The sequence below is a fragment of the Luteimonas sp. TWI596 genome (assembly GCF_039674105.1).
Taxonomy (GTDB): Bacteria; Pseudomonadota; Gammaproteobacteria; order Xanthomonadales; family Xanthomonadaceae; genus Luteimonas.
Genome location: NZ_JBDJMU010000011.1, coordinates 56,729 through 112,257, shown reverse-complemented (window position 1 = coordinate 112,257; position 55,529 = coordinate 56,729). Strand labels below are relative to the sequence as shown.

Below are 55,529 nucleotides of genomic sequence, written 5' to 3'. Positions count from 1 at the left end.
GCCCCGAAGTTTCTGCTGACTCAGGACGAAGAAGGGCGTTGGTATCCCGATGCAGCGCTGCCCGATGCGCGGGCACGTGAGCACTGGATCATCAAGCTGCCGCGAGGCCGGGACCCGAGCGATCAGCGGATTCTTCGCCACGAATCCATCTATCTGCAGGCCGTTGGCGCCTGTGGCCTGCGTACGATCGACACGCCCGTCTTCAAGGACGGCATGCTGTTCCTTCGCCGGTTCGACCGACAGGTCGGCCCCGATGGTGTCGTCCATCGTCTCCATCAGGAGACGCTGTCGGCACTGGCCGGGTTACCGGGCTTCGGCCGCAACGCATCGCTCTTTGCGCTCACCGAACGATTGGCGGACATGGCGTCGAATCCGGCCCAGGCCGTCGCGGAATTCCTGTGCCGGGACGTCCTCAACCGGGCGCTGCGCAACCCGGACAACCACGTGCGCAACACCTCCGTGCAGCAATGTCCGGACGGGACCGTGCAACTGACCCCGCTGTACGACATCGGCCCGATGTATCTCGATCGCGAGCTGATCACCCGCACCTGCGACTGGCGTCTGCCCGAGGGCAGGATCACCGACGATTGGAACGTGATCCTGGAGCGATTGGCGCTGCACGACGACGTCAAAGTGAAAGTCGCCATCGCGCTCAAGACCTTCGGCGAGGAACACCTGCCGAAACTCGCCCAGGAACTGCGCATGCGAGATGCCGATGCGGATATCGTCGAGGCGTGCGAGACCGCGATCGGATTTCAGATCACCAAGCTTCAGGCCATTGCCCATGCAACGCCGACGCCCTGACAGCCAGACGGTCCGCCTGCTCAGAGACGCGCTGGCGGTCGACATTGCCTACGGTCGTCTCGACCTTGCGCAAGCCGTCAAGCGCATGCGCAAGATCAGCGGATTGACCCAGGTGCAGTTCGCCAAACATCGCGGCATGAGTCTACTGACGCTCAAGCGTATCGAGAGCGGTAAAGGAAACCCGACGGTCGAGACGCTCGAAAGCATCGGACATCTCTTCGGGCTTCGCGTCGCCTTCGTGCATGCGGATCCCAAAACGACCGCCCATTGGCTCGAACACGAAGACGCGCGCGACAACGATCGTTGAGCGCTGGCAGAACGGGGCGCGCCTAACGCGACGCGGGCGGCGTGTCGTCGTCAAGGTCGCGCGCCCGGGGGCGCGCCGGGAACGGCAGCACGACGCCGCGCGTGTCATCGGCCGGCGGGCGCTGCCACAGCACCGGCACATCGTGCGGGGCTGGCGGCTCCAGCGTTTCGGCCTGCAGGCGCGCAGCGCGTTCGGCCTCCGCCTCCTCGATCTCCCAGCTGTAGCGGCGGCGCGGCGGCTGCGGGTCGGCACGGCGGAACCAGAACGCCGCCAGCACGCCGCCCAGTGCGCCGCCCAGGTGCGACTGCCACGACACGCCCGGCTCCTGCGGCAGGATCGTCAGCAACATGCCGCCGTAGAACAGGAAGGCGATCATGCCCGCGGCGACCGACGGCCGGTCGCGGCGCAGCAGGCCGAGCACGAAGATCAGGAACATCAGGCCGTGGGTCACGCCACTGGCGCCCAGGTGGTGCGACCCCGGATCGCCGAGCAACCAGGCGCCCAGCCCCGAGCCCAGCCACATCAGCGGCAATCCACGCAGCGTCGCCTTGGGATACACCGCGAGCGCCAGCGTGCCGAGCACCAGCAGCGCGCTGGCGTTGGCGATCAGGTGCCCCGGCGAGCCGTGCAGCAGCGGCGCACCGAGCAGGCCCATGAGGCCCGCCCAGTCGCCGGGACGCACCGCCAGCGCACGCCAGTCGACCATCGCCTGGATGCCGAAGGCGATGACCAGCAGCAGCACGAAGCCGATGCTGGCCTGCAGCGCGCGCGACAGCCGCTGCCTGTCGCGCGCGCGCTGGGCGGGCGAATCCTCGGGCGCTTCGGGCATGTCCAGATGCATCGGTCCAAGGTGGCGACAGATCGCGAGAACGCAAGCGACGGAAGCGATCGCGACAGAGGCCGCGTCCGACGAGCGCGCGGCAGCGGAGCGGAGACGACGCCGCGAGCGCGCTGGATGCTTGCTCGCGCCAGGCCCGTGCCCCCTCCCGACGCCTGCGGCGTCGACCTCCCCCGCGCTGCGGAGGAAGTGGCCCCGTCTGCGCTGCGAAGGAAGTGGCGCGTCCGCGCTACGCGCGCGAATCGCGCGGCTTATCTCCCTCCCCCGCATTGCGGGGGAGGGCTGGGGTGGGGGCGCTGTTCGCGGCAAGCCCAGCCCCCACCCGACGCCTGCGGCGTCGACCTCCCCGCGCTGCAGAGGAAGTGGCCCCGTCTGCGCTGCGAAGGAAGTGGCGCGTCCGCGCTACGCGCGCGAATCGCGCGGCTTATCTCCCTCCCTCGCATCGCGGGGGAGGGCTGGGGTGGGGGCGCTGTTCACGGCAAGCCCAACCCCACCCAACGCCTGCGGCGTCGACCTCCCCCGCGCTGCGGAGGAGGTGGCCCCGTCTGCGCTGCGAAGGAAGTGGCGCGTCCGCGCTACGCGCGCGAGTCGCGCGGCTTATCTCCCTCCCCCGCATCGCGGGGGAGGGCTGGGGTGGGGGCGCTGTTCGCGGCAAGCCCAGCCTCACCCGATGCCTGCGGCGTCGACCTCCCCCCAGGTGACGCGCGCGCGCCGTTACGCTGCGCCGGCCACGCGCCCGCGCCGCGCGCGTTCGAGGTGCACCAGCAGCAGCGAGATCGCCGCTGGGGTCATGCCCGGGATGCGCTGGGCCTGACCGACAGTCAACGGCCGCACCTGGCCGAGCTTCTGCACGATCTCCGCCGACAGCCCACGCACACCCGCATAGTCGAAGCCGTCCGGGATCGCCGTGCCTTCCTGACGCTGTTGACGTTCGATCTCCACGCGCTGGCGCTCCAGATAGCCGGAGTACGTCGCCTCGATCTCCACCTGCTCGGCGATCTGCGCATCCATCACGCCGGGCCCGATGCCCGCCACGCGCATCAGCGTCGGGTAATCGAGCCCGGGGCGGCGCAGCAGGTCGATCGCGTTGCTCTCCCGGCGCAGCTCGATGCCCAACGTCTCGACGGCGGCCCGGCCCAACGCGTTGTGCGGCGATGCCCACAGCCCGCGCAGGCGCGCGGTCTCGCGCTCGAGCCCCTCGCGCCGGGCGTCGAAGCGTCGCATGCGCGCATCGTCCACCACGCCCAGCTCGCGGCCGATGCCGGTCAGGCGCAGGTCGGCATTGTCCTCGCGCAGCTGCAGCCGGTACTCGGCGCGGCTGGTGAACATGCGGTACGGCTCCTTCGTGCCGTGGGTGATCAGGTCGTCGATCAGCACGCCGATGTAGGCCTGGTCGCGGCGCGGGGTCCAGGCATCGAGGCCCCGCACGTGGCGCGCGGCGTTGAGGCCGGCGATCAGGCCCTGCGCGGCGGCTTCTTCATAGCCGGTGGTGCCGTTGATCTGCCCGGCGAAGAACAGCCCCGCCACCGCGCGCGTCTCCAGCGACGCCCGCAGCCCGCGCGGGTCGAAGAAGTCGTACTCGATCGCGTAGCCGGCGCGGGTGATGTGCGCCTGCTCGAAGCCGACGATGCTGCGCACCAGCGCCAACTGCACGTCGAACGGCAAGGACGTCGAAATGCCGTTGGGATAGATCTCGGCGACGTCCAGGCCCTCGGGCTCGACGAAGATCTGGTGGCTGTCCTTGTCGGCGAAGCGCACCACCTTGTCCTCGATCGACGGGCAGTAGCGCGGCCCGATGCCTTCGATCTGGCCCGAGAACATCGGCGAGCGATGCAGCGCGCCGCGGATGATCTGGTGAGTGCGCTCGGTGGTGCGGGTGATCCAGCACGGCACCTGGCGCGGGTGGTCGGCCTGCGAGCCGAGGAAGGAGAACACCGGGCGCGGATCGTCGCCGGGCTGGATCGCCATCGCGTCGTAGTCGAGCGTGCGGCCGTCGATGCGCGGCGGGGTGCCGGTCTTGAGCCGATCGACGACGAACGGGCGCTCGCGCAGGCGCTGGGCGAGCGTGGTCGCCGGCGGATCGCCCGCACGCCCGCCCGCCGACTGGGCTTCGCCGACATGGATGCGACCGCCAAGAAACGTGCCGGCCGTCAGCACCACGGCCGGCGCGTCGAAGCGCAGGCCGGTCTGGGTGATGGCACCGCGGACCGCGTCGCCCTCGATGACGAGGTCGTCGACGGCCGACTGGAAGATCGTCAGGTTCGGCTGCGCCTCGACGGCCCGACGCACGAACGCACGGTAGAGATTGCGGTCGGCCTGGCAGCGGGTGGCGCGCACCGCCGGACCCTTGGAGGCGTTGAGCCGCCGCCACTGGATGCCGGCAGCGTCGGCGGCGCGGGCCATGACCCCGCCCAGGGCGTCGATCTCGCGCACCAGGTGGCCCTTGCCGATGCCGCCGATCGCCGGGTTGCAGCTCATCACGCCGATGGTCTCGACGTTGTGGGTCAGCAGCAGGGTGCGGGCGCCGGCACGCGCGGACGCGAGCGCCGCTTCGGTGCCGGCGTGGCCGCCGCCGACGACGATGACGTCGTAGCTATGGAAGTCGTTGGGCATCGACGGATTATCCGGCAGGTCGGCCGCCGCCGGCGAGCCGGTGCTTGGCACGATTTCTGCGTACGTTAGAACTGCACCCGGGACGGCGAGCGTCTGAAAGGGGGGCGCGGCTGGAGATTGGAACAGGGCCGGCCATGTACGTCCCGGGGAAGCGCGGGGCCGGATGTCGGGGGACATCCGGCCCCTTTTTCATTGGCTCGTCGCGCTACACACGCATCGTGCGCGGCAGAGCGAAGAGCCGACGCCCGGCGGAGGGCGGAACAGGGGGGATCCGAGAGTCCCCCGCCGGGCATCGACAGTCGTATGACCTTTTCGTCGCAAACCGACGCAATCGGTCAGGCGGGGCCAAGCTTCGCCCGGGAATGCCAAAGGCGCAAGCCCCAATGCAGGCCGACTTCCCGGAATGGGCCGGAGTTCACGAAAGCCGCCAAGCGCAGCAAAACCGGGAGGACCGGGAAAACCGGGGTCAGAGGCGCTTTTCGCCTAGACATCGCGCCATGTCGTCAGCAACGCATGCGCGAAAAGCGACTCTGACCCCGGTTTTTGGGCCGATCAGGGGATGCGCTGGTCGGGGCGGCGGTAGCCGGCGCGCTCGCGTGGGGCCGGGCGCGGGGTGTCGCTGCTCGGCGGACGGCTCGGGGGACGCTGCTCCGGCGGGCGCGCCTGCGGCGGCGGGCGATAGCCCGGACGCGGGCCGCTGTGGCCGGGACGGCCGTCGCCGCCGCCGGGGCGGCCGCCCCAGTGCCCACCCGGGCGACCCGGGCGATCGGTGTCGGGGCGTCCGGGCCGATCCGGGCGGCCGACACCGGGTCGGCCATCGCCCCAGCCCGGGCGGCCAGGCCCGTGGCCGTGCGGCGGCCGGTATCCGGGTCGTCCGTGTCCGTACCCAGGGCGACCGGGCACGACCGGGCGCACGATCACCGGCGGCGGTCGGTAGTAACCGCCGCCGTAGCCATACCCGTAGGGCCGGGTGCCGTAGTACGGCGCGCCGTACCCCGCACCGCCGTACCAGCCCGAATAGCGGCCATAGCCGACGCTGCCATAGGGCGCGCCATAGCTGCGATACACCGTGCCGGGCGCGCCGTAGTAGTAGTCGCCGCTGCCGCCGCGGTAGCCATAACTGGCGCAACCGGCGAGGGTGAGACAGGCGACGAGGATCAATCCCTTGCGGATCATGGCGGTCCCCCGGTCGATAAGGGGTCCAGCTTCGGCCGCGCCCATTGAATCGGCCCTTAAGGGCGCCGGTCCGCCACGCGACACGGTCAGGTTGGATCGTGAATCCGCAAGGCCGCTCGGCTACGCTGTCGCGATGCATGCCGCCCTGCCCTTGCCCGACGCCAACGCCCTGCTCGCCGCAGCTGCCCGGCTCGCGCCGGTCGCCCATCTCACACCGGTGCTGCGCAGCCGGGTGATCGACGCAGCCGCCGGTTGCGCGCTGCATTTCAAGGCCGAACATCTGCAGCGCGCAGGCGCGTTCAAGTTCCGCGGCGCCTGCAATGCGGTGCTGGCGCTGGACCCTTCGATCGCGGTGCGCGGGGTGGTCACCCATTCGTCCGGCAATCACGGCGCAGCACTCGCCCTGGCCGCGCATCTGCGCGGCATCGCCTGCCATGTCGTGGTGCCCGAGGGTGCGGTGGCGACCAAGCTGGCGGCGATCGCCAGCTACGGCGCGGTGTTGCACCACTGCGCGCCGACGCTGGCCGACCGCGAGCGCACCTGCGAACAGGTCCGCGCACAGACCGGCGCCACACTCGTGCATCCGTATGCCGATACGCAGGTGATCGCGGGCCAGGGCACGGCCGCACTCGAACTGCTGCATGCGGCCGGGCCACTCGACGATCTGGTGGTGCCGGTCGGCGGCGGCGGGCTGGCGGCCGGTACCGCGTTGGCGATCGCGCACGCCGCGCCGCAGACCCGGCTGGTGCTGGCCGAGCCGCGCGGCGCCGACGACACCCTGCGCTCGCTGCAGCAGGGCACGCGTGTGCACGACCTGGTGCCCGATACGGTCTGTGACGGCCTGCGCGGGCTGCTGGGCGCGCCGAACTTCGAGATCCTCTCGCGCCACGGTATCGAGCGCGGCCAGCCGGTCGAGGTGCTGGCGGTCGACGATGCCGACACCGTGGCTGCCGCACGGCGGATCGCCGTGCACACCAAGCAACTGGTCGAGCCGTCGTCGGCCATCGCGCTGGCCGCGGTGCTGGGCGCGCCGGCGCGCTTCGCCGGCCGTCGCGTCGGCATCGTGCTCAGCGGCGGCAACGTCGATCCGGACCGGCTGCCGTGGCGGCCATGAGCCAGCGGCGTCGACGTCGCCCGCTGCTGCGCCTGTGCGTCTGGATCGCGCTGCTGCTGGTCGCCTGGCTGGCCGGCGTCGCGGGCTGGATCGTGCATGTGGGCAGCCGCGACGAGGCCGGGCCGGCGGACGCGATCGTGGTGCTGGGCGCGGCCGCCTATGACGCGGTGCCCTCGCCGGTGTTCGAGGCGCGCATCGACCATGGCCTGGATCTCTACCGCGCCGGCCATGCGCCGGTGCTGATCTTCACCGGCGGCTACGGCGGCGCCAAGGCACGGTTCTCCGAGGCGCAGGTCGCACGCCGCTATGCGTTGCGCCGCGATATCCCGGCCTCGGCGATCCTGACCGAGTCGCGCTCGCGCACCACGGTCGAGAACCTGGTCGAAGCGCAGCGGCTGATGCGCGAGCACGACCTGCATCGGGTCATCGTGGTGAGCGACCCGCTGCACATGGCGCGCGCCCTGCGCGCCAGCCGCCGACTCGGCATCGACGCGCTCGGTTCGCCGACCCCGTCGACGCGTTTTCGCACCTTCCGCACCCAACGCGAGTTCCTGCTGCGCGAGGTGTACTTCTTCCACCGCGATCTCTACGAGTCGATCGTTCGCAAGCTAGCTGCATGACCGAAACCCATTCGGCCGCGGTACTCGCGCTGGTTGAAGGCAGCGACAACTTGAGCACCGGCGCGCAGATCGTCTGAGGCGCGACGCACAGGCGCGCTCCACGCACCGGGCGTTGTGGGTCAATCGCCGGCTTCGCTGTGGCCCGCAGATGCGTGTCGATCGACCGCGCCGCCGCTGAACGTCACGCGCGAGGATCGGCGCCGCCCCTTTGACATACGCAACGTATGTGAAAGATGATCCGCATCCCAATCCCACAGACCCGTCGCGATGCCGCGCCAGACCCGCCAGGCCATGATGGCGCAGACCCGTGCACTGCTGATTGCCAGCGCGCGTCAGGCGTTCGCACAGGTCGGCTATGCGCAGACCTCAATGGATGCGTTCACCGCCAAGGCAGGCCTGACGCGGGGCGCGCTCTATCACCACTTCGGCAGCAAGGAAGGGTTGCTGCGCGCGGTGGTCGAGCAAATCGAGGGCGAGGTCGCGCTGCGCCTGGAGGCCATCGGTGCAGCCGCCGGCACGCCCCTGGAGGGGTTCCGGCGCCGGTGCTGCGCTTACCTGGAATTCGCACTCGAACCGGAGATCCGACGAATCGTGCTGCAGGACACCCGCGCAGTCTTTGGCGATGTCCCGGCGGCCGCGCAATCGGCGGCCATCCTCACGCTCGAAACGGCGCTGCAGACGCTGGTGGACGCGGGCACCGTGGCGCCCGTGGCGGCCCCCGCCGCGGCGCGAATGATCTACGGCGCGGTCACTGAAGCTGCGTTCTGGATCGCCGAGTCCGACGACGCCCAGGCAGACCGCCTGGCGGAGGCGCTGCGAACACTCCATCGCGTGCTCGACGCGATCCTTCTCCCACCGCCCCAAGGGCCGATTCGATGATGCAATGGTCGAACACCGCGACGCGCTTCGGCGCGATCGCCAAGCTGTTCCACTGGACCACCGCGGCCGCGTTCATCGGCGCCTACCTTGTGGTGTACGTCGTGATCTGGTGCATGGACGACACCTCGCCGGCCTCGTTGCCCGTCCTCAACATCCACTGGGCGCTCGGCTTGCTCGTCGGCTTCCTGGTCCTCCCTCGCTTGCTGTGGCGGGCGTGCAATGTCACGCCCGCCCCACCGGCGGCCTCGCGGGCCGAGCACTGGCTTGCCGAAACCGCGCACTGGCTGCTCTACGCCTGCATGATCGTCATGCCGCTCACCGGTTATCTCGGCACCGGGGCGCCGACCGACTTCGGCCTGTTCGTGGTGCCTGGCTTCAACGAGACCGCCGCTTTCCAGTGGCTGTCATCGACATGGCAGCTGTCGTGGGAGGCCTTCGAGGCGCCGATCGACGTGATCCACCACGCGCTGGGCAAGTGGGTGGTCTGGGTGATCGTGCTCGGCCATGTCGCAGCCGCCCTGCATCACCACTGGATCCGCCGCGACGACGTGCTGTTGCGCATGTGGCCCGGTGCTCGTAGCGGACGCGCGACGCGCCGCTGACCCGTCCCGCGTCGGCGCACCGTCGATGGCGAAGCAGGCCGCCGCTGCGGGCGTCAGCGTGCAGGCTGGCCGTCGGCCACCAGGGTCAGGCCCTCGGCCAGCAGCCAGCGGGTCGCGAGCACGCGCTGGGGCTGCGGCTGGTCCTTGAGCACGTCGACCATCTGCCGGAATGCGCGGCAGCGCCCTGCCCGGCTGGCCTCGTCGGTCCCGGTCGAAGTGAGCCCGAGCATGAAGCCGTCGTGCAGCAGCGTCGCGGTCACCGCCGCGGCGCGCAGCACCTGTTGCGCGGCGGCCGGATCGAAGGCCTGCGGCTGACCTTGCAGGCCGGTCAGCGCGACGTTGGTGAAGGCATTGGCGAAGCGATTGCGGCTGGCCGGTCCGAGCCGGTCGACGGTGCGCTGGAACGCGGCCAGGTCGCGCGCAGCGTCGGGCTCGAACAGATCGCACAACGCCCGCGCTTCGCCGGGTTCGCGCGAGGCGTGCAGGACCGCCTGGAACAGCCCGTCGATGGCCTCGGGCGCGGCGCGCCGCAGGACATCGCTGCCCGTCGACAGCACCGCGGCAGCATCGATCTGCGACAGGTCGATCTCGTACTGCTGCGCGGACGCCGGCAGCCACAACGCGGTCAACAGCAGCACAGCGGTCGGGCGCCAGCGCATCAAGGCATCCACGTAGCGGGAAGGAGGCGCCGAGTCTAGGCGGTGGCGCGCGGCGGCGGATGAACGCCGCGCTCAGGCGCCCATGTAGCGCCCGGGCCGATGGTTGAACAGCAGCACCAAGTTGAGCACCAGCACGCCGAGCGCCGAGTACAGCACTTTGGAGGGCGGCAGTACGGTCAGCGAGACCAGCATCAGCACCGCGTCGAAGCCCAGCTGCAGCTTGCCCGCACTCCAGCCGCGGCTGCGCTGCAGCCAGACCACCACGATGCCCACGCCGCCCAGGCTGGCGCGGTGGCGGATGAACGACAGGATCCCCATGCCGACCAGCGCACCGCCAAACACCGCCGAGAACAGCGGCGTCATCGAGTCGAACGGTGCCATGCGCGGGATCAGGTCGGCGACGACGCCGGTCACGCCGACCGCGAGGAAGGTCTTGAGGGTGAACTCCCAGCCCATGCGCCGCACCGCGATCCAATAGAACGGCAGGTTGAGCAGCACGAACAACAGGCCGAAATGCGCGCCGGTCGCGTAGTGCGCCAACAACGCCATGCCGGCCACGCCCCCGACCATCAGGCCGCCGGTGGCCAGGATCGACATCCCCAGCGCACTGACCAGGCTGGCCAGGATCAGGCCCTGCACATCTTCGGCGACGGTATGGCGCTGCGGCAGCGGCGCCGGGGCGGCCACGGCCACGGCCGCGGCCACCTCGGCAGCGTCGGGCACGGGGTCGAACGCGCCAGGGCGGGAATTGGCGGACACAGAAGGGAGATCCGGATATTGTTGCAGCGCAGCATAACGCCTGCGGGCCATCGCCGTCATTGCGCGCGGCACCCCGCCCGCGTCGTGGTCAACGTCAGTGACGCTGCGGCCGCTGCCGCTGTTGGGCGTCTATCGCGCCAGCAAGGCAGCGGTCGAGGCGATGACCGAATCGCTGGCCGTCGAGGTCGAACCACTGGGCATCCGCGTGCGGCTGGTCCTGCCCGGCCGGGCACCGGAGACGCGCTTCGGCGAGAACGCACGCGCGCACCTGCGCGGCGTCGACCATCCCGCATACGGGCCGCTGGTCGAACGCGTGCTCACCGGCTTCCGCGAGACCGACGGCCCGGTCACCCAGGCCTTGGACGTGGCCGAGGCGATCTGGCGGGCGACGACCGAGCCCGGGACACCGATGCGGATCGCGGCCGGCGCCGACGCCGAGGCCTGGATGGCCGAGGCCGGTTGAGCCTGCGCCGGCGGCGCGGCGTCAGTCGCGTCGCCGGCGGACCGGGATCGCGCTGGCCGGGAATCGCGCGAGTTCCTCGCCGCCGTCGCGGATCGGCGCCCCCGGCTGCGGCGCCCAGGCCATCGCGGTGATCCATTCCCAACTCGCCGGCAGGCCGTCGGCCTCGCGGAACTGTTCGTAGTGCGCCGCGGCCGCGGCGAAGCGCGCGCGTCCGGTCAACGCACGACGACGACCGGCCAGCGCGTTGGTCGCACCGACCGCGCGCAGCTCGCGCATCAGCGCGGCCATGTCGGGGTGATGGTGGACGGCGACCTCGCGGTCGAGCACCGGATTGCGGAAGCCGGCCTGCATCAGCGCGTCGCCAAACTCGGCGATCGACGCGAACGGGCTGACGTGCGGCACCTCGTCGGCATGGCCGAAGGCCTCGCGCAGTTCGATCAGCGTCTGCGGGCCGAAGGTCGAACACAGCAGCAGGCCGTCGGGGCGCAGCACCCGACGAAAGCCGGCAAACGCGGCCGCCAGGTCCTCGACCCATTGCAGCGACAGGTTGCAGAACAGCACGTCGACGCTGTCCTCGGCGATCGGCAGTGCGCGCAGATCGGCGCAGACCCGGTCGACGGGGCGCTGCAGGCCGAGGCGGTCGCGCCAGCCGGCGCGCACCGGCGCCTGCTGCAGCATCGGCAAGGCCAGGTCCACCGCCACGATGCGCGCCTTGGGCCAGCGCGCGCGCATCGCCAGCGCGGCATGCGCCGGGCCGCTGCCGACATCGAGCACGCAGCCGGGCACGCGGTCGTCGAGATAGTCCAGCGACTCGAGCAGATGCGCCTCGACCTGCCGTTGCAGAGCGGCGGCGCCGGCGTAGCTCGACGAGGCGCGCGAAAACGCCCGGCGGACGTGGGTGCGATCGAAGATGGCGGTCATGGGGTCGGCGATTCGGGGCGGGGAAACGGCGCGCGCTAGGCCGCGACCGTGGACAGGAACGCGAGCAGATGCTCGGCCACGGCATCGGCGTGGGTCAAAAACGGCGCGTGGCCGGCGTGCGCGATCGTGTGCGCCTGCGCGCCGGGGGCCTGCGCAGCGGCCGCGTGCATCGCCTGCGGGTCCACCAGCCGGTCGCGCCGACCGGCCAGCCACAGGCTCGGCACGGTGAGCCCGGGCAGTGCCGCACGCAGGTCGACGCTGCGCAGCAGCTGCAGCCCGTCGACGAGCGCATGCGCGGCCGGCTCGCCGCGGGCGAAGACTTCAGCGCGCAGCGCGCGCACCTCGCCGCGCGCATCGTCCGAGCCGAAGGCTTCCAGCGCGATGAAGCGGTCGAGCGTGCCGCGGTAGTCCTCGCGCAGGCCGCGCGCGAAGTCGCGGAAGACCTCCGGCGCCATGCCGTGGGTCCAGTCTTCGCCGCGCACGAAGCGCGGACTGGCGCACAGCATGGCCAGTGCGGTCACCGTGTCCGGGCGGCTCGCCGCAGCCTGCAGCGCGAACAATCCACCGAGCGACCAGCCCAGCCACGGCGCTGGCGGCAACCGCGACGCAAGCGCATCGACCACCAGGGCGAGCGCCAGCGGCACGGTGGCCTCGCGGCTGCGTCCATGACCCGGCAGGTCCACGCAGTAAACGGTGCGGTGAGCGCGCAGGCGCGCGACCAGCGGCGCGAACACGCCGCCATGCATCGCCCAGCCGTGCAGCAGCACCAGCGGCGGCCCGTCGCCGCCGACCTCGATGTGCAGGCCACTGCCGTCGTCGGGCAGCGTGGCCGCGGGGGACATGTCGTGCATCGTCGGTGTGCCTTCGTGGGTCATGCGCCCTTGTCCCCGCGCAGCGCGCGTGTGCGGCGCGGGCTGCTGGCCGCCGGGCGTGCGACCAGCAGCGCGAACGCGACGATGCCGCCGGTCACCACCAGCGCGCCGATCAGCGCCCGGCCCTGCGGCCAGGCTTCGTGCAGGAACAGCGCGCCCAGCAGCGCGGCGAACAGCAGTTCGGCCGCCTGCATCGCTTCGGCCGCGCCGAGCGCGACCGGGTTGTGCCGGACCATGCCGGTGGCCTGGAAGAACAGGATTGTCGCGATCACGCCGGCGCTCAGCGCCACGCCCGCCGCCAGCCAGACCTGCGACAGCGCGGGCGGGCCGGCCTGGTGCCAGGCGAAGGCCGCCACCACCAGCCACAACGGCTGGCTGGCCAGCGTCAGGCCGAACACGCGCTGGGTCGCGCTGAGGTCCTCGCCGGTGCGCTCCAGGTGCAGCAACAACAGGCGGTTGCCCAGTGGATAGGCGATCGCCGCGGTCAGCACGCAGGCCAGCGCGATCCAGCCCGCCGCATCCAGGCCCGCGCCGCCGTGGCCGAACTGCATCAGCAGCACGCCGACCAGGATCGCCGCCGCCACCGCCAGCGCGGCCGGCGGCACGCGGCGACGGGCGTCGCGATAGAGCAGCGGCGCGCACAACATGCCGGCGATCACGGTGAACTGGAAACTGCCGGCGACCAGCCACGCCGGGCCGCTGGACGCGGCGAACGACAGCATGCAGTAGAACAGCAGGAAGCCGATCGCGCTGCAGCGCAGCCACGCCCAGGGATGTGCGGCGATCGCACGCAGGACCGGCGCGGCACCGCCCTGCCAGGGCATCAGCGGCAACAGCAGCGGCAGGGTGATGAAGTAACGCAGGCAGGCGGTCCAGGCCCAGTGGCCGCCGCCGCTGGCGCTGGCGCGGTTGAGCACATAGGTCAGCGTGAAGAACAGCGCCGAAGCGAGTGCGATCGCCACCGCCAGCAATGCGCGGCGGGTGTCTTGGGGCTGCGTGCTCATGCCGGGATCGCAGACGCTGTCGGTGCCAGCGCATCGCGCGCGGCGGCGAGCGCATCGACCAGCGCGTCGATCTGGGCGTCCTCGTGGGTCGCGGCGAGCGTGATGCGCAGTCGTGCCTGGCCCTCGGGCACGGTCGGCGGGCGGATCGCCGCGACCCAGAAGCCGGCGGCATCGAGTGCCTGCGACAGCGCGAGCGCGGTCGCGTTGTCGCCGCAGCGCAGTGGCTGGATCGGTGTGTCGGACGGCATCAGGTCCAGGCCCGCGCGCGCGGCGCGTTCGCGCAAGCGCTGCACCAGCGCGCCCAGCCGCTCGCGGCGCCAGTGCTCGTGGCGCGCCAGCCGCACCGCGGCCAGCGTCGCGGCGGCCTGCGCCGGCGGCAGTGCGGTGGTGTAGACGTAGGGCCGCGCGGTTTCGGCCAGGTGCGCGACGAGGTCGGTATCGCCGGCCACCACCGCGCCGTAGCCGCCGAGCGCCTTGCCCAGCGTCAGCAACTGCAGCGGCACCGCGTCGACACCGAGGCCGGCCTGGGCGACGCTGCCGCGGCCATCGGGCCCGCACACGCCGATGCCGTGCGCGTCGTCGACGTACAGCAGCGCCTGCTGCGCCTGCGCGACCGCGGCCAATGCGCGCAATGGCGCGATGTCGCCGTCCATGCTGAAAACGCCGTCAGTGGCCACCAGCGCCGCGCCGCCCGGCAGGCCCTGCAACTGGCGCAGCGCGCCTTGCGCGTCGCCGTGCGGGTAGCGGCGCAGCCGGCAACCGGCCAGCCGCGCAGCGTCGATCAGGCTGGCGTGGTTGAGCCGGTCCTGCACGCAGGCATCGTCCTCGCCCAGCAGCGCCTGCAGCACCGCGAGGTTGGCCGCAAAGCCGCTGCCCAGCAGCAACGCCGCCGGCACCTGCAGCCAGTCGGCGACCTCGCGCTCGAGCGCGACATGGCGGGCGTGATGACCGCAGACCAGGTGCGAGCCGCCACTGCCGACGCCGTCCTCAGTCGCCGCATCGCGCAGCGCCGCCACCACCCCCGGATGCTGGGCCAAGCCGAGGTAGTCGTTGCCGCAGAAGTTCAGCAGCCAGCGGCCATCGACCTCGCAGCGCATGCCGTCGCGGCGCGCGACCGTGCGCCGCCGTCGGCGGGCGTGGCGGGCCTCGCGCGCCAGCCGCGCCGCGCGCGCGCGTTCGCGCAGGTCGGGCCGCTCAGGCGACATCGCCGCCCGCGTCCGCGCGTGCCGGCGTCATGCCGCGCAGCTCGCCGGGTGCTGCGGCAGTTCGATGATGTCGGCGTGCACGGTGCCCGGGTGGTCGTGATCGGCGGCATCGACCATCACCTGCATCGGCCGCAGGCCCAGGCGCGCGAACAGCGCCAGGTCGCGCTCGGTGTCGGGGTTGCCGGTGGTCAGAAGCTGCTCGCCGTAGAAGATCGAGTTCGCGCCGGCCAAAAAGCACATCGCCTGCAGCTCGTCGCTCATGTCCTGGCGCCCGGCCGACAGCCGCACCATCGAGCGCGGCATCAGGATCCGCGCGACCGCGATCGTGCGCACGAAGTCGAATGGGTCGATCTGCTCGGTGCCATGCAGCGGGGTGCCTTCGACCTGCACCAGCCGGTTGATCGGCACCGAGTCGGGATGCGCCGGCAGGTTGGCCAGCGTGCGCAGCAGACCGGCGCGCTGGCGGCCGCTCTCGCCCATGCCGACAATGCCGCCGCAGCAGGTCTTCAGGCCCGCCTCGCGCACGTGCTCGAGGGTGTCGAAGCGGTCCTGCAACTCGCGCGTGCGGATGATCGCGTCGTAGTACTCGGGGTCGGTGTCGATGTTGTGGTTGTAGTAGTCCAGGCCCGCGTCCTTGAGCGCGCGCGCCTGCTCGCCGCTGAGCATGCCCAGCGTGGCGCAGGTCTCCAGGCCCAGCGCTTTGACCTCGCGGATCATCGCCGCGACCTTCGGGATGTCGCGGTCCTTGGGCGAGCGCCACGCCGCGCCCATGCAGAAGCGGGTCGCGCCGGCGGCCTTGGCCTGGCGCGCCTTCTCCAGCACCGCCTCGGTGGCCATCAGCTTGGTCGCATCGACGCCGGTGTGGTAACGCTGGGCCTGCGGGCAGTAGGCGCAGTCCTCCGGGCAGCCGCCGGTCTTGACCGACAGCAGCGTGCTGACCTGGACCTCGGCCGGATCGAAGTGCTCACGATGCACCTGCGCGGCGCGGAACAGCAGCTCGGTCAGCGGCAGCGCGAACAGCGCCTCGACCTCCGAACGGCTCCAGTCGTGACGCAGGATGGGCTGGCCGGCGGTATCGCGGGCGTGGCTGACAACGGACATGGCGGTTTTCCGACGGTCGCGGCGGGATAGGGCCGGCAGTCTGGAAAGCATGACGCAGGCTGTCAACCAGATGCCGGCCTCGCCGGTTGACGAGCGCCGTGCCCATCGCTGGCTGCGGCGGCTGTTCGCGGCGCGCTGCCTGGTATGCGAGGCACGCGGCGACGACGGCCGCGCGCTGTGCGCGGCCTGCGCGGCGGCGCTGCCGTGGACCGGGCCGGCCTGCGCGCGCTGCGCCGTCCCGCTGGCGGCCGGCGACACGCTATGCGGCGGGTGCCTGCGTCGCCCGCCGCCGCTTGATGCGACCTACGCGGCCTTCGTCTACGGCTTCCCGGTCGACCGCCTGCTGCCGCGGCTGAAGTTCCACCGCGACCTCGCCGCCGGCGCCCTGCTGTCGGCGTCGATGGCGCGGGCGCTGGCGTCGCGGCCCCGGCCCGACGCGCTGGTGCCGGTGCCGCTGCATCCGGCGCGGCTGCGCGGGCGCGGCTACGACCAGGCGCTCGAACTGGCGCGTCCGCTGGCCCGTGCGTTGGCGCTGCCGCTGCGCACCGACCTGTTGCGCCGGTCCCGGGCGACCGCGCCGCAGTCCCGCCTCGATGCGCCGGGCCGGCGCCGCAATGTCCGGGGCGCATTCGTGGCCACGGCCCGTGGCCCGCTGCCCGCGCACATCGCGCTGGTCGACGACGTCATGACCACCGGCGCGACCCTGCGCGCGGCCGCGTTGGCGCTGCGTCGCCTGGGCATCGCACGCGTCGATGCCTGGGTCTGCGCGCGGGTGCCGTGAGCGCGGCAGGTAGGATGGGCCGACGTCCCCACACGGTCCTGCCCATGTCGAGAGCACGCCTGCTGCCCCTCCTGCTTGCCCTGTCCGCGCTCGGCGCGCTGTCCGGTTGCGTCGAGCGACCCGCCGAGTCCGCGGTTTCCGAGCGCTATGTCGACATTGAATTGCACCTGGAGCCCGCGCGCGATGCGCCGCCGGGCAGCGAGACGACCCGCGCCTGGACCACCGACGACGGCCGGACACTTCACCTGCGCCACGTCGATACGATCCCCGGCGCCGATGTCCGCTCGGTCCGCGCCGAGGTTCTCGGCGATCGTCCCGCGATCGTGGTCGAACTCACCCCGCCAGGCGCCGCCCGACTCAAAGCACTGACCACCAACCATATCGCCCGGCAGTTGGGCCTGGTCGCCAACGACAGACTGCTGATCACCGCACGCATCGCCGGCCCGTTCTCTGACGGCTTCCAGGTGTCGACCGACACGCTCGAGGACGCCGAACGCCTGCGTCGCTCGTTGGTGGTCGGCGACGACCGGTAGCTGCCCCCACCCCAGCCCTCCCCCGCAGGCGGGGGAGGGAGCGAAGCGCGCGCACTTTGGGAGAGCGCTCGATTGGGCGAGGAGGACTGGATGGCGTGCGCAATGCGCGCGCATTGCTCCCTCCCCCGCCTGCAGGGGAGGGCTGGGGTGGGGGCGACCGCACGGCCCCGCCGCCAACGCCCGGCCGTCAACCGCGCAGCGCGCGGGCGTGGTGGGCGATGTGGTCGCCGATGAAGCTGGCGATGAAGTAGTAGCTGTGGTCGTAGCCGGGTTGCATACGCAGCTCCAGCGGATGGCCGGCGGCGGCGCAGGCGGCCTGCAGCAGCTGCGGACGCAGTTGGCTGTCGAGGAACTCGTCGGCCTCGCCCTGGTCGATCAGCAACGGCAGCCGCTCGCTGGCCGTGGCCACCAGCGCGGTCGCATCCCAGGCCTGCCAGGCGGCGCGGTCGTCGCCCAGATACGCCGAGAACGCCTTCTCGCCCCACGGCACCTGGCTGGGCGCGACGATCGGTGAGAACGCGGACACGCTGCGGTAGCGCCCGGGGTGCTTGAGCGCGATCACCAACGCGCCGTGGCCGCCCATCGAATGGCCGCTGATCGCGCGTGCGTCGGTGGTCGGAAAGTGCGCCTCGATCAACGCAGGCAGTTCGCGCGCGATGTAGTCGTGCATGCGGTAGTGCGCTGCCCACGGCGCCTGCGTGGCATCGACGTAGAAGCCGGCGCCCTGACCGAGGTCGTAGCCCTCGGCGTCGGCCACGCCCTCGCCGCGCGGGCTGGTGTCAGGCGCAACGACGATCACGCCATGCTCGGCGGCATAGCGCTGCGCACCGGCCTTGGTGATGAAGTTCTGCTCGTTACAGGTCAGGCCGCTGAGCCAGTACAGCACCGGCAGCGGGCCGCGCTCGGCCTGCGGCGGCAGATACACTGCGAACCGCATCGTGCAGCCGAGTGTGTCGGAGGCGTGTTCGTAGACGTCCTGCCAGCCGCCGAAGCTGGCGCGATGTTCGTTGCGTTGCATGAGGCGCTCCTGCATGCCGGCCTTTAGCCGACCCGTGTATTGATCAGTGCATCGAGCTGCGAGAGAAGGCGCAGCAGCGGTTGGGTATCGGGCTGCCCGTCGAGATTGCGATGGGCGGCCACTACCACGTCACTGCGCGGTGGCCATTGGCCACCGGCGCGTGCCTCGTGCAGGCTTGGCAGGAACACCTGCGCCAACCAATGCTCAAACGGCATCTCGTCGAGGCCGAACGGTGAATCCACTGCGCGCGGCGCGCCCACCTCGCCTTCGACCCAGCCCAGCGCGCGCAGCGCCTGCTCGATCGGCTCGACCAGGGCCGCGCGCGGATCGACCTCACGCGGTCTACGCCGGGCGTCGAACCAGCCCACGGCCGCGACTCAGTAATGGACCACTGAGCGGATCGACTTGCCTTCATGCATCAGGTCGAAGGCGTCGTTGATCGCGTCCAGATCCATGGTGTGGGTCACGAACGGCGCGAGTTCGATCTCGCCCTTCATCGCGTCCTCGACCATGCCCGGCAGCTGCGAGCGGCCCTTGACCCCACCGAACGCGGTGCCGAGCCACTTGCGCCCGGTGACCAGCTGGAACGGCCGCGTGCTGATCTCCTGGCCCGCGCCGGCGACGCCGATGATCACGCTCTGGCCCCAGCCACGGTGCGCGCATTCGAGCGCGGCGCGCATCACGTTGACGTTGCCGATGCACTCGAACGAATGGTCCACACCCCAGCCGGTCATTTCGACGATCACCTGCTGGATCGGCTGCTCGAAGTCCTTCGGGTTGACGCAGTCGGTGGCACCGAACTCGCGCGCCAGTTCGAACTTCGACGGATTGGTGTCGACGGCGATGATGCGCCCGGCCTTGGCCTGGCGCGCGCCCTGGATCACCGCCAGGCCGATGCCGCCCAGGCCGAACACGGCCACACTGTCGCCTTCCTGCACCTTGGCGGTGTTGTGCACCGCGCCGATGCCGGTGGTCACACCGCAGCCGAGCAGGCAGACATGTTCGGGGTTGGCGTCGGGATTGATCTTCGCCAGCGAGACCTCGGCGACGACGGTGTACTCACTGAACGTCGAACAGCCCATGTAGTGGTAGATCGGCTCGCCGTTGTACGAGAAGCGCGTGGTGCCGTCGGGCATCACGCCCTTGCCCTGCGTGGCGCGCACGGCGACACACAGGTTGGTCTTGCCCGACTTGCAGAACAAGCACTCGCCGCACTCTGCGGTGTAGAGCGGAATCACGTGATCGCCCGGCTTGACCGAGGTCACGCCCTCGCCCACTTCGACGACGATGCCCGCGCCCTCATGGCCGAGCACCGCGGGGAACAGCCCTTCCGGATCGTCGCCCGACAGCGTGAACGCGTCGGTGTGGCAGACACCGGTGTGGGTGATCTTCACCAGCACCTCGCCGGCCTTGGGCGGCGCGACGTCGATCTCGACGATCTTCAGCGGTTGCCCGGGGGCGAAGGCGACAGCAGCACGGGATTTCATGGCGATGACTCCAGGGAACGTCAGGACAGGAACACGCAGGCGATGGGCCGCTCAGCGCAGGTAGGAGCGGACCAGCGCGATGGCGTCGTCGATCGAGGCCTGCCGCCGGTCGGCACTGCTGGCCCCGGCGAGCTCTTCGCGCAGGTGACTTTCGAGCACACCGGCCATCAGGCCGTTGACCGCGCCGCGGATCGCGGCGAGCTGCTGGAGCACCGGCGCGCAATCGGTCCCGGCTTCGAGCGCGCGCTCGAGCGCGTCGAGCTGGCCGCGCATGCGGCGCACACGGGCGAGCACACGCTTCTTTTCCTCGGGCGAATGGGGCATGGTCGGCCTGCGGGCTTGGTACTGGGGTGGAGTATATCGCGAAGCCGACAGGCGCGTGCAAGCCGCCCTGGCATGCATGCCTCTGGCCACCTCAGGCCGTGCGACTGCACGTGGCCGAGAGGCTGTAGCGCCGCCATCGATAGGACTGCTTGCGGCACGAACTTCTTCGCCTCGATGTCGTGGCTTCGCCCCAGACGTGCATTGTTCACGACGACAAGCCCTCGCCCAATGCGTCGACCATGCTTGATGTTCATCGAACTCACGCGGCTTCGACCGCATGGTCGACCCCTGGACCGCTCGCAGCGCCGTAACCCCCGCTTACAGACCGGCTTGTTTACACTGGTGCCCCGCTCCTCGTACCACAGCATGGACAAGCAATCGATCATCGAGACGCTTCGACGTCGCGTGCCGGGTCTGCTCGGCATCTATGCCTTCGGTAGCCGGGTCAACGGACAGGCGGAGTCGCACAGCGACCTGGACCTCGCCGTCCTGGTCGAGGGCTATGCCGAGCCGGTGGCCTTGTGGCAGTTGGCAGGCGATCTGGCCGGGACGGTCGGCTGCGATGTGGATCTGTTGGACCTGCGACGTGCATCGACGGTCATGCAGCACCAGGTGCTGACCCGCGGCGAACGGTGGTGGGCCTCGGATGTACGTGCGGGTCTGTTCGAATGCGCCGTCCTCGGCGAGAAACTGGAGCTCGATCGCGCGCGCGCCGGGTTGCTGTCGGACATCCGCAGGGAGGGACGCATTCATGGCCGATGACGTGCTGTTGAACAAGGCGGCGACGATCGAGCGCTGCGTCCGCAGGGCGCGCGAAGAGTACGCGCACAATCCCGCGACGTTCGGTGACGACTACACGCGCCAAGATGCCGCGATCCTGAACATCCAGCGCGCCTGCGAGGCGGCGCTGGACATGGGTCAGCACGTGATCCGGCGCGAACGCATCGGCATCCCCCAGAGCGCTCGCGATGTCTTCGCCCTACTCGCAGCCGCGAACTGGATTGATGGCGATCTCGCCAGCGCGCTTCAACGCATGGTGGGCTACCGCAATATTGCAGTTCACGAATACCAGACGTTGCAACTTCCGATCACGATCGCGGTCATCACCCGCCATTTGGTCGAGTTCGAGGACTACGCCAAGGCACTGCTGTTGCGCGATGCACAGACCGAAGGCGGCGCGTCGAACTGACCACGGCAGGCGCATGCACCGCAAACAGCCGGCTCACCCGGTGTTCTGGATGCCCGCCGCGATGCCGTTGACGGTCGAGATCAACGCACGCAGCAGGTCGTCGTCCTCGCGGTTGGCCGCGCGCCAGCGGCGCAGCAGTTCGACCTGCAGCAGGCTGATCGGATCGACGTAGGGGTTGCGCAGGCGGATCGACAGCTGCAGGCGATAGTCGTCGGCCAGCAGCGTGTCCTGGTCCTTGAGCAGCAGGATCGCGTCGCGGGTGCGGCAGAACTCCGCCGCGATCTCGGGGAAGAACACCGCATGGGCATCGCCGGCCAGCTGCGAGTAGCGCTCGAAGATATCGATGTCGCTCTTGGCCAGCAGCATCTCGACATCGTCGAGCGCAGCGCGGAAGAACGGCCAGTCGCGCGCCATCTCCCTCATCGCTTCGCGACCGTGGCGCTCGATGCCGTGCATGAGCGCGGTGCCCAGGCCGTACCAGCCGGTCAGGCCGGAACGGTTCTGCGCCCAGGCGAACACCCAGGGAATCGCGCGCAGGTTGGCGATGCCGCCTTCGCGTCGGCGCGAGGGCCGCGAGCCGATCTGCAGCCGTTCGATGACATCGATCGGCGTGGCGGCGCGGAAGTAGTCGGGGAAGTCCTCGCGTTCGTGCACCAGCGCGCGGTAGTGCGTGCGCGACACACCGGCCAGGTCGCCGGCCAGGTCCCGCCAGGCGTCCTCGCGCGGGTCGGCCGGGCGTGGTCGCAGTGTGGCCTGCAGCACCGCGGCGGCGGTCTGTTCGAGATTGCGCAGCGCCAGCGCGCGGATGCCGTACTTGCGGTGGATCACTTCGCCCTGCTCGGTCACCCGCAGCACGCCGTCGACCGAGCCGCGCGGCGCGGCATGGATCGCGCGTCCGGTCTTGCCGCCGCCGCGGCTGACCGAGCCGCCGCGGCCGTGGAAGAACGCGATGCGCACCCCGGCGGCCTGGGCCAGTGCGGTCAGTTCGACCTGGGTGCGCTGCAGTGCCCAGCGCGAGGCCAGCAGGCCGCCGTCCTTGGCGCTGTCCGAATAGCCGAGCATCACCGTCTGGCGATTGCCGCGCGTAGTCAGGTGCGCCCGATAGCGGGGATCGTCGAACAGCGCGCGCATGACGGCCGGCGCCGCCTCCAGGTCGTCGACGGTCTCGAACAACGGCGCGACGTCGAGCGGCACGTCGCCGTTCTCGACGCAGCCGGCGATGCGCGCCAGCGCCAGCACCGCCAGCGCATCGGCGGCGCTGCGCGCCATCGAGATGATGTACAGGCCGGTCGCGGATTCACCATGACTGCGGCGCAGATCGGTGACCGCATCGAACACGCCCAGCGTCGAGGCGACGGTCGCGTTGGACAGCGCGCCGTTGGCCTTCGGGGGCGCATCGAGCATGGCGTGCAGACGCTCGACACGCGCCTCGACCTCGAGCGCGGACCAGTCGCTGTCGTCGATGCGGCCGAGTACCTCGTCGTGCACGGCCGAATCCTGGCGCAGATCGAGCGCGGCGAGATGGAAGCCGAACGTACGCACACGCCACAGCAGGCGTTCGAGCGCGAACAGGCCGGCGTGATCGCCACGGTTGCCGCGCAGGCTCGTATCCATCAACACCAGATCGGCGAGGAACGCGTCGGCATCCGCGTAGCCGGCGCGGTGATCGGCATCGGTCAGGCGCAGTCGCAGCTGCATCAGATCGAGCAGGCGCCGGTACGGCATGTCGGCATGGCGCGGGTTGAGTGTGGCCTCGGCGTCGGGCAGGCGGCGCCGGTAGTCGTCGACTCGCGCCATGATCGTTTCGTCGATCGTGGCGCGGCCCAGTGTTTGCGTGAGCACATTGCCGAGCCCGCGCAGGTCGCGGCGGTACTGCGCCAGCGCCTGGCTGCGCTGGGCGCCGAGCGCGGCGCGCATGGTGTCGGCGTTGACGTTGGGATTGCCGTCCATGTCGCCGCCGACCCAGGTCCCGAAGCGCAGCACCTGCGGCAGCGCCGGACGCGTGCCGTAGACGCGTTCGATCGCGTCGCCGAGCGCTTCGTAGAACACCGGCAGTACACGGTAGAGCACATTCGACAGATAGAACCCGACGTGGTCGACCTCGTCGGCGACGGTGGGCTTGCGCGCGGGCGACTCGGAGGTCTGCCAGGCAGACGCCAGTGCCAGCCCGATCCGGGCATCGTCGGCCCGGCGTTCGGTCGGGGTGCGTTCGCGGTCGATGTCGGCGATCAGCCGCTCGACGATCGTGCGCTCCTTTTCCAGCAACACCCGGCGCACCGCCTCGGTGGGATGCGCGGTGAACACCGGCTCGACGTGCAACCGCGAAAGGCAGGCCTGCAAGTCGTCGAGCGTCACGCCATCGTCGTGCAGTGCGCGCACCGCCGCCTCCAAGCCACCGGGCTGCGGCGCGTCGCTGGCGCGCTGGTAGTCGCGGCGACGGCGGATGCGGTGCACACGCTCGGCGAGGTTGACCGCACCGAAATAGGCGGCGAACGCGCGCACCAGCGCCTCGGCATCGTCGGTGGCGACCTGCGACAGCCCCTCGGCCAGCGCATCGACCGGCGTACCGGACTCGCGCCGTGCGATCGCCGCGCGCCGCAGCGCCTCGACGCGCTCGAGCAGCGCCGGCGAGGCTTGTTCGGCGAGCATGTCGCCGACCATCGCGCCGAGTCGGCGGACATCGTCGCGCAGCAGGGTATCGGTACGCGCGAACTCGACTTCGCGCAGCGGCAGGGCGGACTCTCGGGTGGCGTCTGGCGTCATCCCGACAACTTACACAAGCCGGGCCCGTGGTGGGTGACGGCCGCGCGTCAGTAGGCGAACTCGCGGAACACGCGATCGATGTCGCCCTGCCAGGGGCCGTGGTAGAGCGCGAGCTTCTGCTCGGCCGGGGTCTGCCCCGACTCGGCGATCTCGATCAGCGTGTCCAGGAACACGCGCTCGTCCTGGCCGTCGCCGTTGTGGCGGGCGCGACGCTGCAGGCCGGCGGCGGAGATCTTCAGCGCCTCGACCGCGAGATCGCGCAGCGTGCCCGTGCGCCACGGCGTGGCGAGCGCCTGCCGGGGCACCGCGTCGCGCAGCGCGTTGCGCTCGGTGAGCGTGAGGTCGCGCACCAGGTCCCAGGCGGCATCGAGCGCGGTGTCGTCGTAGAGCAGGCCAACCCAGAACGCGGGCAACGCGCACAACCGGCTCCAGGGGCCGCCGTCGGCGCCGCGCATCTCCAGGTACTTCTTGAGCCGCACCTCCGGGAACGCGGTGGTCATGTGATCGGACCAGTCGCGCAGCGTCGGCAGCTGACCGGGCAGCGCCGGCAGCCGGCCGCGCAGGAAGTCGCGGAAACTCTGACCGCTGGCGTCGTGGTAAACCCCATCGCGATAGGAGAAGTACATCGGCACGTCGAGCAGGTAGTCGACGTAGCGCTCGTAGCCGAAGCCGTCCTCGAACACGAAGTCCAGCATGCCGGTGCGATCGGCGTCAGTGTCGGTCCAGATGTGCGAGCGGTAGCTGAGAAAGCCGTTGGGCTTGCCTTCGGTGAACGGCGAATCGGCAAACAGCGCGGTCGCCACCGGCTGCAGCGCCAGCGACACGCGGAACTTCTTGACCATGTCCGCTTCGGACGCGTAGTCCAGGTTGACCTGCACCGTGCAGGTGCGGGTCATCATGTCCAGGCCGAGCGTGCCGACCTTGGGCATGTAGTCGCGCATGATCCGGTAGCGGCCCTTGGGCATCCACGGCATCTCGTCGCGCCGCCACTTGGGCTGGAAGCCCATGCCCAGAAAGCCCAGGCCGAGCGCTTCGGCGACCGCGCGCACCTCGCGCAGGTGCGTGTGCACCTCGCTGCAGGTGGCGTGGATGTCGATCAGCGGCGCGCCCGACAGCTCCAGCTGTCCGGCCGGCTCGAGCGTCACCGACGCACCGTCCTTGAGCAGGGCGACAGTGCGGCCGTTCTCGTCGACCGGCGCCCAGCCGAAGCGAGTGAGCCCGGTCAGCAGCGCCTCGATGCCCTGCGGTCCATCGAAGGTCGGCGGGCGCAGGTCGGACAGGCGGAAGCCGAACTTCTCGTGTTCGGTGCCGATGCGCCAGTCGGCGGCCGGCTTCTCGCCCGAGGCCAGCACCTCCACCAGTGCGTTGCGGTCGGTGATCGGCGTATCGGCGACGTGGCTGGGGCTGGACAAGGCGATGATGCTCGGCGGAAATGGCGGGGACAGCCGCAGGCCAGCCGCGGAATCCGCGCACTATACCGGTTGCTTCGGCGGCGATCGTTGAGCGGATCGGGCCGCAGATTTCCGCCGATGCAGCGCTCGCCCCGGCGACGCTGGACGCCTGCCGGGGCGACCGCACGATGCCCGGCGCGTGGCGCGGTCGCATTCACGTCCAGATGAATGTGGGCAGGCGCAGGCGCGTCCGATCATCCGTGACTCCAATCACAGCCAGGCACCGGGTTTGCGCCCATAGTGGTCGCTCGCGATCGCTGCGACATCGTGTCGCACCGCGCTGTCGCACGCCGTATCGGCTGGATGCCAGTCGCCGCATGTCGCGACGCAGGACAGGGAGGTGCTCCGAGGTCATTGCTGTATCGACGCATCGCATTGGCTGCGCGTCGACCCGCATCGATGCTGCATCGCCTTCGACGCCATGCCGGACCGCACCGCCGGGCGGCCCGGGGTACTTGCGACACGCTCTTTCCGGCGCATTCCCTCTCGAGGACCATCCATCGACACAAGGAGTTTTACGATGAAGCATGTGACCGTACTGGGGTTGACCCTCGCGCTAGGCGCACTGAGCGCCAGCGTCGCGAGCGCCGAGCCCTTGAAGTTCGAAAGGTTGGGCGAGAAGGCCCGGTTCATCCACGGCGACGACCTGGTGACGGGCATCCAGCCCGAGAACGCCACCACCGGCCGGCCTCCGACCCTGTTGCAGAAGGCCGCGGGCCTGACCACGATCATGGCCACGCGCGAGGGCGACCAGTTCATCGCGACGATGGACCCGCGCGACGTCGCACTGTTCGAGCAGGCGATCGAGGCCCTGGAGGTCCTGGGCCGCACCCCCGCCGCAACGCCCGGGATGCCCCCCTCGCTGCCCCGGACCGACGGCCTGCCGACGGTTTCGCCCAAGGTCGTCATCGGCGCCGACAATCGCGTGCAGGTGACCAACACCACCGTTGCACCGTTCTACAACATCGGCCGCATCGGCATCGGCTGCACCGGCACGCTGATCGGGCCGAAGCATGTGCTCACCGCCGGGCATTGCGTCTCCAACGGGGCGGGCAGTTTCTATTCCAGCCTCAACTTCACTGTGGCGCAGAACGGCAGCTACCAGCCCTGGGGCACGACGTCCTGGAGCCGGGTCATGACGACCGCCGAATACCACAACGGCGGCAACACCAACTACGACTACGCGCTGATCGTGCTCAGCGCGCCTGCGCACGGCGGCTACGCGGCCTGGGGCACCTACGGCGGCGGCACGCACACCATCACCGGCTACCCGGGCGACAAGCCGTTCGGCACGATGTGGCGGCACTCGGGCACGGTCAACACCAGCGGCTCGTTCCGACTCTGCTATACGATCGACACCGCCGGCGGCAACAGCGGCAGCGGCATCTACGACAGCGGCTATGTCGTGCGCGGTGTGCACACGACCGGCTCGTCGAGCCAGAACTGCGGGACACGGATCACTGCCACAGTGCAGAACACGGTGCAGAACTGGATCTCCGCCAACCCCTGACCGGCGCGTTGCCGTTGCAGGCCGACAACCGCCATGGCGTCCCGGGCACGGGCGCCATGGCGTTCCTTCCAGACGCCACGGGAGACGCCATGAAATCGATGCTTGCCGCCCTCGCCCTGCCGGTGCTGCTGACCGCCTGCGGCGCCACGCCCCCGTCCACCCAGCGCGCACCGCTGGAAGCGGCGACGATCGCGGGCAGCGCCGAATCGCCCGATCCGGTGCTCGAGCGGGTCCAGGCGCTGGAACGGCGCGGCGTCGTCAAGGACGTCGTGATACAGGAATCGTTCCCGGTGCAGATCCGCCTGCGCGCGCCGCGCGAGGTGATCGACGAACTCGAAGCGATGCCGCGGGTCGGCGTGGCGCGTCCGACCGCGCCGCAGTAACGCACCGGGCGCCTCGCACCGGGCGCCTCGCACCGGCTAGTCGGCGCCGGCAGCGGGTGCGCCGATCTCCATCCAGCGCGCGACCACCGCGCGCAGTTCGTCGACGCCGGCCTTGGACTCCGACGAGAAGGTCTGCACGCTGACCTGATCGCCGTGCTGGGCCTGCAGTTCGCGGCGCACCGCCTGCAAGGTGTTGCCTGCCGCGCCGCGGCCGAGCTTGTCGGCCTTGGTCAGCAGCGCGTGCGCCGGCGTGCCGTTGCGGACCGCGAACTCGATCATCTGCCGGTCGTAGTCCTTGAGCGGGTGGCGGATATCCATGACCACCACCAGGCCGCGCAGCGCCTGGCGCTGGGCGAAGTAGTCGGCGATGAACGCCTGCCAGTGCGCTTGCAGTTCGCGCGGCACCTTGGCGTAGCCGTAACCCGGCAGGTCGACCAGGAACCGGCGCTCGTGCGGCGGCAGCTCGAAATACACCAGCTGCTGGGTGCGGCCCGGGGTCTTGGACACGCGCGCCAGCGCGTTCTGCCGGCACAACGCATTGAGCGCGCTGGACTTGCCGGCGTTGGAGCGACCGGCAAACGCGACCTCGAAGCCATCGTCGGGCGGAAGCTGGCGCGGAACGTGCGCGGCGAGCAAGTACGCGGCGCGGTTGAAAGGATTGGCCATCGGCATAGCTTGGCACACCGCCCCTGCGGCGTCCGGTCGCGGTTTGACCGCTTCGGGTCCGCCACACATAATTTCAACCCTCGCGAGCCGCATTCCGCCGGCCGCAGCGTCGAGAATTCTCGGAGCCCAGCCATGCGCCACGCTCGCGTCTTTGCTATCGCCGGCCTTGCCGCCCTCGTGGTCGGCGCGGTCGCGTTCGCCCAGTCCACCGTGGCGCCGCTGCCCGATGCCCCCGAGGTGGAGGCCGTCGATCTGGACAGCCATCCCGACGTCAACGCGGTCGCCGCGCTGGCCAAGGCGCGTCCGGGCGATGCGCAGAAGGGCGGCCAGTTGGCCGGCACCTGCGCCGCCTGCCATGGCGTGGACGGCAATGCCGATGCCGCGCCGACGGTCTATCCGCGCATCGCCGGCCAGGGCGAGCGCTACATCGCCCGCCAACTCGCGCTGTTCAAGAGCGGCGAGCGCATGAGCCCGATCATGCAGCCGTTCGCCGCGATGCTCAGCGCGCAGGACATGCGCGACCTGGGCGCGCACTACGCGCTGCAGAAGAGCGGTGCGGGCATCGCCGACGATGCGGTCGTCGAAGGCGGGCCCTACGACGGCATGAATTTCTACGAGATCGGCCAGACGCTGTTCCGCAGCGGCGACGCCAGGCGCGGCATCCCGGCATGCATGGCCTGCCACGGCCCGGCGGGCAGCGGCAACCCGGGCCCGGCATATCCGCACGTCGGCGGCCAGCAGGCCTGGTACAGCGCCGCGCGCCTGCAGGCCTACCGTGCCGGCGAGACCCACGAGGCCGACCGCCATCTGTTCGACATCATGGCCACGGTCGCCAAGCCGCTGACCGACCAGGAAATCGAGGCACTGGCCAGCTACATGCAGGGCCTGCACCAACGCCCCGACCCGAAGATGCTGGCCGCGATCGAGGCCCAGGCCGCGGCGATGCCGGCACCGGCCACGCCGCCGGCCGAGCAGCCGGTCCCGCCGACCGACGAGACTGCCGACCAGGCCCAACAGGGCGACGGCGCCGCCGATACGGCCCCGGCTGCCGACGCGCCCGCCGAGCCGGCGCCCGCGACCGAGTGAGTGCGCCGCCGGGCGGGGGCCATGCACGGTCCCGCCCGATCCCGTATTGTCCGCAACGCCGGCCGGGCTTCCCGCGCCGGCGTTCGCGTGTCTGCCCCACCCTGTGTCCATCCCCGTGTTCCCGGCCGGCCTGCGCCGCGCCGCTCCAGGAGTCCACGCCGCCATGTCCGTCTCCCGCTCCGTTTCCGCCTGGTGCCGCTGGCTGGCCTGCGCGCTGCTCGCGCTGGCGGCCGCCCTGCCCGCCGCCGCGCAGTCGCCCGCGCCGGTGGAGAACGTCGACTACGCCGTGATCGAGGGCGGCACGCCGTGGCAGCCGCTCGATGGTCACATCGAGGTGGTCGAGGTGTTCTCCTACGGCTGCATCCACTGCTTCCATTTTCAGCCGATGATCGACGCGTGGCTGGCCCGGCAGCCGCGCGATGTGCGCTTCACCTATCTGCCGGCGGTGTTCACCGCGGGCGACCCGTTCGCGCGGGCGTTCTTCGCCGCGCAATCGCTCGGCATCGACAAGCGCGCGCATGCCGCGGTGTTCGACGCCGTCCACAAGACCGGCCAGCTGCCGCGCAGCGGTGCGAGCCTCGATGCGCTGGCGGCGTTCTACGCCGCGCACGGCGCGCCGTCACAGGCCGCGTTCAAGACCGCGATGACCAGCGCACAGACAGACGAGCGACTGAACGCGGCGCAGGCCTTCGCGCGGCGCAGTGGCCTGCAGGGCACGCCGACGCTCATCATCAATGGCCGCTACCGGGTCCAGGCGCGTACCCTCGAGGGCGCGCTGACGATCGCCGACCAGCTCATCGCCCGGGAACGCGTCCGGCCCTGAGCCGACGCGCCGCCGCCACACCGGCGACCGGGCCCCCGTACCGACCGCTCACATCGAGAGACCGTCCATGAAGATCCGCCATTCCCTGCTGGTGCTGCTCGCCCCCGTCCTGATCGCCGCCTGCGGGCAGCAGCCCGACCCGGCCGCCACGCCCGACGCCGCGCCGACCGCGCCGGCCAGCGCCCCCGCAAGCGAGCAGACGCCCGCGCCCGACGCGACCCAGCCGCCGGCCGCCGAGCCGAGCCCCGGGGCAGAGGCCGCCGCACCGGCCCCCAACCACAATCCGGTCGTCGCGCCCGAGGGCCCGGCCCCGGTCGCCGGCACCGACTACGTCGTGATCGACAACGGCCAGCCGTTCGCGCAGACCGCCGGCAAGATCGAGGTCGCCGAAGTGTTCGCGTACTGGTGCGGCCATTGCGCGGCGTTCGAGCCGCTGCTCAACGCCTGGAAGGCCAAGCTGCCCGACGACGTGCATTTCGTCGCCGTGCCGGCGACGTTCGACGATCGCGACCAGTTCCCGCGTGCGTTCTATGCCTCCGAGGCGATGGGCACGCTGGCGCGCACCCACGATGCGACGTTCAACGCCGTCCACATCGAACGCAAGCTGCGTCAGAACGCCGATGCCGACAGCATCGTGGCGTTCTACGGCAGCCTGGGTGTGGACCCGCAGCGCTTCCGCAGCACGATGCAGAGCTTCGCGGTCAATGCGAACCTGGGCCGGGCACGGCAGTTCGCGATGCGCAGTGGCGTCGACGCCACGCCGACGATCATCATCGACGGCAAGTACCGCGTGATCGGCGGCCGCTCGCTCGAGGACGTCCTGCGCATTGCCGATCACCTGATCGCAACGGAGCGTGCCGCACGCTAGGGCCGATGTCGCAGCCCGACCCCACGCCCGCCCCAGTGTCCGAACCCGCACCGCAGCGCCTGCGGCTGCTCAGCGCCAACATCCAGGCCGGTTCGAGTACGCGCCGCTACAGCGACTATGCGACCCGCAGCTGGTCGCACGTGCTGCCGGCCGGCAAGCGCACCGCGCTCGACGCGATCGCGGCGCTGGCCGGCCGTCACGACATCGTCGGCCTGCAGGAGGCCGACCCAGGCAGTTGGCGCTCGGGCTTCACCAACCAGACCCACTACCTCGCCGAGCGCGGCGGCTTCGCGTTCTGGAGCCACCAGCCCAACCGCCGCGTCGGCGCGGTCGCCTCCAGCGCCAACGGGTTGCTGAGCCGGCTCGAGCCGGTCGAGGTCATCAACCACGCCCTGCCCGGCCGGATCGGCGGCCGCGGCTTGCTGCTGAGCCGGTTCGGCGAGGGCACCGAAGGCCTGGTGGTCGCCATCGCGCATCTGTCGCTGGGGGCACAGTCGCGGCGCGCGCAGCTGACCTTCATCTCCGAGGTGCTGCAGGACTATCCCAACGCGGTGCTGATGGGCGACTTCAACTGCACCTGGGACCGCCCGGAGATGGACGTGCTCTACCGCGGCACCGAGCTGCAACCACCGGCCTGCGCCGTGCATACCTTCCCCAGTTGGCGACCGCAGCGCGCGATCGACCACATCCTCGCCACGCGCACACTGCAGTGCACGAACATGCAGGCGTTGCCGGCGGCGTTCTCCGATCACCTGGCGCTGTCGACCGAGCTGGTGGTACCGGCCGACGCGCTGCGCCGCTGAGTCGCGCGCCCTTCTGCGAGCGGCCGCTGCGCGGCGAGCGCGTAGAATGCCGCGATGACCAACACGCCCAACCCCGTCGTCCGCCTCAAGAACGCCTGGCGTTCGAGTCATCCCTGGATCTTTCAGCGCCTGGTCGACAAGCCCGCGCAGCGGCCCAAGCCCGGCAGCATCGTCGAGGTCGTCGGCGTCGACGGCGAATGGATCGGCCGCGGCTTCTACAACGGCCATTCGCGCATCGCCGTGCGCATTCTCGAAACCCATCCCGATGTCCCGGTCGACGCGGGCTGGTTCTCGCGCAAGATCGCCGACGCGGTCGCGCTGCGCCGCGAGGTGCTCGGGCTCGACGCCGTCTCCGACGCCTGGCGCGTGGTGCACAGCGAAGGCGACGGCATCAGCGGCCTGGTCGTCGACCGCTATGGCGACCTGCTGGTGGTCGAGTTCTTCAGCGCCGGCGCGTTCCGCCACCGCGACTGGATCTTCGAGGCGCTGCGCGAGCAGTTCCCCGGCTGCCGGTTCCACAGCTTCGCCGACGAGCATGTGCAGAAGCAGGAGAGCTTCGACTTCCGCGGCAGCACGCCCGCCGAGCCTGCGATCATCACCGAGCACGGCGTGCGCTTCCGCGCCGACCCGGCCGGGGCGCACAAGACCGGCTTCTTCGCCGACCAGCGCGAGAACCGCGAATGGCTCAGCCGCCAGGTCGCGGGCAAGCGCATGCTCGACCTGTGCTGCAACACCGGCGGCTTCGGTGTCTACGCAGCCGTGCGTGGCGCCAGCGAAGTGGTCGGTGTGGACATCGACGAGGACGTGATCGAGATCGCCAAGGGCAATGCCCGCCTCAACGATGTGCGCATCCGCTTCGTGCAGGCCGACATCTTCCCGTGGCTGCGTGATGCGGGGAACGCGGGCGACGCCTACGACGTCGTCGTGCTCGACCCGGCCAAGATGACCCGCGATCGCGACCAGGTGATCCCGGCGCTGAAGAAGTACCTGGACATGAACAAGCTGGCGCTCGGCGTGGTGAAGCCGGGCGGCCTGCTGGCGACGTTCTCGTGCACCGGGCTGGTCAGCGAGGAGCAGTTCCTGGACATGCTGCGCCGCGCGGCGTTCTACGCCGGCCGCACGATCCAGGTGCTCAAGGTCGCCGGCGCCGGCCCCGATCACCCGTTCCTGGCGCACGTGCAGGAATCGCGCTATCTCAAGGCGGTGTTCTGCCGCGTGCTCGACTAGGGTGACGGCGCGGCTGCGGCCCGGCGCACGCCGGGCGCTGTGGGGCGTGGCGGCACTGACGCTCGCCGCGCTCGCGGGCAGCGTCTGGTGGGAGCGTCGGCACAGCGAACCGCCACTGCTCGGTCCGCCACCGGCGGGCCTGCCGGCACGCCTCGAGCTGGCGGCCGGCGACGGGCATCGCGGCGCGGTCGACGACGATCGTGCACAGGCGCGCTTCGACGACCCCTACGGCATCGTGATCGCGGCCGACGGCACGGCGTTCGTCGCCGAGGGCGGCGCATCCAACCGCATCCGGCGGATCGGCGCCGACGGCCGCGTCGACACCCTCGCCGGCGGCGCGGAGGGATTCGCCGACGGCCGCGGCGCGCGGGCGCGCTTCCACACGCCCTCGGGTCTGGCGATCGACGCCGCCGGCACGCTGCTGGTCGCCGACACCGGCAACCACGCGATCCGCGCCGTCGCGCCCGACGGCACGGTGACGACCCTCGCCGGCACCGGCGAGGCCGGTTTTGCCGACGGCCCGGTGAGCCAAGCGCGCTTCCATGCGCCGACCGGCGTTGCAGTCGACACGTCCGGCCGGATCTTCGTGGCCGATGGCTTCAACGACCGCATCCGTGTGATCGAGCACGGCCAGGTGCGCACGCTGGCCGGCGACGGCCGGCCGGGTTTCGCCGATGGCGCCGGGGCGCAGGCGCGCTTCGACACACCGAGCGGAGTCGCCGTCGACGCCGACGGCCGCGTGTGGGTCGCCGATACCGGCAACCACGCGCTGCGGCGCATCGCGCCAGACGGCAGCACGACGACGCCGCTCCTGCAGGGCGACGCGCCCTCGGCGCCGATCTCGGTCGCGATCGATGCCCAGGGCCGGCTCTACCTCGGCGAACTCGCGCGCGGGCGCGTGCTGCAAGTCGCGCCCGATGGGCAGACGCACGTGCTGATCGGCCGCGACATGGACCAGCGCCTGGCGCGACCGGCCGGGCTCGCGTTCGATGCCTGGAGCCGGCTGTGGGTCGCCGACGCGGCCGCGCATCGCGTGCACCGCATCGTGCAGGTGCGCCCGCAACGCGCCAAGCAGAACCTCGCCAATGCCGCCGTCGGTCCGGCACCCGACATCGCGCTGCCCGACACCCGCGGCCGCTGGCCGCTGGCGCCGCAGGACGGCTGGCACGAGGTCGTCGGCACGCTCGGCGAGGTCCGCGGCAACTTCCGCGGCGAGTCGCGCAACCACCTGCATGCGGGGTTCGACGTGCGTGGCGATGTCGGCACCCCGGTGCTGGTGATCGCCGACGCCAAGGTCGCCAGCCCGTTCGCCGCCGCCGGATTCGGCGACCAGGCCGAGCATCTGGTCCTCGACGAGCTGACCTACATGCACATGCGCGTGGGCCGCACGCCGCGCGGCGAGGCGCTCGATCCGCGCTTTCAACTGATCGCGGGCGACGACGGGCGCACCGCGCGCGTGCGCATCCCGCGCGGCACGCGGCTGCGCGCCGGCGATGCGATCGGCACGATCAACGCGCAGGCGCATGTGCACCTCATGGTCGGCCCCCCCGGCTATCAGCGCAATGCGATCGGGCTGCGCTTCCGCAACTTCGTCGACACCGTCGCGCCGCGCATCGATGACCTCGCCCTGCTCGACGCGAGCGACCAGCCGATCGTCGCGCGCGAAGACGGCCGGCTGCGCGTGCCGCGCGCGGGCGGTGGCGTGCAGATCGTCGTCGAGGCCTGGGACCAGGTCGACGGCAACCTGGCGCGCCGGCGCCTGGGCCTGCACGCGCTGGGCTGGCAACTGCTGACGGCCGACGGCACGCCGCTGCCCGGCTTCGAGACCCCGGTGATGACGATCGACTTCGACCGCATGCCGCCGCATCGCGAGGCGGTGCGCGTGGCCTACGCGGCCGACAGCGGCATCACCGTGCACGGCGCCTCACGCACGCGCTTCCGCTATGCGGTCAACAACGTGGTGCGCGACGGCCGCCTCGAACCGGCGCTGTGGGATCCGGCGACGCTGACGGCCGGCGACTATGTGCTGCGCGCAGTGGTGCGCGATGCCAGCGGCAACACCGCCACGCGCGCGCTGCCGCTGCGGCTGCATTGAGGCGCGTGCGGCGCCCCGATCAGCGCAGCGCCGGCGCGTCGTCGGTCAACGGATAGCCGGCGAAGGCCTTGACCTCGTCCATCAGGAAGTGCGAGACGATCTTCTCCACGCCGTCGTCGCCGCTGAGCAGCGCGCGGGCGACGTCCTTCCAGTGGTGCACGTCGCGGACGATGACCCGCAGCATGTAGTCGTAGGGACCGGACACGCGACTGGCCTCGACGATCTCCGGCATCGCCAGGATGCGCCGGTCGAACTCGGTGAACCCCTCGAGCGCATGCTGGCGGAAGCTGACCTGCGCCATGACGATCGTCGCCGAGCGGATGCGATCGACCGCGACCTGGGCGCGGTAGCTGCGAATCAGGCCGCGCTGCTCCAGCGCACGCACCCGCGCCAGACACGCGCTGGGCGACAGCGCGACGCGCTCGGCCAGCGCATGGTTGGTGATGCGCGCGTCCTGCTGCAGCACGTCGAGGATTCTCAGGTCGGTGCGGTCGGGCGGACGGATCGTCATGACGGCATGGGCGGGACGATGGGGTGGTGTCGGGACAATGGACGGTACAACGTACCGAATTTTGGTGGTCGGGACGCAGATTCTGCGAAATTGGCCGCCCCATACCGTCGCATATGCGGTGCGGACCCGCACCCTCCCGTTTGGATTCAATGACTTGGCCGATGATTGGCGGCCGTGGAATCTGCTGGACGCGGTCGCGCACGTCTTCTAATACTCGAAACGCGTCGCAGCGCGCCGGGAAGGGGACGCCCAGCCGCGCCACGGACGTATCCGTGTCCAGCCACCGCCAAACGGGGATTCCCATGCAGCCGCCTACCGTCTCACGCCTGACCCGCGCCGTTCATCTGGCCTGTCTGTGTACGCCGTTGCTGACGGCCCCGGCCGTGGCCCTGGGACAGGACGCCGCAGCAACCGGACCCTCGACCACCGAGCTCGACACCATCGTCGTCACCGCCGGCAAACGCCAGGAGTCGGTGCGCGAGATCGCCGGCTCGGTGTCGGCGGTCACCGGGCAGCAGCTCGAGGATCTCGGCGCACAGTCGCTGGGCGACTACATCCAGCGCACGCCCGGCGTGGTGTTCAACAACTACCAGCCGGGCGTCTCGCATGTGGTCATGCGCGGCATCGCGACCAGCTCGGGCAACGTGCAAGGGCAGACCACGACCGGCTACTTCCTCAACGAAGTGCCGCTGACCGAGCCGGGCTGGACGATCGTCGTCCCCGACATCGACGCCTTCGACATCAATCGCGTCGAAGTGCTGCGCGGACCGCAGGGCACCTTGTTCGGTTCGGCGTCGATGGGCGGGGCGATCAACTACGTCGCCAACCTCGCCGATGCCTCGGGCTTCGACGCCGCCGCCGAACTCACCGCCAGCCAGACCCGCAATGCCGATGTCGGCTTCGGCGCCAAGGCGATGGTCAACCTGCCGATCGCGCAGGACGTGCTCGCGGTGCGCGCCGTCGCGCAGCTGCGCGAGGACCCGGGCTACCTCGACAACATCGGCCTGGGCCGCGACGGCAGCAACGACAGCCGGACCGCCGGCGGCCGACTGTCGGTCACGCTGACGCCATCGCAGGCCACCACACTGAGCTGGTTGAGCCTGTGGCAGAACACCGATGCCGACGACAACAGCTACCGCATCGCCGGGCTCGGCGAGTTCGAGCGCAATACCGCGATTCCCGAGTTCACCGACACGCGGGTCGCGGTGCACAGCCTGCGGCTGGACCAGGACCTGGGCTTTGCGACCCTGACCGCGCTGCTCGCCCAGCAGGACAAGCGCCAGGACTGGCAGTTCGACTACACCCCGATCCGCGGCGCCTACAACGCCGACCTCGGGCTCGATCTCGACACCCCGCTGTACATCGCATCCGGCGGCGAAAGCACCGGACGCAGCCTGGAACTGCGGCTGGCCTCGTCCGGTGCGCAACGGCTCGAGTGGCTGGTGGGGGGCATGGTGTTCCAGACCGACAAGGCCACCTACGAAGCGCTCGGCGCGCAGGGGGCGGCCGGGGCGTTCGACCGCTCGCCGCTGTTCGGACCGGGCAGCGGCGCGGTCATCGCGCCGGACGACGCGATCTTCAACGCGTTCTACAGCCATCTCGACGGCACCGAACTGGCGGTCTTCGGCGAGGGCACGTTCCATTTCAACGACCAGTGGAAAGCCACGCTCGGCGGCCGCTTCTTCCGCACCCGCGTCGAGTCGCGCAGCACCCAGGTCGGGTTCTCCACCTGGCCCGGCGCCCCGGTCGTCACCCGGGCGCGCACCGACGAGGACGGCTTCAATCCGAAGGCCTCGCTGACCTGGACACCGTCGCAGGACCTGATGGTCTACGCGCTGGTGTCGGAAGGTTTCCGCTTCGGCGAACCCAATACAGGGGGCCTGAGCGCCTACCCGATTCCCGCCGGCTCGCGCAGCGACAGCCTGGTCAACTACGAGCTCGGCGCACGCAGCAGCTTCGCCGACGGCCGCTGGCTGGTCGACGCCACGCTGTTCTACGTCGACTGGAAGGACATCCAACTGCGCCTGCAAACGCCCGACTTCTACAACTACGCCAGCAACGGCGGCCAGGCCTACAGCCGCGGCGTCGAACTGGCGACCACCTGGCGACCGGTCGCCGGCTTCGACTGGCAGTTGTCCGCGACCTGGCAACAGGCCCGACTGGACGAGGACCTGGAGATCCTCTGGGCCGGCACCGCGCCGGCAGGTGCGCAGCTGCCAGGCTCGGCCGACTGGACCGTCAGCAACGTGCTCAATTACCAGTTCGACGCGCGCTTCGCGCCGACGCTGACGCTCGCCCACCAGTACATCGGCAGCGGCATCAGCGACCTGGCATCGGCCGTGCCCGGTGCGGTCCGTCACACCCAGGGCAACTACAACACCGTCGACCTGCGCTATCGCATGACCTTCGGCAGCACCGACCTGACCCTGTTCGGCAGCAACCTGGGCGACGTGCGCGGCATCACCCGCAGCGTGTCCGAGGTCAACGGCATCGGCCAGGGCCTGGTGCGGCCGCGCACGTTCGGCGTGACGGTGCACTGGCGCTACTGATCCGACGCGGCTGCGCCGCGTCGCAATTCTTCATGCCGGCCCAACCCGGGCACGGCGCGACAGGAGATGCACGAGTCCATGACGTCATTCGATTCCCCGGCCGGGCGCGCCGATGCGCTGGCGCTGGGCCGGCTGGACGCGCACGCGCAGGCCGCGCTGCGCAGCAGCGGCAAGGTGTCCGCGCTCGAACTCACCGAGGCGGCGATCGTCCGCGCGCAACTGATCGATCCCGCGCTCGGCGCGTTGAGCCATCCGGCATTCGACGATGCCCGGCGCCGCGCGCGCGCACTCGATGCCGCAGGCCCGGACCCGGCCGCGCCGCTGGCCGGTGTCCCATGGCTGGCGAAGGATTCGCTGCGCGTACCGGGCATGCCCACGCGCGGCGGCTCGCGCAGCCGTAGCAGTGAACCGGCGACCGAGGCGCCGCCGTTCGTGCAGCGCTTCGACACTGCGGGCCTGGTGGCGATCGGCAAGAGCGCGATGCCCGAGTTCGGCCTGATGGGCTCGACCGAACCGCTGCTCGGCCCGGTCACGCGCAACCCGTGGTCGCGCGCGCATTCGCCGGGCGGCTCCAGCGGCGGCGCCGGAGCCGCACTCGCGGCCGGCATCGTGCCGCTGGCGCACGGCAGCGACGGTGCAGGCTCGATCCGCATTCCGGCCTCGGCCTGCGGCGTCGTCGGGCTCAAGCCCGGGCGTGGGGCCTGCGTGCAGGTGCGCGGCCGCCATGCGATCGAGGACCTGATCGTCGCCGACAGCCTGATGTCGCGCAGTGTTCGCGACACCGCCTGGGCCTTCGCCACCGCGCATCCCGACCGCCCGGCCGCGGTGACCGGGCCGGATCGCAAACGCCTGCGCATCGGGCTGGTGCTCGAATCGCTGCCGGGGCTGGCGCCCGCTCCCGAGGTCGCGGCGGCGACGCAGTCGGCCGCGCAGCTGTGCGCATCGCTGGGCCATGCGGTCGAGGCGGTGACCTGGCCCCTGGACGGCGAGGCGGTCTGGGCGGCGTTGCACACCTTGTGGTCGCGGCTGGGCGTGGACGCGGTCGAACTGGCGACCGCCCAGGGCGGCGCCGCATTCGCGCAGCGCGCACTCGAGCCGTGGACGCAGGGCCTGGCGCAGTGGCACGAAGCGCACTGCGGGGTCGCCGAGCTCGAACGCGCCTGGACGACCATGGCCGCGCTGCCGGATCTGTTCTCGCGCTTCCACGCGCACTACGACGTGCTGCTGTGTCCGACCCTGCGCACGCCGCCACCGACCCTGGGCACGCTGGCGCCCGACCGCGACTTCGCCGCGCTGTTGCCGGCGATGTTCGAATGGATCTCCTACACGCCGCTGCAGAACCTTGCCGGTACGCCTGCGATCTCGCTGCCGCTGGCGCACAGCGACAGCGGCCTGCCGATCGGGGTGCAGTTCGCGGCCGACCGCGGCCGCGAAGCCCTGCTGCTGGCGCTGGCCTACGAACTGGAGGCGGCCGCACCCTGGCAAGATCGCTGGCCACCGACGTCGGTGGCCAACCACGAGGACACACGCTGATGGGTCACGCCCGCGACACCCGCTATGCGCCCCGCCACGACGGCGACATCGTGCGCCTGGTCCAGGCGCAACCCTTCGCCTGGCTGGTGTCGCCCGGCGGCGACGATGCGGCGTTCACCCCGCTGCCGCTGCGCGTGGAATGCGATGCCCAGGGGCGGCTGGTCGCACTGCGCGGCCACCTGGCACGACGCAACCCGCACGTGGCCAGGCTGCAACGCGATCCGCGGGCCCATGCCCTGGTCATCGGTCCGCACGCCTACGTGTCGCCGAGCTGGCTCGACGACCGCACCCAGGCCCCGAGCTGGAACTACGCCGCGGCTGCGTTCACGCTGGACGTCGCCTGCAGCGACAGCCAGGCCGACATCGCCGACGAGCTCGATGCGCTGGTGACGTCGATGGAAGCGGGCCGCCCGGCTGCCTGGTCGATGCAGGAAATGGGCGAACGCTACGCCCGGCTGGCGAGCGGAGTGACCGCGATCCGCGGCCACATCGTCGCCACCCGCGCCACGTTCAAGCTCGGCCAGGACGAAGCGCCGCACGACTTCGCGCAGTTGCTCGCGGGCCTGACCCGCGGCGGCGAACACGCGCTGGTCGACTGGATGCGCGACTTCGCCGCGGACCGCCACGCATGAGCGCCGCGCCCGACGCGCTGGACCCAATGCTGCGCGGCTTCGTGACCGCGATCTGTAGCGAAGGCGCCCGCCTGGCCGGCGGCCGCACGCTCGACTGGCCGCAGCGGCGTGCGATCGCCGAGACCGTACGGACGCCGTGGCGCGCGGGTGGGCCGACGATGGCGCAGACCACCACGCATCGCATCGACAGCGCGGCGGACGCCTTCGACGTGCGCGTCTACCGTCCGGCGGGCGCGAGCCACCCGGCTCCGGCACTGGTCTACGTACACGGCGGCGGCTGGTGTCTCTTCAGCCTCGACACCCACGACCGGCTGATGCGCGAACTCGCTGCGCGCGCGGGCATCGTCGTGGTCGGGATCGACTACGCGCTTGCGCCCGAGCATCCCTATCCGACCGCACTGCGGCAATGTGTGGATGCGGTGCGTGCGTTGCGCGCGCGCGCCGACGACTTCGGCCTCGATGCCACGCGACTGGCGATCGGCGGCGACTCGGCCGGTGCCAATCTCGCACTCGCCAGCGCACTGCAGTTGCGCGACGCCGACGGGCAGACGGGACTCGCCGGCTTGCTGCTGCACTACGGCGCGTTCGACACCGCGATCGACACCGACTCGGCGACGACGCTGGGCGGCGCCGATGCGATGCTCGGCGCGGACGAGATGGCCGATTACTGGCGCGCCTATCTCGGTGAGGCGGCGGACCGCTGCCGCGACCCCGCGGCCGTGCCCGCGCATGCCGCACTGCACGGCCTGCCCGCGACGCTGCTGCTTTGGGGCGAACGCGACGTGCTCGCGGCGCAGAACGCGGCGATGGCGGCGCGCCTGCGTGCGAGCGGCGTCGAGGTCGACGCACAGGCGTATGCCGGGGCGCCGCACAGCTTCCTGGAGGCCATGTCGGTGTCCGACATCGCGCGCGATGCGCTGGCGCGCGGCGCCGGCTGGCTGCGCACGCGGCTGGCGCCTGCCGGAGCGGGCGCATGATCCGCCGTCTGGCGCTGGGCCTGCTGCTGTTACCCGGACTGGCGTCCGCGCACGTCCCTGCGCACGGCCACCTGCCGACCCCCGAAGACATCGCCGCGCTGGCCGCCGTCGACGATCCGCAGATCGCGCCCGACGGACGCCGCATCGCCTACACCGTCGGCACGCCGCAGCCCGGCGGCGCAGCGCCACGCACGCAGGTCTGGCGCGTGGCGTTCGACGGCGACACTGCGCCGCGTGCCCTGCCCGTGCCGGACGACGCCCAGGACCGCCAGCCGCGCTGGTCGCGTGACGGCCGGCAGTTGTTGTTCCTGTCCGACCGTCGGCCACCGGGCGCCGACGCCACCGGCCCGACCCAGGTCTGGCGCGTCGACGCCGACGGTGATGCGGCGACACCGCTCACCGATACGCCCACCGATGTGACCGCGTTCGACCTGTCGCCCGACGGCACCCGGCTCGCCTGGCTGCAGACCGATCCATCCTCGCCCGATGAGGCCGCGCGCCTGGCGGCCAAGGACGATGCTGTCGTGGTCGAGCAGCCGACACGTTTCTCGCGCGCGTGGCTGCGTGCGCTGCCCGATGGCGCGGCACGCGCGCTCACGCCGGTCGGGCTGCAGGTCCACGACCTGGCGTGGTCGCCCGACGGCCGCACGCTGGCGCTGCGCACGTCTTCGGGCACCACGCTCAACGACTACTGGTACGACTCGGCAGTGGTCTTGCTCGACGTCGCCAGCGGACGCATCGGTGCGCCGCTGGAACCGCATGCCTCGGCGCATCCGCTGCAGTGGTCGCCCGACGGCACCCGGCTGCTGTACGGCCGCCTGGGCACGCACGGCATGGTCGCCACACCGATCGTGCACGACATCGCTCGCGACACCCGCGTCGCGCTTGGCGAACACTGGCCGGGCACGCTGTGGCTGGCGCGCTGGCAGGATGACGCGACCCTGCTCGGCCAGGGCCAGCGCGGCATCCGCGGCGCCTTGGTGCAGCTCAATGCGGCGACCGGCGCGGCGACCGAGCGCGCGCGGCCGCAGATTCCGTTCCGCGGTTTCACCGTCGCCGCCGATGGCCGCGCCGCCTACCTCGGCTTGCGCGACGACAGCCCCGGCAATGTCTGGACCTTCGACGGCACTCGGCTGGCGCAACGCAGCGACCACCATCGGCAGGTCGCCGGCTGGCGGCTGGGTCGGGTGCGCGAACTCGAATGGCCCGCCTCGCGCGATGGCCGTTTGATCAGCGCCCTGCTGGTCACCCCGCCCGACTGGGACGGTGCGACGCGGCTGCCGACGCTGGTGCAGATCCACGGCGGGCCGGGTTGGGCCTGGTGGTCGGGCTGGCAGGGCTCGTGGCACGAATGGGCGCAGATACTCGCCGCACGCGGCTACGCCGTGTTGCTGCCCAACCCGCGCGGCTCGGAAGGGCACGGCAGCGAATTCGCCGAACTCGCCCGTGGCGACTGGGGCGACGGCCCGTTGCAGGACGTGCTCGACGGCCTCGACCTGCTCGAGCGCGACGGCATCGCCGATCCGGCGCGCGTCGCGATCGGTGGCTGGAGCTATGGCGGCTACCTGTCGGCCTGGGCGGTCGCACGCAGCGACCGGTTCCGCACTGCGATCGTCGGCGCCGGCGTGCTCGACCTGGCGAGCGCGGCGCTGACCAACGACGTGCCCGACTACCTGCCCGGCTACTTCGGCGATCCGCTGCGCGAGCGCGCGACCTACGACGCGCAATCGCCGGTGCATCACGCGCGCGACATCCACGTCCCGGTCCTGATCCTGCATGGCGAGGCCGACGCGCGCGTGCCACTGTCGCAGGCGCAGATGCTCCATCGCGCGCTGCGCTTCAACGGCACGCCGGTCGAGCTGGTCACCTATCCGCGCGGCCCGCACTGGTTCCACGAACAGGCCCACGAGATCGATCTGCAGCAGCGCGTGCTCGACTGGCTCGATCACACGCTGCGCTGAACCGGCTCGGTTCACGGTCCACAGCCGCGCGGGCTGGCAGGGTGCGGGATCACGGCATCGCCTCGGCGCCCGCGCGCGGGGCGGTGCTGCCCGTTCCCCGCACGATGGAGCCCGCCATGTCCTCCCGACGCGCTTTCCTGTCCGCCGCCGCCCTCGGCGCCGCCACCCTCGCCGCCGCGCCGCTGGCCGCGCGCGCCCAGACCGCCCCCGGCGATGTCCTGCCGACGCAGGGCCGTCGCCGGTCCGCTGCGCTGCCGACCAATCCCGCGAGCAGCGGCAGATACCGCCCGCGCGCGCGCGTCGGACTGGGCGGCGCGCCACTGGGCAACAACTGGGCGGTCGTCACCGAGGACGACGCGCAGGCCACACTGGAGGCCGCGTGGGACGGCGGCATGCGCCTGTTCGACACCTCGCCCTGGTATGGCCTGGGCCGCTCCGAACGTCGCTTCGGCCATGTGCTGGGCCAGAAACCACGCGACGAGTACGTCATCTCCAGCAAGGTCGGCCGCCTGCTGACCGCGACGAAGGAAACGCCGAAGGTCGGCTGGAAGGACCCGCCGCCGTTCGACTACCGCTACGACTACAGCGCGGCCGGCACGCGCCGCTCGATCGAGGACAGCCTGCAACGCCTGGGGATCGATGCGATCGACATCGTGCTGATCCACGACCTGTCGCCCGACAACGGCGACATGAAGGAACGCTGGACCGAGTACTTCGAGCAGGCCCGCACCGGCGCCTTCGTCGAGCTGACCAAGATGCGCGAAGAAGGCCTGATCAAGGCCTGGGGCATGGGCGTCAACACGCCAGACCCGGCGCTGCGGGCGATCGAGGTGGCCGACCCGGATCTCTTCCTGCTCGCCTGCCAATACTCGTTGCTCGACCACCAGCGCGCGCTCGACGACACCTTCCCCAAGCTCGCCGCGAAGGACATCTCGGTGATCGTCGGCTCACCGCTGCTGGCCGGCTTTTTGACCGGTCGCGACCGCTACCTGTACGGGTCGCAGCCGGTGCCGGCCGATGCCCAGCAAAAACGCGCGAAAGCCGAAGAAATCGTGCGTGCGCACGGCGTCGACCTGCGCACTGTCGCCCTGCAGTTCGCCAATGCACCCGAGGTCGTCTCGGCGATCGTGCCCGGCGCACGCAACGCGCGGCAGGTGCAGGAGAACATTGCCTCGATGTCGGTGGCGATTCCCGGCGGCGTCTGGGACGACCTGCGGCGCGCCGGCATCGTCGCTGCGAACGCGCCGGTGCCTGCAGCGGGCTGATGCAGCCCGCCCCCGGCGCTACGGCGTCGAGTGCGAGGCGGCCAGCCGGGCGCGCACGGCCGCGATCAACGCCGGCAGGGTCTCCACGCGCGGCACGCCCTAGCGCGCGGCGATGATGTCCAGGTCGCCCTTGCGGAAGTAACCGGCCGGCGCCACCAACAGCCGCTTGCCCGAGCGCGAGCAAGGTTCGACGCATCGTGGCCATACCTGCACAGGCCCGCCCTGATCGCAGACGCGCGGCCATCGCCACCGCCGACGCACCGCATGCGACCGGGCTGGCTACACTTGGCGCCAATGAACCCGCATGTCGTCCTGCTCGCCTTGATCCTCGTCCTCGTCGCGGTCGCGACGGGCCTGCTCGTGTTGTTGCTGTTGCGTCGTCCCGGCGCGGGCGGCGAGGCGCTGGAGCGCGCGCTGCGCGAGGAACAGCGCGCGGGCCGGACGGAGCTGCGCCAGCAGCTCGATGGCTTCGCCACTGCCCAGGCGCAGCGCATCGACGCGTTCGGCGCGCAGCTGCAGGCGGTCGCCGCACGCACCGACCAGCGGCTGGATGAGTTCACCGTGCGCACCGATGCACGGCTCGACGCATTCACCCGCACCACCGACGAACGCCTCGACGTGCTGCGCGCGGCGCTGGGCGAGGACGCGCGCAAGGCCCGCACCGAAAGTGCGGACCAGCAGCAGCGGTTCGCCGACGCGCTGGGCGCGCGCCTGAACGAACTGACCCAGCGCAACGAGCAGCGCATCGGTGAGATGCGCGCCACGCTCGAGCAGCAGCTGCGCGCCTTGCAGGCCGACAACGCCGCCAAGCTCGAGCAGATGCGCGCGACCGTCGACGAGAAGCTGCAGACCACGCTCGAGGCGCGCCTGGGCGCGTCGTTCAAGCTGGTGTCCGAGCGGCTCGAGCAGGTGCAGCGCGGCCTGGGCGAGATGCAGCAGTTGGCGACCGGCGTGGGCGACCTCAAGCGCGTGCTGAGCAACGTCAAGAACCGCGGCGGCTGGGGCGAGGTGCAGTTGGACAACATCCTCGAGCAGACGCTGACCCAGGAGCAGTATGGCCGTGGCGTGCGGGTCAAGCCGGGCGGTGCGGAAGTCGTGGATTTCGCGATCCGCCTGCCGGGCCGCGGGGATGCCGACGCCGTCGTGTGGCTGCCGGTCGATGCGAAGTTCCCGCGCGAGGATTACGAGCGCCTGCTCGATGCGCAGGAACAGGGCGACGCGGAGGCCGTGAAGACCGCGGTCGCCCAGCTCGAACGCGCAATCCGGGTGCAGGCCAAATCGATCTGCGACAAGTACGTGTGCCCGCCGCACACCACCGATTTCGCGGTGATGTTCCTGCCGACCGAAGGGCTCTACGCCGAGGTCATCCGCCGCGCCGGCCTGGTCGATCTGCTGCAGCGCGAGCACCGCATCGTGGTCGCCGGGCCGACGACGATCACCGCGCTGCTCAACAGCCTGCAGATGGGCTTCCGCACGCTGGCGATCGAGCAGCGTTCGAGCGAGGTGTGGCAGGTGCTGGGCGCGGTCAAGACCGAGTTCGGCAAGTTCGCGACCGTGCTCGAGCGCGCCACCAGCCAGCTCGACACCGTGCAGAACAGCATCAAGGCGGCGGGTGTGCGCACGCGTGCGATCGAGCGCCAGCTGCGCGGCGTCGAGTCGCTGCCCGGCCCGGACGCGCAGGCGCTGCTGGGCGATGCGCTCGACGACAGCGTCGACGGCGCGCAGGACTGACCGGCGCCCGCATCGCCGCCGCCATGACGGCGCGGCGGTGGCATGATCGGCGCTCCCCCACCTGCCGACGCCTGCCATGACCGCAGCACTGACCGACATCCCGCTCACGACCATCGATGGCGAGACCACGACACTCGGCGCCTACGCCGGCAAGGCGCTGCTGGTGGTCAACGTGGCCTCCAAGTGCGGGCTGACCCCGCAGTACGCCGGACTCGAAGCGCTGTATCGCAAGAAGCACGCGGCGGGGCTGGAGATCTTGGGCTTTCCGGCCAACGACTTCGCCGGCCAAGAGCCGGGCAGCGACGCGGAGATCCAGCAGTTCTGCACGCTCCACTACGACGTGGGATTTCCGTTGTTCTCCAAGATCGCGGTCACCGGGCCAAACGCGCATCCGCTGTATGCCGCGCTGACCGCGGCGCAGCCGCAGGCGACCGGCGAGGGTCCGATGCGCGAACGCCTGCGCGGCCACGGCATGACCCCCAACCCGGCGCCGGGCGTGCTGTGGAATTTCGAGAAGTTCCTGATCGACCGCCACGGTCGCGTCGTCGACCGCTTCGCGCCGGACGTGACCGCCGACGATCCGCGGCTGCGCGCGGCGGTCGAGGCCGCGCTGGCGGGCTGAGCGGGTTCGCCCCGCCCACACGATCGACGGCGGGACCGCATGCGGCCCCGCTGTGACTCAGGGGTTGGAGATGCCCGGCACGACTGGGATCGCATCGACCGGCACGGTCGGCATCGCGTCGTCTTCGTAGAGGTAATCGGGCAGGTCGTCGTCGTCGCTGCGATGGCGGCGCACCGACTCGATCTGGTAGGCGCGGCGCTGCATCCAGGCATCGCGGATCAGCGCGTACTCGTCGGTCGCGCCCTCGCGCATGCTGTCGACCACGAACAGCCGCGTACGCAGGTCGACCAGTTGCAGACCCTGCAGGCCATAGCGCCAAGTGTCGTCGCTGAGCTGGCGCAGCGGCGACAGCGGCGCGTCGCCGACCATGCCGAACCCGTCGCGCAGCGTGCGCGGGCCGAACAGCGGCAGCTCGACATAGCGCGAGTTCTGCCAGCCCCACACGCCCAGCGTCTGGCCGAAATCGGCATCGCGATGCGGGATGTCGGCGTCGGTGGCCGGGTCGAAGATGCCGCCGATGCCCAGCGTACTGTTGACGACGAACCGGCCCAGCGACTGACCGGCGTCCTTCGGCCGCCCCTGCAGCAGCGCATTGAGCGCCGACACAGGCTGACGGAGGTTGCTGAAGAAGTTGGTCACGCCCAGCCGCACTGGCCGCGGCACGATCTTCGCGTAGACCTTGGCCAGGGGCTTGGCGACGCCGCGGTCGACCGCGCTGTTGAACGCGAACATCTTGCGGTTGAACGGTTCCCACGGGTCGTAGCTGCGCGGCATCTGCGCGGCCGCCGGCAGCGTCGGGTCGGCGACCGGGTCGTAGACCTGCTCACCGTAGAGCGCGGCGTAATCGAGCTCAGCCTGGGTCGGCATGTCGGCGACCGGCGTGCCGTCCGCGGGCGTGGCATCGCCGGCGATGCGCGCAGCCTCGTCGAAGGCCGCCACGACCGTGGCCTGATCGGGCGCGACCGGCTGCTCGGACGCATCGGCCTGGGCCGCGTCGGGCACCCCGTTCGGGGCAGGCGCATCGACCGCGACCGGCGAGGGAACCCGATCGCGCGGCGCGCCGGTCCCGGCGCAGGCGACGAGCGTGGCCGCGGCGAGCAGCGGCAGGATCGGGCGGAACGTACGAAGCGGTGTCGACATCGGAGAAGTCCGGTGGGGGGGCCGATGGAACATCAAGAAACCCTGGATCGAAGGGGCGCCGGTGGTCTCGCCGTCGTCCCCCCGGGGTCCGGCGCCGATGCCGCGCGCAGGCGCGACCTCAGGGCAGAACCGACCGCGTCGGCGACGACGACGATACACCCGCCGTCTTGCACGCCGCGCGTCACGCGCGCACGTAGGCCAACGCCGGGGTCAGCCGGTAGGCGCTGCGCAGCTCGGCCAGGCCCGGCGGTTCGCCGTGGACCGTGAGCGCACCGTCCCCGGCCAGTTCGGCCAGCAACGCGAGCCCGGCGCTGTCGACGGCAGTGACCGTGGTCAGGTCGAGACGGCGGGCGCCGGCGCGCAGCGGCTGCACGCGCGGCCACAGCGCCGGCACCGTCACCGCCGACAACGCGCCGGCGAACGCCAGGGCATCGCCGTCGCGCCGGACCGAGGCTGCGGCGGGCGCGCTCATCGGCCGGTGTCGGCCTGGATCTGGCCGGCGCGCAGTTCGCGGGCGACCTGCTGGATCGACTTGCGCTGCAGCTCGGGGTCGAACTGCTCGCGGAACGTGCGCACGAACGACACGCCCTCGACCATGACGTCGAACACCTTCCAGGTGCCGCCGCTCTGGCGCATCAGGTAATCCACCGGGACCGGCTCGCCGCCGCTGCGCAGCAGCTCGCTGGACACACGCACGCCCAGGCCGCGCGGCAGGGGCGCCTCGGACTTGATGCGCACGCGCAGCTGGGTGTTGAAATCGAGCAGCGAGGAGCCGTAGCGGCGCATCAGGTTCTCGGCCAGCGCATCGCCGAATGCCTTGACGTCGGCGTCCGAGGCGCCGCGCCCATGCCGTCCGAGCACCTGCCGCGCGGCGTAGTCGCGGTCGAACATGGTGTCGAACTCGCCGGTGATGAAGCGCTGCAGCGCCGCGCGGTCACGGCTGAACTCGGCGCGCCGGGCCTCGATCGTCTTGAGCACACGTTCGCTGTTGGCCAGCACCAACTGGCTCGGGGAGCCGGCCTGGGCGTCGGCGGCCGGCGCGGCGGCCGGACGGGCCTGCGCGGACACGGTCGCGACCGGCAGGGCGAGTGCCGCGGCCAGCGCCAGCGGCAGCACACGGCGGATCAGGGGCATGCGGATCATGGGAGCACTCCTTCGTCACGGGGGGACGCGTCGGGGGACGCGGCGGCGGGCGGGTCGTCCGCCGGCGGCGCGGCATCGCCGCCACCGCTGAACATGTACTTGCCGACCATCTGGATCAGATCGACCGCCGGCGAGGTGAACGCGATCTCCTCGCCGGGCTGCAGCGATTCGAGGTCGCCGCCAGGCGACAGGCCGACGTAGCTCTCGCCCAGCAGGCCGCCGGTGAGGATCGCGGCCGAGGTGTCGGCCGGAATCTCGGCGTAGCGGTCCTCGATCGCCAGGGTCGCGATCGAATCGAACTTCACCGGGTCCAGGTCGATCCTGTCGACCCGGCCGATGGTCACGCCACCGATCTTCACCGGGGCGTTGGGGCGCAACTGGCCGAGATTGCTGAAACGCGCGGTGAGTTCGTATGTGCCGCCACGGCCGAAGCCGAACTTGCCGTTGGTCGAGGCGATCGCCAGCACCAGCAGCGAGCCGAGCGCCAGCAGCAGGAACGCGCCGACGGCGAACTCGAGACGGGGACCACGGGCGCTTGTCATGGGTGTCACCTTTGCAGCGGGCCGCCTGCGCGGCGGTGAAGGAAAAGACCGGACGCCGGATCGGGCATCAACGGAACAGGAATGCGGACATCACGAAGTTGAACATCAGCACCAGCAGCGAGGCGTTGACCACCGCCCGCGTGGTGGCGACCGAGGTGCCCTCGATCGTCGGCTCGGCATGGAAGCCCACATAGGAGGCGACCAGCGCCGCGGTGCCGCCGAATACCGCCGACTTCAGGAACGCGGTCAGAAAATCGCCGCGGAAGTCGACCGCATCCTGCATCGTCTGCCAGAACATGCCGTTGTCGATGCCCAGCACCTGGACCGCCTGGAACCAGCTCGCCGACAGCGCCAGGCTGCAAAAGAACGCAGTCAGCAGCGGCACGCAGATCACCGCCGCCCAGAACCGCGGCGCGACCGCCTTGGCGACCGGGTCGATCGCCATCAGGCCCAGCGCGGTGATCTGGTCGGTGGCCCGCATCAGACCCAGCTCGGCGGCGATCGAACTGCCGGCACGGCCCACGAACAGCAGCGCAGTCAGCACCGGCGCCAGTTCCCGGTACAGGCCCAGGCCGATCAGCACGCTGACCTGGTTGCTGGCGCCGTAGGTCTCCAGCGCGCGGTAACCCAGCAGCGTCAGCGACAGGCCGACGAAGGCGCCGCCCACGGCGATAATCGGCAACGAACGGCCGCCGATCTTGTAGACCTCGCGCAGCAACTCGGCGAAGAAGTCGGCAGTCGGCCGAGAGGCGCGCAGCACCGACAACGAGAACAGCCCGGCGCGGCCGAGCGAACGGATGGCGGCGGTCATCGGCGGCATCCCGAGCAGCGATGGCGGGCGGTACACGGGCGGATCGTGCGCGTCATGCCGCCTCCGTCCGGACGAGGTCGGCACGGTCGAACGCGATCGGCCCATCGGGCTCGCCGCGCAGGAACTGCCGCACCAGCGGGTCCTGAGAGGCCTCGAGCGCGGCCGGGGTGCCGGCGAACACGATCCGGCCATTGGCGATCACCACCGCGCGATCGGCGACCGGCAGCGTCTCGTGGACATGGTGGGTCACCACGATGCTGGTCAACCCCAGGCTGGCATTGAGCCGCGCGATCAGGCTCATGATCACGCCCGAGGCGATCGGATCCAGGCCGGTCAGCGGCTCGTCGTAGATCATCAGCGGCGGGTCGAGCGCCAGCGCGCGGGCCAACGCGACCCGCCGCGCCATGCCGCCCGACAGCTCGCGCGGATACAGATCGGCGGCCGCGCGCAGGCCTACCGCCTGCAGCTTCATGTCGACCAGTCGCGCGATCACCGGCTTGGGCAGGTCGGTGTGGATGCGCAGCGGCAGCGCGATGTTCTCGGCCGCCGTGAGATCGGTCAGCAGGCCGTTGCCCTGCAGCAGCACCCCGATGCCCTTGCGCATCTCCAACAGCGCGCGCTGGCGCTGCGGCACCGGACGCCCGAACACCTCGACCTTGCCGGCGGCGGGCACCAGCTCGCCGGTCAGCGCCGAGAGCAGCGTCGACTTGCCGCTCCCCGACGGGCCCAGCACCGCGGTCACGCTGCCGCGCGGCACCGTCAGGTCGATGTCCGCGAGCACGGTCCGGCCGCCGCGGTCGAGACGGACCCGGTCGAGACGGACGGCGATGTCGGGAGCGGGATCGAAGGACACGCAAGCAGCCGAAGTTAAAAACCCGTCAAGGTTGGCGGAATGCAACTGAACACAGGCGGAGTGACTGAACCGAATAGTACAGTAATTCGTGCCTCCCTGAACGCCTTGGCGGTGAGACGCAGCGCCTCGCGCGCCGCCCGATCGCCCGATGTGGGACGCGGTGCGCCCGTCACTGGCTGGGCCGGACGCGGGGTCGGATCGGGTGTCGTGCCGATGACCGATCCGGGCGCGCGTCACGCGCCTGGATCGACGATCGCTTCGTGGCCGGGCCGCACCGGCGTGGCGTCCGGGCGCCCCGCCATGTCCTGGTGCAGGATCCGGCGGATCTCCAGGACCGCCGGTGCGGTCTCCTGCACGCTGTGCCCGGACACGATGACCTTTTCCGACAGCGCGTTCGGCAAGTGCGCGCTGCGGTACGGCACCAGACCATCGTCGCTGTCGGCCAAGTCGCCCTCGGCGCTGCGCCGCGCGACGATCGAGTGCAGCCGCACCGCGGGCGAGATCGGCAACTGCGCCGCCGCGCGCACGAACGGATCGTCCTTGGACAGGTTGTCGATGCTGTTGGGCGAGCGCGTCGCGTCGCCGTCCGCATCGTGGCCGGCCAAGGCCTGGATCACGTCGCCGAAGCCCTCGAGCAAGGTCAGTGGCAATCGCACCAGGCCCGATATCCAACGCCCGAGCCGGGTCCCGGCGACCTCGGTGCCGCGGTGCGGCGCGGCGATGAACACCGCACGGCCGACCTGCGGCATCGGCTCGAAACGCAGCATCGGTTCGAGCCTGGGGCGGATCCGCGCCAGCCGCGCCGGTTCGATCTCGCGCGCCTCGACGACTGCGTCCCACAGTGCATCGCCTGACGACGACACCAGCAGCCGTGCGATCACCCCACCCATGCTGTGGCCGATCAGCACGATGTCGCGCGAAGCGGGGGCCTGTCCGTCGGGATCGACGTGCGCGAGCGCATCGATCACCAGGCGCCGGATCGCCGCCTGATTGAGCGCGATCGGCATGTTGGTCGGGTAATAGACCTGCCAGACCTGGTAGTTCCGGCGCAGCGCCTCGTCGCCCATGATTTCGTTGGCGACGTTGACCCACGCCTCAGGACTGCTGGCCAGGCCATGGATCATCAACACGATGCGCCGCTGCGGATCGTAGGGCTGCATCATGTACAGGTGCGGGCGCTCGATTCCGCGCTCGCGGCCCAGCAAGGTGCGCAGCGACTGCACGGCGAAGCCCGAGCGCGCCAGCCACAGCCCGTAACCGGCGCTGAAGTTCGCGGCCAGCGGCACCGGCTGGCCGCGCAGCACGACGGTGTCCTCGATGTAGGGGGCGTGCGCGCTGGCCAGCACCTCGCGCGTGGCCAGCACTTGGGCCGCATCCTCACCCGGAAAGCGGAACAGCAGGGTCAGGCTCGGCGAGGGCATCTCGCTCCACGCCGGCACGGCGGGGCCGTGCCCGGCGCGCGCTTGGGGCGCGGCCGCAGCGGCGGCGGCCACCGGGTCGTCCATCACTGCCACCATCTCAGCGCCGAACCCATCACGACGGTAGATGCTGCGCAGACCCTTGAACGACAGCGATGCGGCCGGCAGCAGTTCCTGCGGCATGTCCGTGCCGCCGGGCAGGCGCACCGGTCACGTCCATATGCAGCGTCCAGCCAGCGACCTCGATGCGGTCGGCCGCCGGCGCGCTGCGCAAGCGGGTATCGAACAGCTGCGTCGCCGCCGCCTGGACGGCATGGTTGTACCAGTCCCGGACCTGGGTCTGGCGATCTTCGAACGCACGCTCCCCCGGGGAGCGCGCGGTGTAGAACAGGTAGACGTAGGCATGGCGCGCGGCTTCGAACAGCGCCTGCAGCCGGGCGTCCGCGCTTGCCGGGTCGACCGGCTTTCCAGGCACCGGCGAGGCCAGCGCCAGGGCGTGCTGCAGCCACAGTTCCGACACCGCCGATTGCAAGCGCTCGTCCGCGATCCCCTCCACCCCCGGCAACGCGTCGATGCACGCGATCGACGGCTGCGCGCAGGCGGCGGTGTCGAGGCCGGCGACGCGGATCGTCTGCGCCGTGGCGGCGCTGAGACGACCGGTGGTCAGGATGTCGCCCCGTTGCAGCGCGATGGTCTCGCCGGGCGTCATCGGCTCGACGGCGACCGAGGGGCCGAACTCACGCAGGATCGCGCAGCCGCCGAGCAAGGCCACCAGCAGCGCGACGACGACCGCCCGCCGCAGCCGCCGGTACAGGCCGCCGGTCATGGCGCGGCGGCAGGCGCGCTCGGCACGCCTTCGCGGATTGCGCGCGGGAAGTCGGCCGCCGGCCCGTCGAAAGCGCGGGCGCGCGCGGTGATGCGCCCGGCCGCCCGCAGCGTGTCCAGGTCGTAGCCGGGCATCAGCCCGGCGTGGTCGTAGGCGTAGCCGTCGAAGTGCCCCGACAGCAGCAGCCGGTAGTCGAGTGGCAGCGCCGGCGCGATGCGCCGCGCGAGCGCGAACACGATGGTCGTGCAGTTGCTGGTCAGCGTGTTGTAGAAGCGGGGCTTGCGACGCAGCCGCGCCGCCTCGTCCAGATAGCCCAGGAACACCTCGCGCAGTTCCGCCGGCGGCACGTCGAGCCGGTACAGATACACGTCCTCGCCGCGGACATTGCTGCGCACGCGCACGATGTCGTGCTCGTCGGCCGCCACCAATACGGTCTCGAACTGGCGGAAGAAACCGCCGACCGCCGAGAACGACTCGTCGCGCTCTTTGCGGATCTCCAGCGAGAACACCAGCTGCCGGCCATCGTCGAAGCCGAACGAGATCAGCGTGTGGGCGATGTGCGGCCCCATCCAGTACGACAGGATCAGATCGGCCGACACCAGGTGATCGAGGTCGTAGGTGCGCGTCTCCCAGCGGACGGTGTAGTCCTGGTCGCTGCGCCAGTCGAAGTTGCGGACATTGCGCAGCGTGACCCGACTGCCATCGACATCGGCGTCGAGCAATCGCGCGACATCGTCCGCCCACAGGCGCGCGTGCGAGGGCATCAAGGTCTGCCACCAGCCGAGCAGCATCAGCAACGCGATCCCGCCGACGACCGGCGCGATACGACCCCGCGCCCGACGCGGCCGTGGCGGCAGGGACACCAGTACGGCCACCGCAACCGACAACCAGGCCGCGATCAATGGCCATCGCCAGGGCGCCGGCGCCTGGTACCCCAACGCGAACGCCCCCCACACGGCGACAGGCACGACCGCCAGCGCGGCCATGGCGGCACCGAGCCAGCGCCGGGCCGGGTTGCCGGATGTCGTTGGAGGGGGATCTGAACGGAAATCGGGCGCCATGGTCGCGGTTCGAGCCGGGCCTGCAATAGGCAGGACGCGTTCATCCTAGCAATATTTGAACCAGTAAGTACACTATTTAAGTCCGCCCTCAGAGCCCGCCCGCACGCGGCCCATGGCCGTCCGGCGTGTCGCCGGACGCATCTCACGGCATGCTGCGACCCTGAACCGCATGCGTGCCGGAGGCGGGACACTCACGCAATTTGAGCCAAATCACGACACCCCCGCCACACCCGGCGCGGAAGACTGGGCGCGTCACTTCCGACCGACCCAGGAGTTTTCCATGCGTCGTATCGTGCTTCCTCTTGCGGCCGTCGCCGCCCTCGCGCTGTCTGCGTGCAACAACCACGACACGCCCGCCACCGGCCCTGCGTCCACGACCGATCCGGCGACGGCGCCGCCGCCGATGGACTCGCAGACGCCACCGGCCAGCGACCCGATGATGCCGCCGCCGACCGACCCGACGCTGCCGACCAACGACCCGGTCGACCCCAGCATGCCGCCGCCGACCGATCCCACGATGCAGCCACCCACCGATCCGACGACCACGCCGCCGGCACCCCCGACGGGTCAGGACGGAACGACCGGCACCTGATCGTCGCGTTCCGATCGCGCTCCTCTGCCCGGTTCGACACGCGGCAGGCGCGACACGCGCTCCAACCGACATGCCGCCCGTGTGTTCACGGGCGGCTTTTTGTTGGCTTACTGGCGCATTCGGCTCGAAATCGAACATGCCATCCACCCGAGGGTGGCGGCATCGGCGCGACCAGGTGCTTCAGCGCGACGGGTTGCGCCGGGCCTCGTCACTGACGGTTCGACGCGCGCGGAACTCGCTGTCCTCGTTCCACTGCGGCCAGTCGCCCGTGTTGGCGAGCGCCGCCGCCAGGCGGTAGACCGTGCGCGTATCGGCTGTGGGGCCGGCCATGTCCCAGCTGTCGTCGAAGGCGTCGCCGGGCTGGTGATAGCGATGCGCGAAGTAGTCTGCGCGCGCCGCCTTGCCGCCTTCGACGCCG

Annotated in this window: 53 protein-coding genes and 2 pseudogenes (2 of these 55 running past the window's edge); 28 read left to right on the top strand and 27 right to left on the bottom strand. The window is 71.0% G+C overall.

What is annotated here, in order from left to right:
- Both ABE487_RS10515 and ABE487_RS10510 read left to right on the top strand, forming a co-directional pair.
- On the top strand, positions 1–804 hold the 3' portion of the coding sequence (locus ABE487_RS10515; protein ID WP_346452753.1) for a HipA domain-containing protein. 492 nt of this gene lie to the left of the window's left edge; the window shows 804 of its 1,296 coding nt (coding positions 493–1,296); its start codon lies off the left edge, out of view; it ends in the stop codon at positions 802–804.
- Positions 785–1,111: a helix-turn-helix transcriptional regulator gene (locus ABE487_RS10510; protein ID WP_346448463.1), complete on the top strand. Its 327-nt coding sequence runs from the start codon at positions 785–787 to the stop codon at positions 1,109–1,111. Before ABE487_RS10515 ends, ABE487_RS10510 begins: the two co-directional genes overlap by 20 nt.
- Positions 1,112–1,133: 22 nt before the next feature.
- Here ABE487_RS10510 and ABE487_RS10505 read toward each other — a convergent pair whose 3' ends face one another.
- The 3 genes from ABE487_RS10505 to ABE487_RS10495 form a co-directional block, all read right to left on the bottom strand.
- Complete coding sequence (locus tag ABE487_RS10505; protein ID WP_346452893.1) at positions 1,134–1,952, bottom strand: rhomboid family intramembrane serine protease; 819 nt, start codon at positions 1,950–1,952, stop codon at positions 1,134–1,136.
- Between the two features lie 711 nt (positions 1,953–2,663).
- Entirely contained in the window at positions 2,664–4,562 is a 1,899-nt protein-coding gene (gene mnmG / locus ABE487_RS10500) for a tRNA uridine-5-carboxymethylaminomethyl(34) synthesis enzyme MnmG (protein ID WP_346441886.1), read from the bottom strand.
- 552 nt (positions 4,563–5,114) lie between these two features.
- On the bottom strand, positions 5,115–5,738 hold the full coding sequence (locus ABE487_RS10495) for a hypothetical protein (RefSeq protein ID WP_346452783.1): 624 nt from the start codon (positions 5,736–5,738) through the stop codon (positions 5,115–5,117).
- A gap of 133 nt (positions 5,739–5,871) precedes the next feature.
- Here ABE487_RS10495 and ABE487_RS10490 point away from each other — a divergent pair, with 133 nt between their 5' ends.
- The 4 genes from ABE487_RS10490 (at position 5,872) to ABE487_RS10475 (ending at position 8,953) form a co-directional block, all read left to right on the top strand.
- Positions 5,872–6,852, top strand: a complete 981-nt coding sequence (locus ABE487_RS10490; protein ID WP_346448468.1) for a pyridoxal-phosphate dependent enzyme — start codon at positions 5,872–5,874, stop codon at positions 6,850–6,852.
- Positions 6,849–7,472 (top strand): YdcF family protein, encoded by a 624-nt coding sequence (locus tag ABE487_RS10485; RefSeq protein ID WP_346441889.1) that lies wholly within the window; start codon positions 6,849–6,851, stop codon positions 7,470–7,472. The genes ABE487_RS10490 and ABE487_RS10485 overlap by 4 nt, the downstream gene beginning before the upstream one ends.
- A gap of 267 nt (positions 7,473–7,739) precedes the next feature.
- Complete coding sequence (locus ABE487_RS10480) at positions 7,740–8,351, top strand: TetR/AcrR family transcriptional regulator (RefSeq protein ID WP_346452784.1); 612 nt, start codon at positions 7,740–7,742, stop codon at positions 8,349–8,351.
- Positions 8,351–8,953 (top strand): cytochrome b, encoded by a 603-nt coding sequence (locus ABE487_RS10475; RefSeq protein ID WP_346441891.1) that lies wholly within the window; start codon positions 8,351–8,353, stop codon positions 8,951–8,953. The genes ABE487_RS10480 and ABE487_RS10475 overlap by 1 nt, the downstream gene beginning before the upstream one ends.
- A gap of 53 nt (positions 8,954–9,006) precedes the next feature.
- On the opposite strand, the gene ABE487_RS10470 is transcribed toward ABE487_RS10475, so the two are convergent.
- Both ABE487_RS10470 and ABE487_RS10465 read right to left on the bottom strand, forming a co-directional pair.
- On the bottom strand, positions 9,007–9,612 hold the full coding sequence (locus tag ABE487_RS10470) for a hypothetical protein (RefSeq protein ID WP_346448472.1): 606 nt from the start codon (positions 9,610–9,612) through the stop codon (positions 9,007–9,009).
- Positions 9,613–9,684: 72 nt separating this feature from the next.
- A complete protein-coding gene (locus tag ABE487_RS10465; protein WP_346448556.1) occupies positions 9,685–10,317 on the bottom strand; it encodes a YitT family protein in 633 nt (210 codons plus the stop codon).
- A 151-nt stretch (positions 10,318–10,468) separates the two neighbouring features.
- Between ABE487_RS10465 and ABE487_RS10460 the strand changes: the two genes are divergently transcribed.
- Positions 10,469–10,834, top strand: coding sequence for an SDR family NAD(P)-dependent oxidoreductase (locus ABE487_RS10460; RefSeq protein WP_346448474.1), 366 nt, complete (start codon positions 10,469–10,471; stop codon positions 10,832–10,834).
- Positions 10,835–10,855: 21 nt separating this feature from the next.
- Here the strand turns inward: ABE487_RS10460 and bioC are convergent, their stop codons facing one another.
- The 5 genes from bioC to bioB form a co-directional block, all read right to left on the bottom strand.
- On the bottom strand, positions 10,856–11,755 hold the full coding sequence (gene bioC / locus ABE487_RS10455; RefSeq protein WP_346448476.1) for a malonyl-ACP O-methyltransferase BioC: 900 nt from the start codon (positions 11,753–11,755) through the stop codon (positions 10,856–10,858).
- A gap of 35 nt (positions 11,756–11,790) precedes the next feature.
- The gene (gene bioH, locus ABE487_RS10450) at positions 11,791–12,558 is read right to left on the bottom strand and encodes a pimeloyl-ACP methyl ester esterase BioH (protein ID WP_346452787.1); all 768 of its coding nucleotides are present in this window, start codon (positions 12,556–12,558) and stop codon (positions 11,791–11,793) included.
- A gap of 68 nt (positions 12,559–12,626) precedes the next feature.
- A complete protein-coding gene (locus ABE487_RS10445; protein ID WP_346452785.1) occupies positions 12,627–13,631 on the bottom strand; it encodes a multidrug resistance efflux transporter family protein in 1,005 nt (334 codons plus the stop codon).
- The gene (gene bioF, locus ABE487_RS10440) at positions 13,628–14,836 is read right to left on the bottom strand and encodes an 8-amino-7-oxononanoate synthase (protein WP_346452892.1); all 1,209 of its coding nucleotides are present in this window, start codon (positions 14,834–14,836) and stop codon (positions 13,628–13,630) included. The genes ABE487_RS10445 and bioF overlap by 4 nt, the downstream gene beginning before the upstream one ends.
- A 27-nt stretch (positions 14,837–14,863) precedes the next feature.
- On the bottom strand, positions 14,864–15,937 hold the full coding sequence (gene bioB / locus ABE487_RS10435) for a biotin synthase BioB (protein ID WP_346441898.1): 1,074 nt from the start codon (positions 15,935–15,937) through the stop codon (positions 14,864–14,866).
- A gap of 49 nt (positions 15,938–15,986) precedes the next feature.
- Here bioB and ABE487_RS10430 point away from each other — a divergent pair, with 49 nt between their 5' ends.
- On the top strand, positions 15,987–16,718 hold the full coding sequence (locus ABE487_RS10430; RefSeq protein ID WP_346452059.1) for a double zinc ribbon domain-containing protein: 732 nt from the start codon (positions 15,987–15,989) through the stop codon (positions 16,716–16,718).
- 44 nt (positions 16,719–16,762) lie between these two features.
- A complete protein-coding gene (locus ABE487_RS10425) occupies positions 16,763–17,251 on the top strand; it encodes a hypothetical protein (RefSeq protein ID WP_346452058.1) in 489 nt (162 codons plus the stop codon).
- Positions 17,252–17,438: 187 nt separating this feature from the next.
- On the opposite strand, the gene fghA is transcribed toward ABE487_RS10425, so the two are convergent.
- The 4 genes from fghA to frmR are packed head-to-tail and all read right to left on the bottom strand — an operon-like array spanning position 17,439 to position 20,080.
- On the bottom strand, positions 17,439–18,269 hold the full coding sequence (gene fghA / locus ABE487_RS10420) for an S-formylglutathione hydrolase (protein ID WP_346452057.1): 831 nt from the start codon (positions 18,267–18,269) through the stop codon (positions 17,439–17,441).
- A gap of 23 nt (positions 18,270–18,292) precedes the next feature.
- Positions 18,293–18,637, bottom strand: a complete 345-nt coding sequence (locus ABE487_RS10415; RefSeq protein WP_346452056.1) for a YqcC family protein — start codon at positions 18,635–18,637, stop codon at positions 18,293–18,295.
- Positions 18,638–18,646: 9 nt separating this feature from the next.
- Positions 18,647–19,756 (bottom strand): S-(hydroxymethyl)glutathione dehydrogenase/class III alcohol dehydrogenase, encoded by a 1,110-nt coding sequence (locus ABE487_RS10410; protein WP_346452055.1) that lies wholly within the window; start codon positions 19,754–19,756, stop codon positions 18,647–18,649.
- 51 nt (positions 19,757–19,807) lie between these two features.
- Entirely contained in the window at positions 19,808–20,080 is a 273-nt protein-coding gene (gene frmR / locus ABE487_RS10405) for a formaldehyde-responsive transcriptional repressor FrmR (RefSeq protein WP_346441903.1), read from the bottom strand.
- Between the two features lie 246 nt (positions 20,081–20,326).
- Here frmR and ABE487_RS10400 point away from each other — a divergent pair, with 246 nt between their 5' ends.
- Positions 20,327–20,842 (top strand): nucleotidyltransferase domain-containing protein, encoded by a 516-nt coding sequence (locus tag ABE487_RS10400; protein ID WP_346448487.1) that lies wholly within the window; start codon positions 20,327–20,329, stop codon positions 20,840–20,842.
- The gene (locus ABE487_RS10395) at positions 20,832–21,269 is read left to right on the top strand and encodes a DUF86 domain-containing protein (RefSeq protein WP_346448488.1); all 438 of its coding nucleotides are present in this window, start codon (positions 20,832–20,834) and stop codon (positions 21,267–21,269) included. Before ABE487_RS10400 ends, ABE487_RS10395 begins: the two co-directional genes overlap by 11 nt.
- Positions 21,270–21,302: 33 nt before the next feature.
- Here the strand turns inward: ABE487_RS10395 and ppc are convergent, their stop codons facing one another.
- Together ppc and ABE487_RS10385 are read right to left on the bottom strand one after the other, a co-directional pair.
- Complete coding sequence (ppc, locus tag ABE487_RS10390) at positions 21,303–24,032, bottom strand: phosphoenolpyruvate carboxylase (RefSeq protein ID WP_346452054.1); 2,730 nt, start codon at positions 24,030–24,032, stop codon at positions 21,303–21,305.
- Between the two features lie 47 nt (positions 24,033–24,079).
- Complete coding sequence (locus tag ABE487_RS10385; protein WP_346441905.1) at positions 24,080–25,444, bottom strand: glutamate--cysteine ligase; 1,365 nt, start codon at positions 25,442–25,444, stop codon at positions 24,080–24,082.
- 559 nt (positions 25,445–26,003) lie between these two features.
- Between ABE487_RS10385 and ABE487_RS10380 the strand changes: the two genes are divergently transcribed.
- Positions 26,004–26,993: a trypsin-like serine protease gene (locus ABE487_RS10380; protein ID WP_346452053.1), complete on the top strand. Its 990-nt coding sequence runs from the start codon at positions 26,004–26,006 to the stop codon at positions 26,991–26,993.
- 89 nt (positions 26,994–27,082) lie between these two features.
- Positions 27,083–27,376, top strand: coding sequence for a hypothetical protein (locus ABE487_RS10375; RefSeq protein WP_346441907.1), 294 nt, complete (start codon positions 27,083–27,085; stop codon positions 27,374–27,376).
- Positions 27,377–27,412: 36 nt separating this feature from the next.
- Here ABE487_RS10375 and yihA read toward each other — a convergent pair whose 3' ends face one another.
- Complete coding sequence (gene yihA, locus ABE487_RS10370) at positions 27,413–28,042, bottom strand: ribosome biogenesis GTP-binding protein YihA/YsxC (RefSeq protein ID WP_346448493.1); 630 nt, start codon at positions 28,040–28,042, stop codon at positions 27,413–27,415.
- A gap of 132 nt (positions 28,043–28,174) precedes the next feature.
- On the opposite strand from yihA, the pseudogene ABE487_RS10365 reads away from it, so the two are divergent.
- The 6 genes and pseudogenes from ABE487_RS10365 to ABE487_RS10340 all read left to right on the top strand — a co-directional run.
- Positions 28,175–28,945: pseudogene (locus ABE487_RS10365) on the top strand (cytochrome c4); the annotation flags it as partial.
- A gap of 346 nt (positions 28,946–29,291) precedes the next feature.
- Positions 29,292–29,951: a thiol:disulfide interchange protein DsbA/DsbL gene (locus ABE487_RS10360; RefSeq protein WP_346441909.1), complete on the top strand. Its 660-nt coding sequence runs from the start codon at positions 29,292–29,294 to the stop codon at positions 29,949–29,951.
- 67 nt (positions 29,952–30,018) lie between these two features.
- Positions 30,019–30,819 carry a thiol:disulfide interchange protein DsbA/DsbL gene (locus ABE487_RS10355; RefSeq protein WP_346441910.1) on the top strand — a complete coding sequence of 267 codons (801 nt, stop codon included), beginning with the start codon at positions 30,019–30,021 and terminating at the stop codon, positions 30,817–30,819.
- Positions 30,820–30,824: 5 nt separating this feature from the next.
- A complete protein-coding gene (locus tag ABE487_RS10350; RefSeq protein WP_346441911.1) occupies positions 30,825–31,622 on the top strand; it encodes an endonuclease/exonuclease/phosphatase family protein in 798 nt (265 codons plus the stop codon).
- A gap of 54 nt (positions 31,623–31,676) precedes the next feature.
- On the top strand, positions 31,677–32,849 hold the full coding sequence (locus ABE487_RS10345) for a class I SAM-dependent rRNA methyltransferase (protein WP_346441912.1): 1,173 nt from the start codon (positions 31,677–31,679) through the stop codon (positions 32,847–32,849).
- Between the two features lies 1 nt (position 32,850).
- The gene (locus ABE487_RS10340; protein ID WP_346441913.1) at positions 32,851–34,944 is read left to right on the top strand and encodes an SMP-30/gluconolactonase/LRE family protein; all 2,094 of its coding nucleotides are present in this window, start codon (positions 32,851–32,853) and stop codon (positions 34,942–34,944) included.
- Between the two features lie 19 nt (positions 34,945–34,963).
- Here ABE487_RS10340 and ABE487_RS10335 read toward each other — a convergent pair whose 3' ends face one another.
- On the bottom strand, positions 34,964–35,455 hold the full coding sequence (locus ABE487_RS10335; RefSeq protein ID WP_346441914.1) for an Lrp/AsnC family transcriptional regulator: 492 nt from the start codon (positions 35,453–35,455) through the stop codon (positions 34,964–34,966).
- Positions 35,456–35,757: 302 nt separating this feature from the next.
- On the opposite strand from ABE487_RS10335, the gene ABE487_RS10330 reads away from it, so the two are divergent.
- From ABE487_RS10330 to ABE487_RS10295, 8 genes are all read left to right on the top strand, one after another.
- Positions 35,758–38,004 (top strand): TonB-dependent receptor, encoded by a 2,247-nt coding sequence (locus ABE487_RS10330; protein WP_346452052.1) that lies wholly within the window; start codon positions 35,758–35,760, stop codon positions 38,002–38,004.
- Between the two features lie 78 nt (positions 38,005–38,082).
- A complete protein-coding gene (locus tag ABE487_RS10325; protein WP_346452051.1) occupies positions 38,083–39,537 on the top strand; it encodes an amidase family protein in 1,455 nt (484 codons plus the stop codon).
- The gene (locus tag ABE487_RS10320; protein ID WP_346452050.1) at positions 39,537–40,169 is read left to right on the top strand and encodes an FMN-binding negative transcriptional regulator; all 633 of its coding nucleotides are present in this window, start codon (positions 39,537–39,539) and stop codon (positions 40,167–40,169) included. Before ABE487_RS10325 ends, ABE487_RS10320 begins: the two co-directional genes overlap by 1 nt.
- Positions 40,166–41,146 carry an alpha/beta hydrolase gene (locus tag ABE487_RS10315; protein WP_346452049.1) on the top strand — a complete coding sequence of 327 codons (981 nt, stop codon included), beginning with the start codon at positions 40,166–40,168 and terminating at the stop codon, positions 41,144–41,146. The genes ABE487_RS10320 and ABE487_RS10315 overlap by 4 nt, the downstream gene beginning before the upstream one ends.
- Entirely contained in the window at positions 41,143–43,107 is a 1,965-nt protein-coding gene (locus ABE487_RS10310; protein WP_346452048.1) for a S9 family peptidase, read from the top strand. The genes ABE487_RS10315 and ABE487_RS10310 overlap by 4 nt, the downstream gene beginning before the upstream one ends.
- Positions 43,108–43,223: 116 nt before the next feature.
- The gene (locus ABE487_RS10305; RefSeq protein WP_346452047.1) at positions 43,224–44,372 is read left to right on the top strand and encodes an aldo/keto reductase; all 1,149 of its coding nucleotides are present in this window, start codon (positions 43,224–43,226) and stop codon (positions 44,370–44,372) included.
- Positions 44,373–44,666: 294 nt separating this feature from the next.
- On the top strand, positions 44,667–46,103 hold the full coding sequence (rmuC, locus tag ABE487_RS10300) for a DNA recombination protein RmuC (RefSeq protein WP_346452046.1): 1,437 nt from the start codon (positions 44,667–44,669) through the stop codon (positions 46,101–46,103).
- Positions 46,104–46,179: 76 nt separating this feature from the next.
- Positions 46,180–46,725 (top strand): glutathione peroxidase, encoded by a 546-nt coding sequence (locus ABE487_RS10295; RefSeq protein ID WP_346452045.1) that lies wholly within the window; start codon positions 46,180–46,182, stop codon positions 46,723–46,725.
- 57 nt (positions 46,726–46,782) lie between these two features.
- On the opposite strand, the gene ABE487_RS10290 is transcribed toward ABE487_RS10295, so the two are convergent.
- From ABE487_RS10290 to ABE487_RS10255, 8 genes and pseudogenes are all read right to left on the bottom strand, one after another.
- Entirely contained in the window at positions 46,783–47,865 is a 1,083-nt protein-coding gene (locus ABE487_RS10290) for an MlaA family lipoprotein (RefSeq protein WP_346452044.1), read from the bottom strand.
- Positions 47,866–48,046: 181 nt separating this feature from the next.
- Positions 48,047–48,337: an STAS domain-containing protein gene (locus ABE487_RS10285; protein WP_346452043.1), complete on the bottom strand. Its 291-nt coding sequence runs from the start codon at positions 48,335–48,337 to the stop codon at positions 48,047–48,049.
- On the bottom strand, positions 48,334–48,999 hold the full coding sequence (locus tag ABE487_RS10280; protein WP_346448559.1) for an ABC transporter substrate-binding protein: 666 nt from the start codon (positions 48,997–48,999) through the stop codon (positions 48,334–48,336). Before ABE487_RS10280 ends, ABE487_RS10285 begins: the two co-directional genes overlap by 4 nt.
- A 5-nt stretch (positions 49,000–49,004) precedes the next feature.
- The gene (gene mlaD, locus ABE487_RS10275) at positions 49,005–49,550 is read right to left on the bottom strand and encodes an outer membrane lipid asymmetry maintenance protein MlaD (RefSeq protein WP_346441925.1); all 546 of its coding nucleotides are present in this window, start codon (positions 49,548–49,550) and stop codon (positions 49,005–49,007) included.
- Positions 49,551–49,617: 67 nt separating this feature from the next.
- Positions 49,618–50,361 (bottom strand): MlaE family lipid ABC transporter permease subunit, encoded by a 744-nt coding sequence (locus ABE487_RS10270; RefSeq protein ID WP_346441926.1) that lies wholly within the window; start codon positions 50,359–50,361, stop codon positions 49,618–49,620.
- Positions 50,362–50,413: 52 nt separating this feature from the next.
- Positions 50,414–51,190, bottom strand: a complete 777-nt coding sequence (locus ABE487_RS10265) for an ATP-binding cassette domain-containing protein (RefSeq protein WP_346452061.1) — start codon at positions 51,188–51,190, stop codon at positions 50,414–50,416.
- A 257-nt stretch (positions 51,191–51,447) separates the two neighbouring features.
- A pseudogene (locus ABE487_RS10260) lies at positions 51,448–53,458 on the bottom strand (alpha/beta fold hydrolase).
- Positions 53,455–54,444: a DUF4105 domain-containing protein gene (locus tag ABE487_RS10255; protein WP_346452042.1), complete on the bottom strand. Its 990-nt coding sequence runs from the start codon at positions 54,442–54,444 to the stop codon at positions 53,455–53,457. Before ABE487_RS10255 ends, ABE487_RS10260 begins: the two are co-directional and overlap by 4 nt.
- Positions 54,445–54,799: 355 nt before the next feature.
- Here ABE487_RS10255 and ABE487_RS10250 point away from each other — a divergent pair, with 355 nt between their 5' ends.
- Positions 54,800–55,111: a hypothetical protein gene (locus tag ABE487_RS10250; RefSeq protein ID WP_346448522.1), complete on the top strand. Its 312-nt coding sequence runs from the start codon at positions 54,800–54,802 to the stop codon at positions 55,109–55,111.
- A 180-nt stretch (positions 55,112–55,291) separates the two neighbouring features.
- Here ABE487_RS10250 and ABE487_RS10245 read toward each other — a convergent pair whose 3' ends face one another.
- Positions 55,292–55,529 carry the final stretch of a M28 family metallopeptidase gene (locus ABE487_RS10245; protein ID WP_346452041.1) on the bottom strand. Its footprint extends 1,484 nt past the window's final position, so the window shows 238 of its 1,722 coding nt (coding positions 1,485–1,722); its start codon lies off the right edge, out of view; its stop codon occupies positions 55,292–55,294.

Bases quoted from the DNA above. Each gene is read 5' to 3' on its own strand.
- fghA (WP_346452057.1), bottom strand. From the start codon at position 18,269: ATGCAACGCAACGAACATCGCGCCAGCTTCGGCGGCTGGCAGGACGTC.
- frmR (WP_346441903.1), bottom strand. From the start codon at position 20,080: ATGCCCCATTCGCCCGAGGAAAAGAAGCGTGTGCTCGCCCGTGTGCGC.
- ABE487_RS10255 (WP_346452042.1), bottom strand. From the start codon at position 54,444: ATGGCCGCGCTGGCGGTCGTGCCTGTCGCCGTGTGGGGGGCGTTCGCG.
- ABE487_RS10345 (WP_346441912.1), top strand. From the start codon at position 31,677: ATGACCAACACGCCCAACCCCGTCGTCCGCCTCAAGAACGCCTGGCGT.
- ABE487_RS10350 (WP_346441911.1), top strand. From the start codon at position 30,825: ATGTCGCAGCCCGACCCCACGCCCGCCCCAGTGTCCGAACCCGCACCG.
- ABE487_RS10380 (WP_346452053.1), top strand. From the start codon at position 26,004: ATGAAGCATGTGACCGTACTGGGGTTGACCCTCGCGCTAGGCGCACTG.
- ABE487_RS10375 (WP_346441907.1), top strand. From the start codon at position 27,083: ATGAAATCGATGCTTGCCGCCCTCGCCCTGCCGGTGCTGCTGACCGCC.
- ABE487_RS10480 (WP_346452784.1), top strand. From the start codon at position 7,740: ATGCCGCGCCAGACCCGCCAGGCCATGATGGCGCAGACCCGTGCACTG.
- ABE487_RS10310 (WP_346452048.1), top strand. From the start codon at position 41,143: ATGATCCGCCGTCTGGCGCTGGGCCTGCTGCTGTTACCCGGACTGGCG.
- ABE487_RS10400 (WP_346448487.1), top strand. From the start codon at position 20,327: ATGTTCATCGAACTCACGCGGCTTCGACCGCATGGTCGACCCCTGGAC.
- ABE487_RS10295 (WP_346452045.1), top strand. From the start codon at position 46,180: ATGACCGCAGCACTGACCGACATCCCGCTCACGACCATCGATGGCGAG.
- mnmG (WP_346441886.1), bottom strand. From the start codon at position 4,562: ATGCCCAACGACTTCCATAGCTACGACGTCATCGTCGTCGGCGGCGGC.
- ABE487_RS10355 (WP_346441910.1), top strand. From the start codon at position 30,019: ATGAAGATCCGCCATTCCCTGCTGGTGCTGCTCGCCCCCGTCCTGATC.
- mlaD (WP_346441925.1), bottom strand. From the start codon at position 49,550: ATGACAAGCGCCCGTGGTCCCCGTCTCGAGTTCGCCGTCGGCGCGTTC.
- ABE487_RS10360 (WP_346441909.1), top strand. From the start codon at position 29,292: ATGTCCGTCTCCCGCTCCGTTTCCGCCTGGTGCCGCTGGCTGGCCTGC.
- ABE487_RS10490 (WP_346448468.1), top strand. From the start codon at position 5,872: ATGCATGCCGCCCTGCCCTTGCCCGACGCCAACGCCCTGCTCGCCGCA.
- bioC (WP_346448476.1), bottom strand. From the start codon at position 11,755: ATGACCGCCATCTTCGATCGCACCCACGTCCGCCGGGCGTTTTCGCGC.
- ABE487_RS10505 (WP_346452893.1), bottom strand. From the start codon at position 1,952: ATGCATCTGGACATGCCCGAAGCGCCCGAGGATTCGCCCGCCCAGCGC.
- ABE487_RS10425 (WP_346452058.1), top strand. From the start codon at position 16,763: ATGTCGAGAGCACGCCTGCTGCCCCTCCTGCTTGCCCTGTCCGCGCTC.
- ABE487_RS10475 (WP_346441891.1), top strand. From the start codon at position 8,351: ATGCAATGGTCGAACACCGCGACGCGCTTCGGCGCGATCGCCAAGCTG.
- ABE487_RS10320 (WP_346452050.1), top strand. From the start codon at position 39,537: ATGGGTCACGCCCGCGACACCCGCTATGCGCCCCGCCACGACGGCGAC.
- yihA (WP_346448493.1), bottom strand. From the start codon at position 28,042: ATGGCCAATCCTTTCAACCGCGCCGCGTACTTGCTCGCCGCGCACGTT.
- ABE487_RS10335 (WP_346441914.1), bottom strand. From the start codon at position 35,455: ATGACGATCCGTCCGCCCGACCGCACCGACCTGAGAATCCTCGACGTG.
- ABE487_RS10315 (WP_346452049.1), top strand. From the start codon at position 40,166: ATGAGCGCCGCGCCCGACGCGCTGGACCCAATGCTGCGCGGCTTCGTG.
- ABE487_RS10330 (WP_346452052.1), top strand. From the start codon at position 35,758: ATGCAGCCGCCTACCGTCTCACGCCTGACCCGCGCCGTTCATCTGGCC.
- bioB (WP_346441898.1), bottom strand. From the start codon at position 15,937: ATGTCCGTTGTCAGCCACGCCCGCGATACCGCCGGCCAGCCCATCCTG.
- ppc (WP_346452054.1), bottom strand. From the start codon at position 24,032: ATGACGCCAGACGCCACCCGAGAGTCCGCCCTGCCGCTGCGCGAAGTC.
- bioF (WP_346452892.1), bottom strand. From the start codon at position 14,836: ATGTCGCCTGAGCGGCCCGACCTGCGCGAACGCGCGCGCGCGGCGCGG.
- ABE487_RS10410 (WP_346452055.1), bottom strand. From the start codon at position 19,756: ATGAAATCCCGTGCTGCTGTCGCCTTCGCCCCCGGGCAACCGCTGAAG.
- ABE487_RS10325 (WP_346452051.1), top strand. From the start codon at position 38,083: ATGACGTCATTCGATTCCCCGGCCGGGCGCGCCGATGCGCTGGCGCTG.
- rmuC (WP_346452046.1), top strand. From the start codon at position 44,667: ATGAACCCGCATGTCGTCCTGCTCGCCTTGATCCTCGTCCTCGTCGCG.
- ABE487_RS10485 (WP_346441889.1), top strand. From the start codon at position 6,849: ATGAGCCAGCGGCGTCGACGTCGCCCGCTGCTGCGCCTGTGCGTCTGG.
- ABE487_RS10305 (WP_346452047.1), top strand. From the start codon at position 43,224: ATGTCCTCCCGACGCGCTTTCCTGTCCGCCGCCGCCCTCGGCGCCGCC.
- ABE487_RS10430 (WP_346452059.1), top strand. From the start codon at position 15,987: ATGACGCAGGCTGTCAACCAGATGCCGGCCTCGCCGGTTGACGAGCGC.
- ABE487_RS10495 (WP_346452783.1), bottom strand. From the start codon at position 5,738: ATGATCCGCAAGGGATTGATCCTCGTCGCCTGTCTCACCCTCGCCGGT.
- ABE487_RS10510 (WP_346448463.1), top strand. From the start codon at position 785: ATGCAACGCCGACGCCCTGACAGCCAGACGGTCCGCCTGCTCAGAGAC.
- ABE487_RS10250 (WP_346448522.1), top strand. From the start codon at position 54,800: ATGCGTCGTATCGTGCTTCCTCTTGCGGCCGTCGCCGCCCTCGCGCTG.
- ABE487_RS10280 (WP_346448559.1), bottom strand. From the start codon at position 48,999: ATGCCCCTGATCCGCCGTGTGCTGCCGCTGGCGCTGGCCGCGGCACTC.
- ABE487_RS10285 (WP_346452043.1), bottom strand. From the start codon at position 48,337: ATGAGCGCGCCCGCCGCAGCCTCGGTCCGGCGCGACGGCGATGCCCTG.
- ABE487_RS10470 (WP_346448472.1), bottom strand. From the start codon at position 9,612: ATGCGCTGGCGCCCGACCGCTGTGCTGCTGTTGACCGCGTTGTGGCTG.
- ABE487_RS10395 (WP_346448488.1), top strand. From the start codon at position 20,832: ATGGCCGATGACGTGCTGTTGAACAAGGCGGCGACGATCGAGCGCTGC.
- ABE487_RS10445 (WP_346452785.1), bottom strand. From the start codon at position 13,631: ATGAGCACGCAGCCCCAAGACACCCGCCGCGCATTGCTGGCGGTGGCG.
- ABE487_RS10290 (WP_346452044.1), bottom strand. From the start codon at position 47,865: ATGTCGACACCGCTTCGTACGTTCCGCCCGATCCTGCCGCTGCTCGCC.
- ABE487_RS10270 (WP_346441926.1), bottom strand. From the start codon at position 50,361: ATGACCGCCGCCATCCGTTCGCTCGGCCGCGCCGGGCTGTTCTCGTTG.